Origin of the sequence: Limosilactobacillus agrestimuris, assembly GCF_943193105.1 — a bacterium.
In the GTDB taxonomy this organism is placed as follows: Bacteria; Bacillota; Bacilli; order Lactobacillales; family Lactobacillaceae; genus Limosilactobacillus; species Limosilactobacillus agrestimuris.
On the sequence record NZ_CALPCW010000010.1, the window covers coordinates 1 to 57,671 of the forward strand.

General features: G+C 39.5%; 47 protein-coding genes, 1 other RNA gene, 2 pseudogenes and 2 other annotated features (1 of these 52 running past the window's edge). Of the genes and pseudogenes, 40 read left to right on the plus strand and 10 right to left on the minus strand.

Annotation, left to right across the window (positions count from 1 at the left end; all coding sequences use genetic code 11):
* Window positions 1–193 precede the first annotated feature (193 nt).
* The 8 genes and pseudogenes from NFR46_RS06800 to NFR46_RS06835 form a co-directional block, all read right to left on the minus strand.
* Window positions 194–1,036 (minus strand): annotated as a pseudogene (locus tag NFR46_RS06800) (aldo/keto reductase).
* Window positions 1,037–1,045: 9 nt separating this feature from the next.
* A pseudogene (locus NFR46_RS06805) lies at window positions 1,046–2,139 on the minus strand (substrate-binding domain-containing protein).
* An 89-nt stretch (window positions 2,140–2,228) separates the two neighbouring features.
* Window positions 2,229–2,714, minus strand: a complete 486-nt coding sequence (locus NFR46_RS06810; protein WP_251575869.1) for a universal stress protein — start codon at window positions 2,712–2,714, stop codon at window positions 2,229–2,231.
* 71 nt (window positions 2,715–2,785) lie between these two features.
* Window positions 2,786–3,085 (minus strand): hypothetical protein, encoded by a 300-nt coding sequence (locus tag NFR46_RS06815; protein WP_251575871.1) that lies wholly within the window; start codon window positions 3,083–3,085, stop codon window positions 2,786–2,788.
* A gap of 86 nt (window positions 3,086–3,171) precedes the next feature.
* Window positions 3,172–3,359: non-coding RNA, 6S RNA (gene ssrS, locus NFR46_RS06820), on the minus strand.
* Window positions 3,360–3,400: 41 nt separating this feature from the next.
* Window positions 3,401–4,678: a replication-associated recombination protein A gene (locus NFR46_RS06825; protein ID WP_251576002.1), complete on the minus strand. Its 1,278-nt coding sequence runs from the start codon at window positions 4,676–4,678 to the stop codon at window positions 3,401–3,403.
* A gap of 23 nt (window positions 4,679–4,701) precedes the next feature.
* Complete coding sequence (locus NFR46_RS06830; RefSeq protein WP_251575873.1) at window positions 4,702–5,175, minus strand: YueI family protein; 474 nt, start codon at window positions 5,173–5,175, stop codon at window positions 4,702–4,704.
* 99 nt (window positions 5,176–5,274) lie between these two features.
* Window positions 5,275–6,015 (minus strand): DUF6198 family protein, encoded by a 741-nt coding sequence (locus NFR46_RS06835; protein WP_225209545.1) that lies wholly within the window; start codon window positions 6,013–6,015, stop codon window positions 5,275–5,277.
* Window positions 6,016–6,249: 234 nt separating this feature from the next.
* On the opposite strand from NFR46_RS06835, the gene yaaA reads away from it, so the two are divergent.
* Window positions 6,250–7,002: a peroxide stress protein YaaA gene (gene yaaA / locus NFR46_RS06840; RefSeq protein WP_251575874.1), complete on the plus strand. Its 753-nt coding sequence runs from the start codon at window positions 6,250–6,252 to the stop codon at window positions 7,000–7,002.
* A gap of 671 nt (window positions 7,003–7,673) precedes the next feature.
* Here the strand turns inward: yaaA and rpsD are convergent.
* Together rpsD and NFR46_RS06850 are read right to left on the minus strand one after the other, a co-directional pair.
* Window positions 7,674–8,279, minus strand: a complete 606-nt coding sequence (gene rpsD / locus NFR46_RS06845) for a 30S ribosomal protein S4 (protein WP_191684257.1) — start codon at window positions 8,277–8,279, stop codon at window positions 7,674–7,676.
* A 195-nt stretch (window positions 8,280–8,474) separates the two neighbouring features.
* On the minus strand, window positions 8,475–8,933 hold the full coding sequence (locus NFR46_RS06850) for a GAF domain-containing protein (protein WP_251575876.1): 459 nt from the start codon (window positions 8,931–8,933) through the stop codon (window positions 8,475–8,477).
* 136 nt (window positions 8,934–9,069) lie between these two features.
* On the opposite strand from NFR46_RS06850, the gene ezrA reads away from it, so the two are divergent.
* From ezrA to NFR46_RS07045, 39 genes are all read left to right on the plus strand, one after another.
* Window positions 9,070–10,767 (plus strand): septation ring formation regulator EzrA, encoded by a 1,698-nt coding sequence (gene ezrA / locus NFR46_RS06855; RefSeq protein WP_338146925.1) that lies wholly within the window; start codon window positions 9,070–9,072, stop codon window positions 10,765–10,767.
* 175 nt (window positions 10,768–10,942) lie between these two features.
* Entirely contained in the window at window positions 10,943–12,091 is a 1,149-nt protein-coding gene (locus NFR46_RS06860) for a cysteine desulfurase family protein (protein WP_251575881.1), read from the plus strand.
* Window positions 12,092–12,104: 13 nt separating this feature from the next.
* Window positions 12,105–13,325 carry a tRNA uracil 4-sulfurtransferase ThiI gene (gene thiI / locus NFR46_RS06865; RefSeq protein WP_251575883.1) on the plus strand — a complete coding sequence of 407 codons (1,221 nt, stop codon included), beginning with the start codon at window positions 12,105–12,107 and terminating at the stop codon, window positions 13,323–13,325.
* A gap of 49 nt (window positions 13,326–13,374) precedes the next feature.
* Window positions 13,375–13,598: a binding site (T-box leader), on the plus strand.
* Window positions 13,599–13,664: 66 nt separating this feature from the next.
* A complete protein-coding gene (locus NFR46_RS06870) occupies window positions 13,665–16,322 on the plus strand; it encodes a valine--tRNA ligase (protein ID WP_251575885.1) in 2,658 nt (885 codons plus the stop codon).
* A 268-nt stretch (window positions 16,323–16,590) separates the two neighbouring features.
* Complete coding sequence (locus NFR46_RS06875) at window positions 16,591–18,006, plus strand: cytochrome ubiquinol oxidase subunit I (protein WP_251575887.1); 1,416 nt, start codon at window positions 16,591–16,593, stop codon at window positions 18,004–18,006.
* Window positions 18,007–19,023: a cytochrome d ubiquinol oxidase subunit II gene (gene cydB / locus NFR46_RS06880; RefSeq protein WP_251575889.1), complete on the plus strand. Its 1,017-nt coding sequence runs from the start codon at window positions 18,007–18,009 to the stop codon at window positions 19,021–19,023. It abuts the gene before it with no gap.
* A gap of 5 nt (window positions 19,024–19,028) precedes the next feature.
* A complete protein-coding gene (gene cydD / locus NFR46_RS06885) occupies window positions 19,029–20,747 on the plus strand; it encodes a thiol reductant ABC exporter subunit CydD (RefSeq protein WP_251575891.1) in 1,719 nt (572 codons plus the stop codon).
* Window positions 20,747–22,486, plus strand: a complete 1,740-nt coding sequence (cydC, locus tag NFR46_RS06890) for a thiol reductant ABC exporter subunit CydC (RefSeq protein WP_251576004.1) — start codon at window positions 20,747–20,749, stop codon at window positions 22,484–22,486. The genes cydD and cydC overlap by 1 nt, the downstream gene beginning before the upstream one ends.
* A 59-nt stretch (window positions 22,487–22,545) precedes the next feature.
* Window positions 22,546–23,763, plus strand: coding sequence for an NAD(P)/FAD-dependent oxidoreductase (locus NFR46_RS06895; RefSeq protein ID WP_251575893.1), 1,218 nt, complete (start codon window positions 22,546–22,548; stop codon window positions 23,761–23,763).
* Between the two features lie 147 nt (window positions 23,764–23,910).
* Complete coding sequence (locus NFR46_RS06900) at window positions 23,911–25,221, plus strand: bifunctional folylpolyglutamate synthase/dihydrofolate synthase (protein WP_251575895.1); 1,311 nt, start codon at window positions 23,911–23,913, stop codon at window positions 25,219–25,221.
* A gap of 64 nt (window positions 25,222–25,285) precedes the next feature.
* Window positions 25,286–25,924 (plus strand): JAB domain-containing protein, encoded by a 639-nt coding sequence (locus NFR46_RS06905; RefSeq protein WP_251575897.1) that lies wholly within the window; start codon window positions 25,286–25,288, stop codon window positions 25,922–25,924.
* Window positions 25,925–26,064: 140 nt separating this feature from the next.
* The gene (locus NFR46_RS06910) at window positions 26,065–27,069 is read left to right on the plus strand and encodes a rod shape-determining protein (RefSeq protein WP_277612860.1); all 1,005 of its coding nucleotides are present in this window, start codon (window positions 26,065–26,067) and stop codon (window positions 27,067–27,069) included.
* A gap of 81 nt (window positions 27,070–27,150) precedes the next feature.
* The gene (mreC, locus tag NFR46_RS06915; RefSeq protein ID WP_251575901.1) at window positions 27,151–27,999 is read left to right on the plus strand and encodes a rod shape-determining protein MreC; all 849 of its coding nucleotides are present in this window, start codon (window positions 27,151–27,153) and stop codon (window positions 27,997–27,999) included.
* Between the two features lie 13 nt (window positions 28,000–28,012).
* Window positions 28,013–28,549, plus strand: a complete 537-nt coding sequence (gene mreD, locus NFR46_RS06920) for a rod shape-determining protein MreD (protein ID WP_251575903.1) — start codon at window positions 28,013–28,015, stop codon at window positions 28,547–28,549.
* 47 nt (window positions 28,550–28,596) lie between these two features.
* Window positions 28,597–28,828: a binding site (T-box leader), on the plus strand.
* 179 nt (window positions 28,829–29,007) lie between these two features.
* Window positions 29,008–29,655 carry an amino acid ABC transporter permease gene (locus tag NFR46_RS06925; RefSeq protein ID WP_251575905.1) on the plus strand — a complete coding sequence of 216 codons (648 nt, stop codon included), beginning with the start codon at window positions 29,008–29,010 and terminating at the stop codon, window positions 29,653–29,655.
* Window positions 29,656–29,668: 13 nt separating this feature from the next.
* Complete coding sequence (locus NFR46_RS06930) at window positions 29,669–30,316, plus strand: amino acid ABC transporter ATP-binding protein (RefSeq protein WP_251575907.1); 648 nt, start codon at window positions 29,669–29,671, stop codon at window positions 30,314–30,316.
* Between the two features lie 19 nt (window positions 30,317–30,335).
* Window positions 30,336–31,178 (plus strand): amino acid ABC transporter substrate-binding protein, encoded by an 843-nt coding sequence (locus NFR46_RS06935; RefSeq protein WP_251575909.1) that lies wholly within the window; start codon window positions 30,336–30,338, stop codon window positions 31,176–31,178.
* A gap of 179 nt (window positions 31,179–31,357) precedes the next feature.
* Window positions 31,358–32,611, plus strand: a complete 1,254-nt coding sequence (gene yfmF / locus NFR46_RS06940; protein WP_251575911.1) for an EF-P 5-aminopentanol modification-associated protein YfmF — start codon at window positions 31,358–31,360, stop codon at window positions 32,609–32,611.
* A 6-nt stretch (window positions 32,612–32,617) separates the two neighbouring features.
* The gene (gene yfmH, locus NFR46_RS06945) at window positions 32,618–33,916 is read left to right on the plus strand and encodes an EF-P 5-aminopentanol modification-associated protein YfmH (RefSeq protein WP_251575913.1); all 1,299 of its coding nucleotides are present in this window, start codon (window positions 32,618–32,620) and stop codon (window positions 33,914–33,916) included.
* Window positions 33,917–34,000: 84 nt separating this feature from the next.
* Entirely contained in the window at window positions 34,001–35,095 is a 1,095-nt protein-coding gene (locus NFR46_RS06950; protein WP_251575915.1) for a helix-turn-helix domain-containing protein, read from the plus strand.
* Between the two features lie 21 nt (window positions 35,096–35,116).
* A complete protein-coding gene (gene pgsA / locus NFR46_RS06955; RefSeq protein WP_251575917.1) occupies window positions 35,117–35,704 on the plus strand; it encodes a CDP-diacylglycerol--glycerol-3-phosphate 3-phosphatidyltransferase in 588 nt (195 codons plus the stop codon).
* A gap of 185 nt (window positions 35,705–35,889) precedes the next feature.
* Entirely contained in the window at window positions 35,890–37,248 is a 1,359-nt protein-coding gene (locus tag NFR46_RS06960; RefSeq protein WP_251575919.1) for an MFS transporter, read from the plus strand.
* Between the two features lie 181 nt (window positions 37,249–37,429).
* Window positions 37,430–38,671 (plus strand): competence/damage-inducible protein A, encoded by a 1,242-nt coding sequence (locus NFR46_RS06965; RefSeq protein ID WP_251575921.1) that lies wholly within the window; start codon window positions 37,430–37,432, stop codon window positions 38,669–38,671.
* An 88-nt stretch (window positions 38,672–38,759) separates the two neighbouring features.
* Window positions 38,760–39,845, plus strand: a complete 1,086-nt coding sequence (gene recA, locus NFR46_RS06970) for a recombinase RecA (RefSeq protein ID WP_251575925.1) — start codon at window positions 38,760–38,762, stop codon at window positions 39,843–39,845.
* A gap of 190 nt (window positions 39,846–40,035) precedes the next feature.
* Window positions 40,036–41,595: a ribonuclease Y gene (gene rny, locus NFR46_RS06975; RefSeq protein WP_251576006.1), complete on the plus strand. Its 1,560-nt coding sequence runs from the start codon at window positions 40,036–40,038 to the stop codon at window positions 41,593–41,595.
* A 213-nt stretch (window positions 41,596–41,808) separates the two neighbouring features.
* The gene (gene mutS, locus NFR46_RS06980; RefSeq protein ID WP_251575926.1) at window positions 41,809–44,454 is read left to right on the plus strand and encodes a DNA mismatch repair protein MutS; all 2,646 of its coding nucleotides are present in this window, start codon (window positions 41,809–41,811) and stop codon (window positions 44,452–44,454) included.
* 10 nt (window positions 44,455–44,464) lie between these two features.
* Complete coding sequence (mutL, locus tag NFR46_RS06985) at window positions 44,465–46,456, plus strand: DNA mismatch repair endonuclease MutL (RefSeq protein ID WP_251575932.1); 1,992 nt, start codon at window positions 44,465–44,467, stop codon at window positions 46,454–46,456.
* Window positions 46,457–46,473: 17 nt separating this feature from the next.
* A complete protein-coding gene (gene ruvA, locus NFR46_RS06990) occupies window positions 46,474–47,076 on the plus strand; it encodes a Holliday junction branch migration protein RuvA (protein ID WP_251575933.1) in 603 nt (200 codons plus the stop codon).
* Window positions 47,077–47,093: 17 nt separating this feature from the next.
* Window positions 47,094–48,110 (plus strand): Holliday junction branch migration DNA helicase RuvB, encoded by a 1,017-nt coding sequence (gene ruvB, locus NFR46_RS06995; protein ID WP_251575934.1) that lies wholly within the window; start codon window positions 47,094–47,096, stop codon window positions 48,108–48,110.
* Between the two features lie 8 nt (window positions 48,111–48,118).
* The gene (locus tag NFR46_RS07000; RefSeq protein ID WP_251575936.1) at window positions 48,119–49,141 is read left to right on the plus strand and encodes a tRNA-guanine transglycosylase; all 1,023 of its coding nucleotides are present in this window, start codon (window positions 48,119–48,121) and stop codon (window positions 49,139–49,141) included.
* 90 nt (window positions 49,142–49,231) lie between these two features.
* Window positions 49,232–49,690 carry a preprotein translocase subunit YajC gene (yajC, locus tag NFR46_RS07005; protein ID WP_251575938.1) on the plus strand — a complete coding sequence of 153 codons (459 nt, stop codon included), beginning with the start codon at window positions 49,232–49,234 and terminating at the stop codon, window positions 49,688–49,690.
* A gap of 154 nt (window positions 49,691–49,844) precedes the next feature.
* On the plus strand, window positions 49,845–50,753 hold the full coding sequence (gene gnd, locus NFR46_RS07010; RefSeq protein ID WP_191684287.1) for a phosphogluconate dehydrogenase (NAD(+)-dependent, decarboxylating): 909 nt from the start codon (window positions 49,845–49,847) through the stop codon (window positions 50,751–50,753).
* Window positions 50,754–50,988: 235 nt separating this feature from the next.
* A complete protein-coding gene (locus NFR46_RS07015) occupies window positions 50,989–51,942 on the plus strand; it encodes a DHH family phosphoesterase (protein WP_251575943.1) in 954 nt (317 codons plus the stop codon).
* Window positions 51,943–51,958: 16 nt separating this feature from the next.
* Complete coding sequence (locus NFR46_RS07020) at window positions 51,959–53,335, plus strand: DEAD/DEAH box helicase (RefSeq protein WP_251575946.1); 1,377 nt, start codon at window positions 51,959–51,961, stop codon at window positions 53,333–53,335.
* 258 nt (window positions 53,336–53,593) lie between these two features.
* Window positions 53,594–56,248, plus strand: a complete 2,655-nt coding sequence (gene alaS / locus NFR46_RS07025; protein WP_251575948.1) for an alanine--tRNA ligase — start codon at window positions 53,594–53,596, stop codon at window positions 56,246–56,248.
* Window positions 56,249–56,545: 297 nt separating this feature from the next.
* Window positions 56,546–56,791, plus strand: coding sequence for an IreB family regulatory phosphoprotein (locus NFR46_RS07030; protein ID WP_191684323.1), 246 nt, complete (start codon window positions 56,546–56,548; stop codon window positions 56,789–56,791).
* Window positions 56,788–57,231, plus strand: coding sequence for a Holliday junction resolvase RuvX (gene ruvX, locus NFR46_RS07035; RefSeq protein ID WP_191684291.1), 444 nt, complete (start codon window positions 56,788–56,790; stop codon window positions 57,229–57,231). The genes NFR46_RS07030 and ruvX overlap by 4 nt, the downstream gene beginning before the upstream one ends.
* Window positions 57,232–57,242: 11 nt before the next feature.
* Entirely contained in the window at window positions 57,243–57,542 is a 300-nt protein-coding gene (locus NFR46_RS07040) for a DUF1292 domain-containing protein (protein WP_191684292.1), read from the plus strand.
* Window positions 57,543–57,633: 91 nt separating this feature from the next.
* Window positions 57,634–57,671: the 5' end (the start) of a CvpA family protein gene (locus NFR46_RS07045; RefSeq protein WP_251575952.1), read on the plus strand. 490 nt of this gene lie beyond the right edge of the window; 38 of the gene's 528 nt are visible here — the first part of the coding sequence; the start codon lies at window positions 57,634–57,636; its stop codon lies beyond the right edge, outside the window.

Sequence of the window (57,671 nt, forward strand, 5' to 3'; positions counted from 1 at the left end):
GACTAATAAATATGTCCAAGACGCTCCAGTCAATTCAAAAGTGATTAAATTGTCGAACCGCCGTATACGGAACCGTACGTACGGTGGTGTGAGAGGTCGGTAATTGAACTAATCAATTATCTCCTACTCGATTACTGCACTATTTCATCTAAGTAATAATAGTTACGTTACAAACTTTTTATTGGATGGCATCCTAATATTTTAAATTATATTCGTAAACTAAGGCAGGTTCTTTACCAACCCGGGTGAAATCATGTAAGTCATTAATTGCATTCATTTCTTGCTCGCTAAGTTGGAAGTCATAGATGTCGATATTTTGTTTAATCCGTGCTTCGTGAGTCGACTTTGGAATGAAAGCAACCCCACTTTGCAGTTGCCAACGTAAAACGATTTGGGCTGGTGACTTTTGGTGCTTTTTAGCAAGCTTTTCTAAAAGGGGGGTATTAAGGATTGTTCCTCTTCCAAGGGGACTCCAGGCTTGGGTGACAATTTGGTGCTCACGATCGTATTTAATTAATGGAAGTTGGTTTAAACGGGGATGCCGTTCAATTTGGTTAACTACTGGCATTTCGTGAGCCTAAGTTGCTAAGTATTGAAGGTGGATCATCTGGTAATTACTGACACCGATTGAACGGGTAAGTCCTTCCTTCTTTAGTTCTTCTAGTGCAGCCCATGTGTCAAAGAAAGCTCGTTCAATTGGCCAGTGGATTAATAGCAGGTTAACATAGTCAAGTTGGAGTTTTTTAAGTGAATCCTTAACGGAAGCAATGGTTTGTTTATAGCCTTGGTTCGGCTCAGAAACCTTTGTAGTGATGAATAGTTCTTCACGGGGGAGGGCTAATTCTGTTAAGGCATTACCAATTTCTGCTTCATTTTTGTATAGTTATGCAGTATCGAAGAGGCGATATCCAGCATCATAGGCATACTTAATTGAAGAAGTGATGGTGCTTTGATCGGTAATTTTATACATTCCAAAACCCTCTTGAGGCATCGTTTGACCATCAGCGAGCGTTAAAAGATTAACTGGTTGTTTCATTATTAGTTATTACTCCTTTGATTGCAGTGGTGCAGTAGTAGTCGATTGACGTTTAATAATTTCAGGTGAATAATACTTAACTTTTTCGACTGTTTGACCATCAATCATCTTCAGGATCATCTTATCGGTATCTTCTCCTAACTTTCTTTTGGGGTGGACGGCGGTTGTTAAGCTTGGTGAGATGATTGCAGCCATACCATAGTTATCAAAGCCGACAACTGAAATATCTTCGGGAACACGAATACCATTTTTTTGTAAATGGCTAATTAACAGTGTGGCAAGTTGATCATTATAGCAGGCAATTGCGGTAATATTTGGATTTCCCTTAAGCATGAGATCTACCTTATCGACGATCCCTTCGATTGGATCACTGGATTGATACATAATTGTATTAGCTTTAGTGGTAGGAATTTCCTCATCCTGATAAGCCTTGATCATTCCAGACATCCGGTCAACTCCCTGCTGATCATTAATTTGAAAAACACCGAGGATGTTGGTATGCCCCAATTCGAAAAGGCAGCGAATTAAATCCTCTTCTGCTTCTTTATCACGAGTAAGAAGTGCAGGGAAGTTAAATCCTGGGTAAGTAGAGTGGAATAAGATCGTTGGAATTCGGTAGTTTTCAACCTGTTGGTAAAGATCAAGGTTTGGGTTAGGCATGGCGCTTTCTGTCGGCTCAATGATTAATCCAGCAATTTTTAGATCTAACATGTTTAAAATCGTTTGTCGTTCCCGTTCGTAATTATTGAGGGTGTTTCCAACAATTAATGAATAGCCCTTATCCGCAACGACACTATCAATTCCGGAAATGATTGAAGGGAAGATATAATCAGCCATGTGGGTACTGATTACACCGATAACTTTATTCTTTTCGATGTCAGTCCAGTCTTTTTTCCAATTTTGGACAAACATTCCGCCACCTTGAATCCGATAAATATAGTGTTCATTTTCAAGGTCACCAACGGCACGGCGAATCGTATAACGAGAAACATTGAAGCGTTTCATTAATTCGCTTTCGGTTGGTAGTTTAGCGTTAATTTGATATTTACCGTCAATAATTTGTTACGGAGAGTTTGTTTAACTGTTTCGTATTTCACTTCCAATGGCTGCTACTCCAATCTTTTCCTTATCTAAAATAAAAAGCCCTATAACTAATTTGATTATAGGACCAAAAACCGTTAAAGTGGTTAACTTATTTCTTCTTTTTGTCAATTTCAATTGGCTTGTTATCTAAGTTGGTCCGTACAACTAAAACATCACAGATAGCTGTTCGGGTAACAAATTCGGTAACAGAACCGATTAGGATTCGTTCAACGGCGTTTAAACCAGTGGCACCAATCATAATCAGATCAGCATTCATTTCCTTAGGTACATCACGGGCAATAATTGTCTTTGGTGCACCATATTCAATTGAGTAGTTGACATTCTTAACGCCCTTTTCCTTGGCGTAATCGATGTACTTATCAAGAGTCTTCTTTGCGGTTTCAGTAACTTGTTCAACCATTGAGCTATCAAAACTGGAAATGTTTTGGAATGCTCGAGTATCTACGACGTGTAGTAAGCGCAATTCTGTTTCTTCACCGTTCCGCTTAGCAACAGCAACAGCCTTCTTGAAAGCTAATTCAGCTTCTTCAGAACCATCTACTGGAACCAAAATATGTTTGTATTGTTGAGCCATATTGTGGTGCCTCCTTAATTATTTACTTCTATTATACACTGAAATAAAAATGACAGTAAAGCCTCAGGCGTCTAGTTTTTTCGTTGTCCAACTTGAAAATAACCCATTAGTGAGTAGGCCATTAACGTTTCACAGACACAACCAATTACCACCATGGTAACAATAAAGAGAATCGAATCTGTCCACGCCGCAATGATTGCGAGAATACCAATTATTAAAAGGATAATTCCCCATACTAGGAGTGCTTTTGAAAGTGCCGATTGCCGTTCGGGATGAAAAATCAGAAAGGGCTTGTGAAGATGGGTTAGGAAAAAGCAACCTTCATAAGCGGCAATTAAACCAAAAATGGTCATAAGGATAGCTAGTAACATGATTTAAACCTCATAATTTGTAATATTTAGAAAGAAAAAGGCCGGTAAAACATCAAAGTTTCCCGGCCCTTTAACTTATTATGTACGAAAACTCCGTTAGTGCCGTTAATTGTCATTCAGTGTTGACCTGTGTTTAAGACAGGTGGGACATGGTTGCTAGCTATTCAGTTACCAAGTGAAAAGGCATACTGGCCAACTAGCAAAACACTAGTCCCAATCTTATAAGACTGTAAGGCAAACCTGCGTTTAGACAACGCGTACACCACAGAATTTTCATTAATTATGTTAGCATGATCTGGTGTAATGATCAATCGATCAGTGATTTTGATGTTGTTGGTAGAGCCCCTTTTTCTGGGCATTTTTAAGTTGCCAGTATTGATTGCCAAGTGCTTGCTCAAAGCGACCATTTTTCTTTGGATGGAAGTAATGGGCATTTTTAATACGGTCTGGAAGGTATTGCTGGGCAACCCAGTCTTGCGGATAGTCGTGGGGAAAAAGATAATTATTTCCGTGCCCCAGTTTATGTGCACCCTTATAATGGGCATCTTTCAGGTGGTTAGGGACTTCGCCAACCCCACCTGCCTTTACTTGCTCAAGCGCACTGTCGATTGCACTGATCCCGGAATTTGATTTTGGTGAGAGGCATAACTCAATCACAACATCAGCTAAAGGAATTCGTGCCTCAGGGAGACCGATTTGTTGGGCTGCCTGGACAGCTGTCACAGCGCGTTGAACAGCGGGCATATTTGCCAAGCCAATATCCTCATAAGCAATCACGATTAGGCGTCGGCAAATACTAATTAAGTCACCTGCTTCAATTAATCGCGCAAGGTAATGTAAGGCTGCGTCGGTATCTGATCCTCGAATTGACTTTTGAAAAGCAGAGATAACGTCGTAGTGAGCATCACCATCCCGATCACTGTTAATTATTTTCTTCTGGACACTTTCTTCAATTACAGAAAGGGTAAGGTGAATGATTCCGTCTTCATTTGGGTCAGTTGATTTTGCCGCTAGTTCTAGACCGTTTAAGGCACTTCGGAGATCACCATTTGTTGCAGTTAAGAGGTGCTCTTCAGCATCTGAATCTAATTTAATGGGCATTTTACCCAAGCCACGTTCTGAATCAGTGAGGGCTCGTTTAACGGCGATTTTCATCTCATCAATACTTAAAGGATGAACCGGAAAAATTTGGGTACGACTCCGGATGGCAGGATTAATACTAATATAGGGATTTTCGGTCGTTGCGCCGATTAAAATAATTCGGCCACTTTCTAAGTGAGGAAGTAAGAAATCCTGTTTGCTTTTATCCAAACGATGGATTTCATCAAGCAAAAGGATTACGGTACCACTCATTTTTGCTTCTTCGGCAACAATCTGCAGATCCTTTTTGGTATCTGTGGCTGCGTTAAGTTTACGAAAAGCATACTTAGTTGAACCAGCAATTGCACTCGCAATACTAGTTTTTCCGGTCCCTGGCGGCCCATAAAGGATAAGAGAAGAGAGCATCTTGGCCTTTACCATCCGGGAAATGATTTTACCAGGGCCCACAAGGTGTTGTTGGCCGACAACTTCATTAAGGTTTCGTGGCCGCATTCGATATGCTAGAGGCTGCAAAGTTATTCTTCCTTCCTATCAAATAATTTTTCCCAAAAATGCTTTTTCTTCGGTGTGTGAATTTGGGGAGACTGCTTGGTAATATCAGGGTACCGTTTTTGAACATCAACTGGTGACTGGTAAACAGCAGTTTTGGCTGCTACGACAACTGCTAATGAATCATGAGTAGTTCGAAATTCTGGTTCAGTTTTTAAGGTAAAGTTAGCATTGGCCTCAGTAGCAACCTTAATGTAATTTCGGAGTTCTGAATGGGGAAGGTTACCGTTTAAAAAAACTTGATTGCCGATTCCGCGTTCTAGTTCCTTAGCAACCGCAAAGGACCAATCACGTTCTTCAAGTTCAGTAATACTGATTGTTAAACAGACTCGTTCGCGAAAGGTACCGAGGTATTTTCGTTGCTCATCTGGTTTGATTTTCGGGGTTCCATAGATTGCGTTATCGATTCGTTGTTCCATTGCGGATTTATCTTCTGCCATAGCACTAACCTCCCATTAATGTTTTTACTATTATACCAATAATAATTAATTGGAGATATATAAAGCCCCTTAGCAGTGAACCTGCTAGGGAGCGAAATATTAATTACCAATATCCAATGCTTGGTGCTTTAACTTAGGGAAGATCTTCTTGTCAGCCCAACCAGTAATTGCTCCTTGAAAAGCAAGGGCAAATAAGGTACCAAGACCAAAGTTATAGATTCCGCCTTGCATGAAGGCTGCAATGATTGCCATGATTGTAGGTGGAATGTATGATAACCACATTGCTATTGTTGCATTCCCCTTGCAGTAACGGAAACGAATAATTTGGAAAAGATCGTCTGCTGGATGAAGAACAAGGTTAGCCCGTTGGTAAATAGAAATAGCTGTTCCAATGAAGGCAACCCCTAAGAAGTTAATAAATACGTAGAGGATAATCATTGGAAGAGTAGTGGCATCGGGCATAATCCGGTTGAAAATATTTGAGAACCATTGGATAAATAGTGAAAATGGCAGCATAAAAATAAAGTTACCACCAATTCGCCGCCAATCCCACTTGTGCATCAAAATAGCATTTAAAACGGATGTAAGCATCCCGAGAACCATAAATGCCCAGAAAAGGGTTGTTGGTTTATTACCTAAAACAGCAATCCCTAAGTTGTTTTCAGCAGCGGTCCAGTATGCTGAACCTAGAAACTGAGGGTGAATATGGGAACTGGTTACTAGAGTTAAAACATTTCCCATTGAATTAATTACAATTGAAAAAGCAAAGAAAGCCCAACTTGCAGCCAAAGAAATTGTTCGTTCTTGGACTTTTCCTTGTGTTGGAACATCGTCGTTCATTATTATCCTCCCTTAATGAGTTAACTTACAGTCGTGAAGCTGTTCACGATCTTTACGAAAAGTAAATTTACAACCGTCTGTAAGGGTTGTCAATAGCGTAATAGCGATATATTAAAACTATATAAATATTTTTATGATATTATATATTAACCGGTTGACATATAAGTGATTTTAAACACAAAAATTGCAAATTAAAAAAATTTCAGTTATTTTGATTAGGAGGAGGGAAAGACAATGAAAATTATTATTTCACCAGCAAGAATAATGAAAAGCGATCTAGATTCTTTGCCATATTCTGGCCTTCCCAAGTACTTGGAGCAAAGTAAAGAAATATTAAGTTGGTTAAGAACACGTAATTATGATCAATTGCACCAATTATGGTGGAATTGTAGTGAACGTTTAGCGCAAGTAAATTACCAACGAATTAAAGGGATGAATCTTACCACAAATTTAACTCCAGCAATTCTAGCTTTTCAGGGGCTGCAGTACCAATATATTGGTGCAGGAGTGATGACTGAGCAGCAGTTAAAATACCTTCAAGAACATTTGCGGATTTTATCAGGATTTTATGGAATTTTAAGACCGTTTGATGGGATTACTTTATATCGTCTTGGGATGGGGGATAAGGCAACCGTTAACCATACTAAAAGCCTATATGAATTTTGGGGTGACCGATTATACCAAGCTCTTTTTAAAGATAATCATTTAGTGGTTAATTTGGCTTCAAATGAATATAGCAAAGCAATTCGTCCTTTTTTAAAGAGTAACGATAAGATGATTACCTGTGTTTTTGGTGAAATGGTTGATGGCAAGATCAAGCAAAAAGCGACTTTAGCAAAGATGGCTCGTGGAAATATGGTCCGGTTTTTAACGGAGATTGGTGCTGAAAAAGTAACTGATCTGAAGAAATTTTCTACTGGTGGATATAGGTTCAGGACTGATCTTTCTACAGAAGATACATTTTATTTTGAATTAGTTAAGGCGTAAATAAAAAGGCTCTAGAAACTTCTTAGTGGTTTCTAGAGCCTAAGCTTTTAATTAATTAAAAGTGTTTGCGTAATACAATATTCTGTGGGAAGGAAAGTGGTTGGGTAAAATATTAAGCTTAAAATTTTCACTAGTGACAAAACTTAACTTTTAAATTTTATTAGCCTTATGATCGACTAAGTTTACATTAATCAATTCCTGAACATCATATTTTATAAGTTAAACCAACAAATGATTTATTGAATTTTTAGAAGTGAGAAAGTAGGAGAGTAGCACTTCTAAGTGACTAGTATTCAATTATTCATCTGGCGAAAATGGTCTTAAACATTTAGTATCTTGTTACAACATAGTTTAGTAAAAGATACACATATCTGAAGCTTTAACCTAAGGAGTCCCTTCTGTTATCACTATTGTCATTAGCAAATAGGGTAGGTATATTTAAAGGTGGATATAAGGGACTCATAGATAAATGAGTTAGACTAATAGCCTATTAATTGGTTAAACATAAATAATAATTATCATTTACTGTTATTAATGTATAATATTTTTAATCATTTAGCAAATAAAACGACACAAAATATTACTTTTCTACTATCAATTGATAATTGGTTTAAACAAAAAAAGGAACCGGAAATTCCGGTTCCTTTTTTGTAACAAGTAATAGTTAAATATTACTTGTTGTAGAATTCAACGATAAGTGATTCGTCGATATCAGCATCCATGTCTTCACGAGCAGGGATACGGTTTAACTTACCTTCAAGCTTATCAGCGTCGAAATCAACGTATGATGGACGAGAAACAACTGCTTCAACAGCGTTCTTAATAACATCAAGGTTCTTTGACTTATCACGAACAGCGATAACTTGATCAACGTCAACTTCGTATGAAGGAATGTCAACGCGCTTACCATCAACTGTGATGTGACCGTGGTTAACCAATTGACGAGCTTGACGACGAGTAGTAGCCAAACCAAGACGGTAAACCATGTTGTCAAGACGACGTTCAAGTAAGGCCATGAAGTTAGCACCGTGAGTACCTTCCTTGATCTTACCGGCACGTACGAAAAGATTTGAGAATTGACGTTCAGTCATTCCGTACATGAAACGAAGCTTTTGCTTTTCACGAAGTTGAGTACCGTATTCGGAAAGCTTACCATGACGGTCACGACCGTGATCACCAGGAGCGTAAGCCCGACGAGCTAATTCCTTACCAGTACCTGAAAGTGAAACACCTAAACGGCGTGAAAGACGCCAACTAGGACCTGTATAACGTGACATAAATAAAATCCTCCAATATTTTTGTTGGAGTAAAATAATCCGATGTGAGATTGGCATTCGTGCAGGCTGATTTGAATCTTTCACCCTTGCAGCTGGGTTACTAAAAACACCTTTTGGGCACCAGTCTGTTGACGAGCTTGCCCCTCACTGCTGCATTATTTTACACAAAAACTAATATACAACAGCTTACCCTACTTAGTCAATAGTGGACATAAGACGCTTAGCAAATTCGTTCATTTGATCAGCAAATGATTGATTAAAACGACTAAGAATTGGTGCATCAAGGTCAAGAACACCGTAAAGTGAACCATCTTCTTTTAGCATCGGGACGACAAGTTCTGATTTAGCTGCGCTATCACAAGCAATGTATGAAGCAAATTTAGAGACGTCATCGACAATTTGCGTTTTCTTAGTTGATGCTGCAACTCCACAAACTCCCTTACCAAGTTCAATGTGCATGCATGCAACTTTTCCTTGAAATGGTCCAAGATCAAGTTGGTTACTTTGGGAATTGTAAAGATAAAAGCCTGTCCAGTTTAAGTCAGGTACACTTTCGTTAATTAGTGCACTGGCGTTTGCTAGGTTTGCAATCGCTGAGTGTTCATCAGTTAAAAGTGCTGAAATTTGTTCGTTCAATAGTGAAAGCTCTGTCATGTTCAATCCTTCTTTCTTCTAAATAAGTATTAAATTGATCCCAGTAATGGTGACTCATTATGGTATAATTTTCATAGAATTTTAGAGCCTTTATGGAAACTTTGTCAATGATGGCTTAAAGATGTAGGTGGATAAATTGGTTTTTCAAATAATAATTGGGATTTTAATTGTTCTTGCAATTATCCTAGCTGGCTTATATTACTACCAAAAGCGGGTTATTCGGCAATATGAGCAAGTGAACATACAGCTTAAAAAAATAAGTGATATGAAGATTGATCAACAGTTCGAAAAGGTTGATCAACTTAGTGTTACTGGTGATTCACAGGAACAATTGAAGAAACTAAAAAAAGAGTTTAAAGAGAAAATTGTTCCACAAGAAAAGAAACTTGCGGATCAGTTGAAGGCGGCTAAGTCATTGATTCATACAAGCAAGTTCTTTACTCTTTCTGGTAAATTGAATGATTTAAGTACGGCAATTCAGAATTTAAGTGACCAGTGCTTGCATGTTAAATCGGCACTTCACCATCTAGAAGAACTTCATCGGGCACATAAGCAAGCAATTGATCAGATTAAACAACGTTATCGTCATTTTCACCATTTCCTTGATGAAAAGAGTTTTGAGTATGGCGACAGCATTAAGGTATTGAATAATCAGCTTGATGATCTCGAACAACGGTATGATCAGTTCACTAAGCTTAGCCGATCTGGTGACTATGATGCCGCTCAACAGGTTTTAACTGATTTAAAGAAAGAAAACCAACATTTAGCTGAACTGATTGACCAAGTTCCAAAACTTTATAAGCCACTAATCGCTGAATTCCCGACTCAGTTGGATGAGTTAGCAAGTGGTTATAAACAATTGGCAAGCCAAAATTACCGTTTTACTACTGATAATATTCCGGGAAAGATTAATCAGCTTCGTCAATTATGTCAGGAAAATCTGGAACAAATCAATCGACTTGAGCTGGATGGAGTTGAAAACTCAAATAAGGATATTGCTGATCGAATTGATGATTTATATGCGACGATGCAAAGTGAAATTGATGCACAACCACAAGTTAAACATTTGATGGGTGTTTTAGGTGAATTCATCACGCACGCGGCAAGACAAAATAATGAATTAACCGCTGAATTGGATCGTCTTAGTATTAACTACACATTAAATAATCATGAAATTGAAACGGCCCGATCATTGAATGAACAAATTATTAATATTAAGAAAGAATATGAAGATGATCGAGAAGCTATCGAGAACCATACTGCAATTTATAGTCAGGTACTTGCTCGGCAAAGTAAGAATGATCAGTCATTAACTGAAATTGAAAAGCAGCAGGCAAAAATTAATGATGAAGTTGCTAAGTTGCAGGGAGATCAACAACAGGCCGAGCAAATGTTGCAAAAATATTCAACCAGATTAAGAACCACCAGGCGACAAGTTGAACGACTAAACTTACCTGGCTTGCCAAAAGATTACCTGAACTACTTCTTTGGTGTAAGTGATGAAATCAAACGCTTAGCTGATGAGTTACAAAAATACAAGGTTAATATGGATGAAGTAACTAAGCAATTAATTATCGTTGAATCTGATCTGGAAACCCTTGGTGAAAAGACCAGTGATATTCATGATAGTGTTGAATTAACTGAGCGGCTTCAACAATATGCAAACCGCTTTAGTGATAACCAAAAGATTGTCACTGCGGCGGCAAAGTCACAAGAAGAATTTAATAAATTTAATTACACCGCTAGTTTAGAGACAATTGCTACGGCATTAGAAGAAGCCGAACCAGGTAGCTATAAGCGAATTGAGGATAGCTACTATCACGAAAAACAATAATTAGTAGCATGAAACGCAGATCTTTTGTCCCCCAATAGACAAAAGATCTGCGTTTTTAATTATTATCTGTTATAATTAAAAATCGGTTTAATGGCGTCGCAACCAAATATCTATCCAATTTTAGCGCATTGATAAAATTTATAATCAAGCTTTGTTTGATGAAAGGAAAATAAGCATGATCTATTTTGATAATAGTGCGACAACTCAGGTAGCAACTGAAGTTCTCCAAACCTATAACACGGTTAGCCAAAAAATTTGGGGTAATCCAAGCAGTCTTCATAATTTTGGAGAAGAAGCTTGGAATTTATTGGAACAAGCACGGCAACAAATTGCTGACTTATTCCACGTTAAACCTGGTGAAATTATTTTTACCAGTGGTGGCTCTGAAGGAGACAATTGGGTAGTCAAGGGAACTGCGATGGCTAAACAACGATTCGGTAAGCATATCATTACTACTTCCGTTGAGCATGCAGCCGTGCGGAACCCGGCTGAACAGTTAAAAGAGCTTGGCTTTGATGTGACCTATCTTCCGGTTGATAAGGAAGGACGGATTAATCCGGCTGACTTAAAGGCGGCAATTCGTCCTGACACAATTTTGGTTTCAATTATGGCAGTTAATAATGAAATTGGGACAATTCAACCAATTAAAGAAGTTGGTGAAATCTTGAAGGATTATCCTAATATTCACTTCCATGTTGATGCAGTTCAAGCAATTGGTAAGGGACTCGATGATATTGTTTTCAGTGATCGTGTTGACTTTGCAACCTTTTCTGGACATAAATTCCATGCACCACGGGGAACTGGATTTGTCTATGTTAAGGCTGGCCGGAAAATTGCACCATTAGTTGCTGGTGGGGGACAAGAACGTAGCCTTAGAAGTGGAACGGAAAATACTCCTGGTGATGTCGCAATGGCACGGGCAATTCGTTTGGTCAAAGAAGGCGAAGATGCTGCTGTTAAGCGGGAACAAGCGATTAAGGAACGAATTTATGATCACATTAAGCAATTCGATCACGTGAAGATCTTTTCCGGACGCGATCAAGGCTTTGCTTCCCATGTACTTTGCTTTGCAATTGTAGGTGTTCGTGGTGAGACAATTGTTCATGCATTTGAGGATCAGGGAATTTATATTTCTACTACTAGTGCTTGCTCATCAAAGAAGCATGCTGAAGCAGGAACTCTTGCTGCAATGAAAGTTCCTGAAAAGGAAGCAACTAGTGCAGTTCGGATCAGCTTAGGTGATCAAAATACGCTTGAAGAAGCAGATAAGTTTAACGAAACCTTTGATAAACTTTATGCAGGCTTTAAGAAAATTATTGAATAAGGAGGGAAAATTAGTGGATTACACTGAAATTATGGTTCGTTATGGTGAGTTATCGACCAAGGGCCATAACAAGAAAAACTTTATTGACCGTCTTGGTGCGAATGTGCGAAAAGCCCTTCACCACTTTGATCAAGTTAAAGTGCATGCTCAACGTGACCGGCTTCACGTTGAATTAAATGGGGCTGACTACAACCAAGTGATGGACCGGTTACAAGACGTTTTTGGAATTCAAAACTTTTCACCATCCATTAGGGTCGAAAAGACGTTTGAGGCGACCGCTAAGGCTGCTGAACAAATGATTCGTGAACAAGTTAAGAAGCCGATCACGTTTAAGATTAATACCCGACGTTCAGACCATAAGTTTCCAATTGATACGTTTGAAATGAATGATCAGCTTGGTGGTTACCTCTTAAAAAAGTTCCCGGACTTGTTGAAGGTGGATGTCCATAATCCTGATTTAACTCTTCGGGTAGAAATTCGTTTAAACGGGATTTTCCTTTCAAGCGAAACGATTGATGGTGCTGGTGGCCTCCCAGTTGGAACTGCTGGTAAGGGAATGATGATGCTCTCTGGTGGAATTGATTCACCAGTCGCAGCATACTTAGGAATGAAGCGTGGCGTTTCCATGGAAATGGTCCACTTCTTTAGTCCTCCATACACTAGTCCTCAGGCCCTAGCTAAGGCAAAGCAACTAACGAGTAAACTCGCTCGTTATAGTGGTAGTATCCGTTTTATCCAAGTTCCGTTTGCTGAAATTCAAGAAATCGTTAAGGAAAAGATTCCTGAAGGTTACTTGATGACAGTCCAACGACGGATGATGTTACGGTTAGCGGCAGCAATTACAATGAAGCGTCATGGCCTTGCGATCTTTAACGGTGAATCTTTAGGGCAGGTAGCCTCTCAAACAATGGAAAGTATGTTAGTAATTAATGATGTTACTAATCTTCCGGTATTACGACCGGTTCTTTCCTACGATAAGACAGAGATTATTGATGTGGCAAAAAAGATTGATACGTATGATCTTTCGATTTTACCGTATGAAGATTGCTGTACTGTCTTTACACCACCTTCGCCAAAGACTAAACCAAATCTTGAAAAGGCGCGGAAATATGAAGAACGGTTGGACATTGATGGTCTCCTCAAACGGGCCCTTGATGGAATTGAAATTACGGAAATTCATTCTGGTGAAGACTTCTTAAACCAAAATGAGGATGTTTTTGCAGAACTTCTTTAAACTTCTGCTTGACGATGGTTTTTAAATTGGCTATCATTACAAATAAATAGTAAATGCGTTGATCAAAAGAGTAGCTAGTTGTTTTCTTAACAGAGAGGGAATAATTGATGGGATATTCCTAGAAGACAGTTAGCAAAAGTAGTTTGGTAGCACTCTAGCTGAACTAGTAGTAAGCTAGAACGGTTCATTTTACCGTTATAAAATGAATGAGTGAGGTTATACTCGATGGTAGTGTAACCTAAAATAGGTGGTACCGCGGAACTCGTCCTATCTTTTAGGACGGGTTCTTTTTTTCAGCGTAAAATACTTGATAATTAATTACTTAGAGGAGGACTCTCAATGAGTACTGATAAGGAAATGTCCACTAAGTATGACCCAACAGCTGTTGAAGCTGGTCGTTATCAATGGTGGATTGATCAAGGCTTGTTTAAGCCTAGCGGAGATAAAAAGACACACCCATATTCAATTGTTATTCCACCGCCGAATGTTACAGGGAAGCTTCACCTCGGACATGCTTGGGATACGACATTACAAGATATGATTATCCGGCAAAAGCGGATGCAGGGTTATGATGTACTCTGGCTTCCGGGAATGGATCATGCCGGCATTGCTACCCAAGCAAAGGTTGAAGCTCGGTTGCGGAAACAAGGAATTTCTCGTTACGACTTAGGTCGGGAAAAGTTTGTCCAACAAGTTTGGGACTGGAAAGATGAATATGCTGATATCATTCATAAGCAATGGGCCAAAATGGGGATTTCTGTTGATTATGATCGCGAACGATTTACCCTTGACAAGGGGTTAAACGAAGCAGTTCGGAAAGTCTTTGTTGATCTTTACAATAAGGGCTTAATTTACCGGGGAACTTACATTATTAACTGGGATCCACAAGCACGGACAGCATTATCAGATATCGAAGTTATCCATAAGGACGACAAAGGTGCCTTTTACCATGTTAAGTATCCATTTACTGATGGGACAAAGTTTAATGGGAAAGACTACATTGAGATTGCAACAACCCGTCCAGAAACCATGTTTGGGGATGAAGCAGTTGCTGTTAACCCACATGATGAACGTTACAAGGATCTAGTTGGTAAGCATGTTCGAGTACCGTTAGTCGATCGGGAAATCGAAATCATTGCGGATGATTACGTTACTCCTGACTTTGGTACTGGGATGGTAAAGATTACACCAGCCCATGATCCAAACGACTTTAAGGTTGGTAAGCGTCATAATCTTCCTGAATTAAATACAATGAACGAAGACGCCTCGATGAATGAAAATGCCGGGAAGTACGAAGGAATGGACCGGTTTGAAGCACGAAAGGCAATGGTAAAGGACCTCGAAGATCAGGGTTACATGCTTAAAGTTGCCCCAATTATTCACTCAGTTGGTCACTCTGAACGGACTGGTGTTCAAGTTGAAGCACGGCTTTCAACTCAATGGTTTGTCAAGATGAAGCCATTAGCAGAAGCTGCATTGAAGAATCAGGAAACTGATGATCGGGTTAACTTTATTCCTGGCCGGTTTGAACATACCTTTACTCAATGGATGGAAAATATTCATGATTGGGTTATTTCCCGTCAATTATGGTGGGGACACCGGATTCCAGCCTGGTATAACAAGAAGACTGGTGAAGTTTATGTTGGCATGGAAGCACCTAAGGATGCAGAAAATTGGGAACAAGACAAGGATGTCCTTGATACTTGGTTCTCTAGTGCTCTTTGGCCATTTTCAACAATGGGCTGGCCAGATACAGACTCTGCCGACTTTAAGCGTTACTTCCCAACTAATACTTTAGTAACTGGTTATGACATTATCTTCTTCTGGGTTTCCCGGATGATCTTCCAGTCACTTGAATTTACTGGGAAAGCACCATTTAAGAATGTCCTCCTTCACGGGTTGATTCGTGACGAACAAGGACGGAAGATGAGTAAGTCTCTTGGTAACGGGATTGATCCAATGGACGTAATCAAGAAGTACGGTGTTGACGCATTGCGGTGGTTCTTGATTACCGGTTCTACTCCAGGACAAGATATTCGCTTCAGTTACACGAAGATGGATGCTGCCTGGAACTTCATCAACAAGATCTGGAATGCCAGTCGTTACGTTATTATGAACCTTGGTGATATGCCGGCACCAGTTCTTCCTGATAAGAGCAAGTGGGACCTTGCTGATCGGTGGATCCTAAGTCGCTTAAACGCTACTGTTAAACAAGTTAACGCCCAATTTGAAAAGTTTGAATTTGGTGAAGCTGGTCGTGCTTTGTACAACTTCATTTGGAATGATTTCTGTGACTGGTACATTGAAATGACCAAGGAAAAGCTAAACAATGGTTCTGAAGAGGAAAAAGCTAACACTAAGAATATCTTGGGTTATGTTCTTGACCAGATCTTGAAGTTAATGCACCCAATTATGCCATTTGTTACCGAAAAGCTTTGGCAATCAATGCCTCATGATGGGAAGTCAATTATGGTTGCCAAATACCCAGTTGCCCATGATGAATTTGATGACAATGCTGCCACTGAACAGATGAACCACTTGATCGAATTAATTACTGCTGTTCGGAATATTCGGAACCAAGCAAATGCACCAATGTCAAAACCAGTGGATTTGATTATCAAGGTCGAAAACGAACACTTGGCAGAAATCTTCAAGGAAAACAAGGATTACATTGATCGCTTCTGTCATCCAGAAAAGCTGATTATTGGTACTGATGTTGAAACACCTAAGCTTGCCTTGTCTGGAATTTTAACTGGGGCTGAAGTTGATATTCCAATGGCAGAATTAGTTGATTTAGATGAAGAACGAGCACGGATGAAGAAAGAAATTGCCAACCTTGAAAAGGAAGTTCAACGTTCTACAAAGAAGTTAGGAAACGAAAACTTTGTTAAGAATGCTCCAGAAAAGGTTGTTGAAGAGGAACGGACTAAGGCTAAGGATTGGCAACAAAAGCTTGATGCTGCTAAGGATCGCTTGGCTTCGCTTCAGGATGCTTAATATTTAGATCTTCTTTAATAAACGAAAAAGAAAAACGTGTATGATGAGAAATTCATTTATACACGTTTTTTATTTATGCTTTTTATGAATTATATATCATTTGATAAGACGGAAAATTCAAATATAACAAGCATTTAGATTCGAAAAAAGATTGAAATAATTATTAATAAAAATTGTAATTGTTTATCAACAGTATTATTATTAAAGATGAATGAAACGCGGTAACGGTTTCACGTATACTACTTTTTTTCGGAGGGAGGCCTTTATTATGAGTATTCTTAGTCTTGCTCGATTTCAATTCGCAATGACAACGGTATACCACTTTTTCTTTGTTCCTTTCACTATTGGGACAGCGTTTATCGTTGCAATTATGGAATCAATGTATGTTCATACTAAGAATGAGTCATATAAAAAGATGACGAAATTTTGGGGAAATATTTTTCTCTTGAGTTTTGCCGTCGGTGTTGTTACAGGTATTATTCAAGAATTCCAATTTGGGATGAACTGGTCTGATTATTCACGGTTTATGGGAGACATTTTTGGTGCCCCATTAGCTTTGGAAGCTTTGCTATCATTCTTTATTGAATCTACTTTCATTGGTCTCTGGGTATTTACCTGGGATAAGGTAAAACCGGGACTTCATGCTTTCTTTATTTGGATGACTAGTTTTGGTTCACTTACTTCTGCCCTATGGATTTTAACCGCGAACTCATTTATGCAACACCCGGTTGGTTATGCAATCCGTGGTGGCCGTGCAGTGATGGTTAATTTTGGTGCATTGTTAAAGAACCCCCAGTTATGGTTTGAATATGGTCACGTTATTTTGAACGCGATCATGATGGGTGGCGTTATCTTTGCCGGATTGACTGCTTTCCAATTATTAAAGAAACGGTCAATTTCAAATGAAGCACAGACAATTTACAAGAAAACAATGCGTCTAAGCTTATGGATGTCATTGATTTTTGCTATCTTTGGTCTTGTCCTTGGTGATATGCAAATGCAATACCTTGTTAAGGAACAGCCAATGAAGTTTGCTGCAACTGAAGATGTTTACACAACTACTGGTAATCATGCCCCATGGACGATTGTGGGAATAGCGAATACGAAGGAACATAAAGTTCAGGACAATATCGATATTCCAGATATGTTAAGTATTTTGTCTTATCACAAGACTACCGGAGCCGTTACCGGGATGAATGAACTAAATGCACAGTACAAGAAGAAATACGGTAAGGATATCGATTATTATCCACCGGTAAATACGCTGTTCTATAGTTTCCGGATCATGTGTGCAATTTCTGCCTGGATTATTTTGGTTTCATTCGTTGGCTTAATTATGAGTCGCAAGAAGTCCGGTTACCTTTACAAGCATAAGTGGACACTATGGGTACTAGCACTGACAACCTTCTTACCATTCATTGGGAACACCGCTGGTTGGTTTGTTACAGAATTCGGTCGTGTTCCGTGGACCGTTTACGGACTCTTCACTATCCAGCAAAGTGTTTCGCCAAATGTTTCGGTAGCTTCGTTGTTAACCTCTAACATCGTCTACTTTGTACTGTTTACAGCATTAGCGATCACCTTAATTGGTTTAATCGTTCGTGAATTAAAGAAGGATCCAACTCAAGTAATTGAACCGAAATTCAAGAAGGTTCTCGATCCATTTGATAAGGAGGCGTTCTAAATGAGTTTTCTCCAATTATTATGGTTTGTTTTGATTGGTGTTCTCTTTGCCGGCTTCTTCTTCCTTGATGGATTTGATTACGGTGTTGGTATGGCAACTGTTACATTAACCAGTGACGAAGCAGAACGTGACCAAATGGTTCGGACAATTGGCCCGGTTTGGGATGGTAATGAAGTTTGGTTAATCACTGCTGGTGGGGCAATGTTTGCCTCATTCCCATTCTGGTATGCCAGCCTGTTTAGTGGTTACTACATTATCCTGATGTTAGTTTTAGTTGGCTTAATTATTCGTGGAGTTTCCTTCGAATTTCGGAAGAGATCCCCAATGCCCCAGAAACGAATTTGGGACTGGGCACTGGGAATTGGAAGCTTCATGGCACCGTTCTTCCTTGGAATCATGTTTATTAGTATGATTCAGGGGATGCCAATTGATGCTAACGGTAATTTCCATGCCACTTTCTTTGACTACATTAACTGGTTCTCAGTTGTTGGTGGGGTTGCTCTTACTCTCCTAACGTACCTTCATGGCCTTAATTATATTGCTTTGAAGACGGCTGGGGATATTCGGCAACGAGCAAATAATGTTGCTCAATTCCTCTACTGGGTACTCTATGTTGGCTTGGTTGTCTTTGCATTAATGCTGATCTTTATGACAGACTTTATGAAAGTTCATCCAGTTGCCACAATTGTAATGTTAGTTGTAATGGTTGTTTTGACAATTATTGCTCAAGTAGCTGCAATTAAGGGTAAAGAATTAACGGCCTTTATAGCTAGTGGATTAACATTAGTTGCCCTAGTAGTTCTTCTATTTATTGGGTTATTTCCACGGGTACTGATTAGTTCAATTAGTCCACGTTATGACTTGTTGATTCAAAACGCATCATCCACCCAGTACACATTGACAGTAATGACAATTGCTACATGCTGCTTATTGCCATTTGTCCTTGCTTACACAATTTGGGCATACTGGATTTTCCGGAAGCGGATTGCAATGCCAGTAATTACGGAGGCTAAGTAAGTATTATGATTGATCGACTACTCTTCACGCTGAAGGGGAGCAAGCAGATCATGGTAAAGCTTGTAGGGTTTTACGTCCTGCAAGCTTTTCTTATCATTGGTCAAGCAATTTCTTTAGCATCACTTTTAACAAACCTTTGGGCTGGTTACCCCTTAGTAAGTGAGTGGGGCTGGCTGCTAGGGTTTGTTGGTTGTTTTATTGGTCGACACGTTATTAATTGGCTTGATACGGTATTACTTGATAATTATGCCCGGAAAACCGCACAAGAACTACGACAACAGTTATTAGCCAAGTTATTTAAGCTTGGCCCTCGATTAGTTCAACAACAAGGAACCGGTAATATTGTCACTCTAACTTTAGATGGGATATCTGAAGTGGAAAATTATATTAATCTGCTTTTTAGTAAATTTGTCAGTATGATGATTATTCCGGTAATGCTCCTAGTGGTTTGCTTTTGGTTAGACTGGATATCGGGAGTTGTGATGATCCTTGTTTATCCGTTAATCATTCTATTTATGATTATTCTTGGTTATGCAGCCAAGGCGAAGGCAGATCGTCAATACGCAAGTTTTCAAGTCCTTTCAAACCATTTTATTGATTCATTGCGGGGAATTGATACTTTGAAATATTTTGGTTTGAGTAAACGCTATTCTAAGAGCATTTTTCGCTCAAGTGAACGTTTTCGGAAGTCAACGATGAGCGTTATCCGTGTAGCAATGTTATCTACCTTTGCACTTGACTTTTTCACGACCTTATCGATTGCGGTTCTTGCTGTTTTCCTTGGCTTAAGGTTGATTGATGGTCGGCTATTATTATTTCCAGCTCTTGGAATCTTGATCTTAGCTCCAGAATATTTTATGCCAATTCGTAATTTTGCTAATGATTACCATGCTACCTTGAATGGTAAAAATTCTTTTCATGCGGTTGAAAAGATTTTACATGAAGAAGTGCCTCCTGAACCCCACGTTGATATCAAACAGTGGCAGGACAGTAGTCAATTGGAACTTGATAAAGTTGAATTTCAATATCAACATGGTAGTCGTTTGGCGCCAGTAAACTTAAGACTTCATGGCTTTCAAAAAGTCGGGATTGTTGGAATGAGTGGTGCAGGGAAAACTACCTTGATTAACCTTCTTGGTGGCTTCCTTCAACCAACGGCCGGAACGATCAAGATTCAAGGGCAAACTGTAAAAACACTAAATATTGAGGACTGGCAAAAACAGATTATCTATATTCCGCAGGATCCATATATCTTTGATGATACGTTGAGAAATAATATCAGTTTCTATACGCCGGACGTTAGCCAAGCACAAATTGAAAAAGCGGTTGAAATGATGGGGCTTGGTTTATTAGTTGCTGAATTACCTAATGGGTTGGATACAATGATCGGTAAGGGACATCGCCAATTAAGTGGTGGTCAGGCTCAACGAATTGCTCTTGCGCGAGCCTTCTTGGACCAATCTCGGCGAGTCCTAATTTTAGATGAGCCAACCGCCCATTTGGATATTGAAACCGAGTTGGAACTAAAAGAACGAATGATTCCGATTATGAAAAATCACTTAGTCTTATTTGCCACTCACCGTCTTCATTGGATGAAGCAAATGGATTATATTGTAGTGATGAAACATGGCCAGGTTATTGAACAAGGAACATACGATCAATTAATGGCCAAGCCAGGCTACTTTACAGATCTCGTTTTTGATCGTTCAAAGGAGGGAGAATGATGAATAGGATTCCATTACTAAAAGCCCTCCGTAACGATCGCTGGGTTCGCCCCTTTTTACGAAAGTATCGCTGGACACTAGCATTAGCAATTTCGTTAGGGATTTTAACATTTGTCTGTGCCGGAGGGCTAATGTTTACAGCTGGATACCTAATTAGTAGGTGTGCGACGATGCCGTTTAACATTTTGCTGGTTTACGTTCCAATTGTTTTAACGCGGGCATTTGGGATCTTCCGTCCTGTATTTCACTATGCTGAACGTCTTACTAGTCATAACTGGGTTTTTAAGATGACGTCAATGTTTCGGAAAAAGCTCTATGACTCACTTGAAAAGGACGCGGTATTTTTTAATAGTAAGTATCGGATTGGTGATATTCTAGGTCTCCTTTCTGAAGATGTTGCCCATATTCAAAATTTATATTTACGAACAATTTTTCCAATGCTGGTCGCATGTGGACTGTACCTGATTATTGTAATTGGTCTTGGTGTTCTAACGCCGTGGATGGGATTATTAATGTTAGTCTTGTTTGGCTTAATTATTTTTGGAATTCCAGTATGGTCGATCTTGGTTAATGGTGCTCGTCAAGAGCAGGAAAAACAGGCAACTAACCGACTATATTCTGATCTGACTGATAATGTAATGGGAATTACCGACTGGGTACTTTCCGGAAATTCTAGTAAGTATATCAGGCGTCATGATAGCGATGAGAAGAAGCTCCTTAGTTCCCAAAAGTCAATGCACCGTTTTAATAATTTCCGTGACTTTGTTCTTCAAATGATGATCCTTTTGGTTATTATCTCTTTGATCGCTTGGGCGTCATATCGATTTGGTGGTCATTGGGGTGCTAATTGGATTGCTGCCTTTGTCCTGTGTGTATTTCCACTTGATGAGGCACTCGTTGGCCTTCCGGCAGCTGCCCAACAAACGAATGTTTATACCGATTCACTAGTGCGCCTTAATAAACTTCCAGAACCAGTTAAGGCAAATAAGCAAGTTCCGCAAATTGAAGCACCATATCAAATTAAAGTAGACGATGTTAGCTTTAGGTATTCATCATCTACAAAGTTAATTTTGGATCACCTAAACTTAACCATTAAGCCGGGAGAAAAATTAGCTATTCTTGGTCGAAGTGGAGCCGGAAAAAGCACCCTGGCAAGTTTGATTCGTGGTGATCTCCACCCAACAAAGGGACAAATAACAATTAATGGTGTACCTACGGATAAGCTTGGTGATCACATTGCTGACTATATTGGTGTTGTTCACCAGTCACCTTACTTATTCAATACCACTGTTTTGAACAATATTCGTTTAGGAAATGAAGATGCTACGGAGGAAGATGTCTGGGATGTCTTAAAACGGGTTGGCCTTGAAGAAAAAATTCGTCAGTTACCAGATAGGTTAAACACAAAGATTGGTGAAGCAGGATTAATCTTTTCTGGTGGTGAACGTCACCGATTATCGTTAGCCCGAATTCTACTGAAGGATGTTCCAATTGTGATTCTGGATGAACCGACGGTTGGGCTTGATCCATTAACTGAGCAACAGGTGATTGATACTTTTATGAATGAATTAGCTGGGAAAACACTTATTTGGATTACACATCATTTGCAGGGAATTGATGCGATGGATCGTGTTATTTTCCTTGAAGATGGTAAAATAACAATGAGTGGGATACCACAGAAATTATGGGAAACAAACTCCCATTATCGAAAATTAAAAAAAGCGGATCAAGGGTTGTAAAAATAGAGCAATTTATAAAAGATGTTCTATACTAATAGTTAATAGGGGATGAATTATTTATGAAGAAGATTGTTGTACTGGGTGCCGGATATGCGGGCCTAAAAACGGTTGTTCTCCTTCAAAAGAAATTGAAGGGTGAAGGACGGATTGTTTTAGTTGACCGGAATACTTATCACTATGAAGCTACTGATCTTCATGAAGTTGCCGCTGGGAATGTTCCACCTGCAAAGATTTCATACCAAGTTAGTGATTTGGTTAATTCTAAGGTAACTACTTTTATTCATGATGAGGTTGTTAAGATTAATCCTGACGACAAGACTGTTGAGTTAGCTCATCGTGAACAACCATTAGACTATGACTACTGTGTTGTTGGTCTTGGCTTTACTTCTGAAACATTCGGCATTGAAGGAGCAAAAGAAAATGCTCTTCAGATGACTAATGTTAAAGAGGCTTTAGAGATTCATAGCCATATTATTGATAAAATGAAGGATTATAAGATTACCAAGAATCCTGATGATTTGAAGATCATTGTCTGTGGTGCTGGTTTTACTGGAATTGAATTAGCTGGTGCATTAGTTGATGCACGACCACGGTACGCACAAATTGCGGGTGTCAAGCCTGAGGATATTCAAATTTCTCTTATTGAAGCTTCAGAACGACTTTTGCCAATGTTTAATCAGGATCTGGCTGATTACGGAGTTAACCTTGTTAAGAAGCTTGGGGTTCATCTTTACACAAGTTGCTTAATTTCACGGATTAAGCCAAGTACAGTTATTTATCAACATGGTCGTGGTAATGGCGATGAATCAATGACTGCGGGAACTATCATTTGGACAACTGGTGTTAGTGGTAGTCCTGTAATGGCAGAATCTGGTTTTAATGAACGTCGGGGTCGGGTTGTTGTTACCGATCACTTGAATGATCCAGATCATGATGATCTTTACATTATCGGAGATGTGGCTGCAGTAATGGCACCTGGTTCTCCTCGTCCATACCCAACTACAGCACAACTGGCTCTTTCGATGGCTGATTATGTTGCTGATGACATTGCTGACCGGATTAAGAAGGGTCAGCGGTTAAGTGAACCATATTCATACAAGTCACTTGGAACCGTGGCTTCAGTTGGTAATACGCGTGGCTTTGGGGTAGCTATGGGACACGAAGTAAAGGGTTACCCTGGTTCATTTATGAAGAAGATGATTGCCAACCGGTCGCTTTTAGAAGTAGGTGGGCTTAAAGAACTATTTGCCAAGGGACGTTTTGATTTATACCACTAGAATCTTTTAAATTATCAATAGAACTATAAATGGATCGCTAAAGGGAGAAATCCCTAAGGTTAGCGATCCATTTGTGGTTTAAATTATGGTAAGATGTTGTATTAATAATCTGTATTAATTTCTAAATTGATGATGGGGGAAAACAGGATGATTGAATCTTATACCGATGCGTTGAATTTTATTCATGGCCGGACAAAGTTTAAAAAGATTCCAACATTAGACCGGATGCGACTTTTTTTAGACCGCTTGGGAAATCCGCAAAGGGGATTGCAATACATTCATGTTACTGGAACTAATGGTAAGGGTTCAACAGTAGCGATGATGAGATCAATGTTGATGGCGACCGGATTAAATGTGGGGAGTTTTACGTCACCTTTCATAACTCGTTTTAACGAACGGATTGCTCTTAACGCAGAGCCAATAAGCGATACTGATTTAACGAGGTTGGCAAAAAAGGTTGAGCCAGTTGTTCATCAATTAGACCAAGAGCTACCCACGGGAGGCCCCACTGAATTTGAGATTGATACAGCCATTATGTTTTGTTACTTTGCTGAAAAGAAACCGGACTTAGTATTGCTTGAAGTAGGAATTGGCGGTTTATATGATTCAACGAATGTGATTACACCATTGGTAAGCGTAATCACAACGGTCGGCTGGGATCACATGAAGTACCTCGGTAATACGTTAGCAAAGATCGCCCACCAAAAGGCTGGAATTATTAAAGAAAGTGTTCCTGTAGTTATTGGTCATCTTCCCTTATCAGCACATGAAGTTATTGTTAAAGAGTCGGCGGAAAAGAAAGCCCAGATTTATGAACTGGGAAAGGAGTTTTCGACAAGAAAGCTTAATCGGCATGCAATGAATGCAGAGATTGAATATGATGGTGGAGAATTACACCATTTTCGGGGGAAGCTTAAGTTAGCCGGAGATTACCAGGTAGAAAATGCTGCAATTGCAATAACGACAGTTCAAGTAGTACTGAATAAACTAGGAATTCCGGTGAATGTAGTAGACTTAAAAAAGGGATTAGCAACAACATGGTGGCCGGGACGGATGGAAACTGTAATTGATGAGCCACTAGTGATGCTTGATGGCGCACATAACCTTCCCGGAATTCAGGCATTAGTAAAATCGATTCGGGATGATTTTAGTGATCGTAATGTTTACATTCTTGTTGCAATATTGGCTGATAAGCAGTATGAGCTGATGATTGGGGAATTAGCCAGTCTAGCAAATGTTCATTTAATGGTGACTAACTTTGCAGGTCCAGGTCCCAAGCGACCAAGTGCTGACCTGACCAGTGTTATTGGTGAGTTTAAGACAAAATACCCAATTCAAATTGCCGAAAATTGGCAAAGTGGTTTTGTTGAATTATCTCAAGAATTAGGAGCTGATGATGTGATGATTATCACGGGATCACTCTACTTTATTTCGGAAGTCAGAAAAATTTTAAAATAAAATAATGCAAATCTTCTTTTTTTCGTTTTATATATATAGAACGGAAAAAGGAGATTTTTTATTTATGTTTTCAGCAGAATCAACTCAATATCTTGAACTTGTCGCTAGAATTTTAATCGATGGTAGTGAGGAGGGAAATGCCCTTTTTCACCAATTTATTAAAAGCTTTCCCACACCCCTTGCCGTGAAAAATATAACAATTGACGAAAAGAAAGAACTTCTTGAAGAGGGAGAACAAATGGAAATTCTTTTAGCAGCGTTAGAATTAGGAGAATTAGTTGTTCGAAGTAAGGCTTGTTTGTTTGGTCATGCTTACTCTAGTCAATTATTGAGTACTGAAATGATGGATCGATTAAGCGGTGAAAGTCAGGAAAGTTTATATTTAGTTGGAACTGACATTCATAATGATATTATCGACATCAAGCAAATGTTTATCGGTGGTCTTAGCGAATGCAATGTTTATCCTGATCGGATTTTTCGACGGGCATTAATTCAGTCTGCTAGTGGGATTGCAGTTGTTCATAATCACCCTTCTGGAAGCGTTGAACCCTCATCGGCTGATCGGGCAATGATTAAACGGCTAGAAAAGGGGTGTCGAATGTTAGGATTGACCTTCCTTGATTTCTTAATTGTTGCTCAGGATAATTACTACAGCTGGCGTGAAAATCAAGCATTTCAAAGAAGAGATGGGACGAAAAATTAAAGAAATCGTTAATTTATCAAAGATTTAGCCTTCTCTAGTGATTTATTGTGTATATTAAAGTTCGTATATGGCGTTTGCTATGGTATAATATGCTCGATATTAGATAAAAAATAATTTACTAGATGAAGGGAAGAAGCAGATTGCTAGGAATCGGAACCAAAAATATTGGCATCGACCTCGGAACAGCAAACACGATTGTGTATGTTGAAGGCAAGGGAATTGTATTGCGTGAACCATCAGTTGTTGCTCGGAATACTAAAACCAATGAAGTCATTTCTGTAGGTAAGGATGCTCGTGACATGATCGGCCGGACTCCGGGTAGCATTACAGCTATTCGACCAATGAAGGACGGGGTAATTGCTGACTACGACACCACTGTTGCAATGATGAAGTACTATATCGAAAAGGCTTTGGGGAATTCTAACGGAAAGCCTTACGTAATGGTATGTGTCCCAAGTGGAATTACTGAAGTTGAGAAGCGGGCCGTAATTGATGCTACTCGTGTTGCGGGTGCCCGTGACGCTTACGTTATTGAAGAACCATTTGCTGCTGCGATCGGTGCTGGCCTTCCAGTAATGGATCCGACCGGTAGTATGGTTGTTGATATTGGTGGTGGAACTACTGATGTGGCAACCATTTCCTTAGGTGGGATTGTTTCTAGTCGTTCAATTCGAATGGCTGGGGATGAAATGAATGATGCAATTGCACAATATGTTCGCCAAAACATGAACTTGTTAATCGGTGAGAGAACAGCTGAAAAGATTAAGTGGGATATTGGTTCTGCTTCGGTCGATGCAGCCGCTGAAATGGGTTCAACCGAGGTTCGTGGTCGTGACCTTGTTACGGGACTACCAAAGACAATGGAGGTTTCTGCAAAGGATGTTTCCATTGCTCTACAAGATGTTGTTAATTCAATTATCGATGCAATTAAGGGAACATTGGAAGAAACTTCTCCAGAAATTGCAGCCGATGTTATTGATCACGGAATTGTCCTTACAGGTGGTGGTGCACTATTGAAGCACCTTCCTGACGTGATTGCTGATGCTACTAAGGTTCCAGTATTCATTGCAAACGATCCACTTGACTGTGTTGCAACTGGTACTGGTGAATCATTAAAGAGTATCGACGTAATGAAAAAGAAGTAATAAGTAACGGGATGGGGCTGGTCGCAAAACGATTTGTTTTGTCCAGTCCTTTCTTTTTAGTAAAAATGCTGGAGGAATAAAATGCGCAAGTTTTTTTCCAATCGACGGCTTGTTATCCTTGTGCTAATTCTAATTGTTTGTTTTGGTTTGATGGCTGGGTCAGTTTCGATGCGTAATCGTCGGAATACACCACCGCTAATTCAGCAATTTGGTAATGACATTGTTGGTTTTGTAGATAGTGTAGTTGCTATCCCAGTAAATGCAGTTCAGGGTGGCTTTAGTTCTGTTGGTCAACTAATGGATACGTATTCTGAAAACCGGGAACTAAAGCAACAGGTAACTGAATTAGCTCAAACCAAGGTCCGCGATCAGACTTTAGCAAAGGAAAATAAAGAGCTTAAGCAAGAATTAAAGCTTAATAAGTCATTAACTGATTACAACACGATTACTGCTTCAGTAATGATGAGAACACCATCTTCATGGCAAAAGCAACTGGTAATTAATAAGGGTCAATCTAATGGAATCAAGAAAAACATGCCCGTAATGAGTGGTAGTGGCTTGATTGGGCGAATTAGTGAAGTAAATAAGACTAATAGTAAGGTTGAACTATTAAGTAATACTAGTGAATCGGCAAATCGTTTTGCTATCACCATTGATGGATCAAATAATCAAACCGTTAATGGACTCATTACCGACTATAACGATTCAACAGGTGAATTAATTATGGGACAAGTTAGTTCCAAAGCTAAGTTGAAGAAGGGCGCAAAGGTAATGACAAGTGGTATGGGAGGCGTAATACCAAGGGGCCTCTATGTTGGTCGTGTAACTCGGATTGGGAAAGACGACTATGGATTAGCCCAAAAGGTATACATTAAGCCCGCTGCTAATATGAATGACGTTAATATTGTGACCGTTGCGGAACCTGCTTGATCGAGGTGATTGGATGTATAGATTATCGCGATTAAAGTATATATTTCCGCTGGGGTTATTTATCTCATTATTTTTAGATGGCTCTTTAAGTAGTGTTTGGGCAAAGTTTTTCTTTAGCTATCCTTATTCAATGATGAGTGAGTTAGTTTTACTTTGGCTAGTACTTTCGTATTACTTTGAAGAAGATATTGAAATTCCATTAATTCCCTTTGCAGTACTTGCGGGAATTGTATTTGATGTTTACTTTACCGGTATTTTAGGGTTAGATATCTTTCTTTTTCCGCTAATTGTTGAGCTTACGAAGATTCTATCAAGGTATTTTGATCAATCGTTTTTGACGGTTATTATGATTTTTTTTATTGATATTGTAGTTTTTGTAACGTTAACGTACTGGGCATACTCACTAGTAGGAATTACCCATATGAATGTTGGGGACTATCTTGTGTATACTTTAGCGCCAACACTTGCTCTTAATTTGGTTTACTTTGTAATTCTTTATTGGCCAATTCAATCAATTTATACATGGGCTTTGAAGCAAAAAAAATCCTAAAAGGGATTGACAAAGTTGGTTATCGAGTGTAGGATACATGACAATATCAAAAAGCGAAGAACAGACTAGTAAAGAATTAGCTAGCTCTTCAGAGAGTTCGTGATGATGGGAAACGAACGGGTTAGTGTTCTTGAATCACATCTGCAAGTTGATCTGTTGAATTAAGTAGGCAGTTCCGGGGTAGCCCGTTACAGCGCGGAGTTTAATTAATGAACTTACTGAGGTTGCTTTTGTGAGAAAGTAACAACATGAGGTGGAACCGCGTAAAACGCCCTCATAGTCGAAAGACTGTGAGGGCGTTTTCTTTTTCCTACAGTAAATTAGTTAAACTCATGAGGTAATTACTGTGAGGTAATTATAAAATGAGGTGGAACCACGACTTGCTCGTCCTCTTAGGCTAATTAATTAGTTTAAGAGGATTTTTTGTTTAACGTTTTTTAATTCAAGGAGGTTTTAAAATGTCGCTTAATTACGTATCACAAATCTTGCCTTCACTTATCCAGGGGGCTGGATTAACATTACAGATCTTTTTTTGGACACTGATTATTTCAATCCCCTTAGGAATTATTGTAAGTCTAGGACTGACTTCAAAAATAAAACCCCTTAAGTGGATCCTTGAAATTTATGTTTGGTTAATGCGGGGAACACCGTTACTTTTACAATTGATTTTTGTCTTCTATGGACTACCAATTGTTGGAATTGTATTTGAGCGGTATGATGCAGCACTTGTTGCGTTTATTCTTAACTATGCGGCCTACTTCGCTGAAATTTTCCGTGGTGGTTTTCAATCCGTCAGTGTTGGTCAATACGAAGCTGCTAAGGTATTGCGATTGAATTATTGGCAAACGGTTCGAAAAATTATTATCCCTCAAGTTGTTAAAATCGTTATTCCTTCGATTGGAAATGAAGTTATTAACTTGGTAAAGGATTCTTCACTTGTTTACGTAATTGGACTTGGTGACCTTCTTCGGGCAGGAAACATTGCTACCTCTCGAGACGTAACTCTTGTTCCCCTTCTCCTTGTTGGGTTAATTTACCTGATTCTTGTTGGTATTTGTACGTTAATCTTACGTCAAGTTGAAAAACGTTATTCATATTTTAAGTAAGGAGGAATAGCCGATGTTAGAAGTTAAGAATCTAAAGAAAAGTTTTGGCGATCGGGTAATTCTCGATGATGTTAACTTGACCGTTAAAGATGATGAGATCCTTTGCATTGTTGGTCCTTCAGGGGCAGGAAAAACAACTTTGCTCCGTTGTATTACTGGATTAGATACTCCTGATAGTGGTGAATTCCTAATGGACGGCAAACCGTTTGATCCTTCAGGAACTGGCGCATCTGATCAAGTAATTGGGGTTGTTTTCCAAGACTTTAACCTTTTTCCTAATCTATCAGTAATGGAAAATATAACCTTAGCGCCAACGATGGTTCTTAAGCAGTCAAAAGATGAAGCCACGAAGAATGCTCAAGAGTTATTGGCGAAATTAGGGCTATCAGCGAAAGGAAATCTTTATCCTTGGCAATTGTCTGGAGGACAAAAACAGCGGGTTGCAATTGCACGTGCTTTAGCAATGAAGCCGAAAATCCTTTGCTATGATGAACCAACATCAGCGCTTGATCCAAATCTCCGTCAAGACGTTGCAAACATCATTCTTTCACTAAAGAAGAGTGGTGTAACCCAATTAGTAGTTACTCACGATTTTGATTTTGCTGAAGAAATTGCTGACGAATTGTTAAAGGTTAACCCGATCGATCAGAGTCAAGATTAAAGAATGGGAGGTGCTTGCTATGCGAAAAATTAAATATTGGCTGGTGCTCCTGATTTTAGTCACTCCTGCTCTTGTTCTTAGTGGCTGTCAAAGCGTTACTCAACGGGCAAATACTCAGGATACTTGGAACCGGATTGAAAAACGAAAGCGCGTTGTAATTGGGTTAGATGATAGTTTTGTTCCAATGGGCTTTCGACAAAAAAACGGTAAACTTGTTGGGTATGATGTTGATTTAGCACGAGCTGTTTTTAAGCAATACGGAATAAAGGCTGACTTTCAACCTATTGATTGGTCAATGAAGGAAACAGAGTTGAAGAACGGGACAATCGACTTATTGTGGAATGGTTACTCAATTAACGCTAGTCGACGAAAAAAAGTTGCGTTTAGTCGGCCGTACTTAAAGAATGAGCAAGTTTTGGTCACAAAAAAAGCTTCTAATATTCTGGATTTTGCTGATATGAAAGGAAAATCTTTAGGGGTGCAAAATGGTTCAACGGGATTAACAGCATTGGATGAACGTCCCAAAGTTCTGAAGGATTTAATTAAGAATAAGAAGCCAATTCTTTATGATACTTTTCCGGATGCCTTCATCGATTTAAATGCTAACCGAATTCAAGGAATCTTGATGGATCAAGTTTATGCTGATTACTATATTAAGCACCAAAAGGATAGTTCTTCATATCGAACCTATACAAGTAAGGCCCTTCCAGTTGAATACTATGCTGTCGGAATGAGGAAAGGCGATAAGACCTTGCGACAAAAGATTAACGCTGGTTTAGGACAACTACAGAAAAACGGTGAGTTAAGAAAAATTAATCAGAAGTGGTTTGGTACTAATAGTAATTACCTAGGCGCGGATTAAAAAATGTTTAATTATAAAAATGACTCCTGGCATTTTTAAGGGTGCCAAGAGTCATTTCTTTGTATATAAGAATTTAATTTTCACCAGAGTTTGTAATTTAGCACGGGATAAAGTATCATTAATCAGTATGATTTAATTTCGAGATATAGTTAATTACATTGGGGAAGGGAGATATATCAGTGGATTATCGTCTTGCTAAAGGTGTCGATCTTCATGTTATTCCGACAGAGCAATTTAAGATGACCCATATCTTAATTGACTTTGCGACACCACAGACAACTACGAATGCCACAGCAAGGAACCTCCTTGCTAACCTATTAGAAACAAGCACCCATCTTTACCCGACGCAAACTGCCCTTGCTCGGCAAATGGCTAAGCTGTATGGTGCATTTGCTTCGCTTGGGGTTGGTCGAGTTGGACGGTTGCATACCGTTCGCTTACGGTCAAGTTTTATCAATAATCACTTGGCGCAAAAAGACCTATTTACACAGGTAACTGAATTAATTAATCAAATACTATTTTATCCGTTAATCGATGATGGAGAATTTGATAGTCCAACGTTCCGTCTTCAGGTAAATAACCTTACTAGTTCAATCAAGGCGTTGTACGATGATAAGCAATTTTATGCTAACCAGCAGTTATTAAAGTTGTATTATAATTCTGATTCAGTTATGCAGGTACCGAGCTTTGGAAGAATTTCTGATCTTGATTACTGTACTCCATCAAGTTTGGTACAGACATATGAAAAGATGATTAATCAAGATAAAGTGGATATATTCGTTCTGGGAAATGTTGAGCCAGAAAGGGTATATTCAGCAATTCGTCAATTACCATTTGTGGATCGAGATCCATTGCTTCCGGAAACAACCTTTTATTTTCAAGAGCCTCATGAAGATGTGTTTAATAAAAGAGAGCAGCAACGGGTTAGTCAGGCTAAGCTAGATTTAGGGTACAATCTACCGATTTATTATCGTGATCCGCTATACCCGGTTGCCTTAGTTTTTAATGGCCTTTTTGGGGGAACTCCATATTCAAAGCTCTTTACTAATGTTCGGGAAAAAGCTGGTCTAGCTTACTATGCTTCTAGTCGCCTAGCTCCTTTTTCTGGATTAATTAATGTGCAAACTGGCATTCAACCAGCCGATTATCAAACTACTCTAGAAATGATTCAGGAGCAAGTAGCCGAACTGCAAGCAGGGAATTTTACTGCAGAGGTAATGCGTGAGGTTCAAGATGCATTGATTAATCAGCATTATGCCGGCTTTGATTTAGCAAATAACATATTAGAGCATCACTTGGTTAACCAATTACTTTCGTTACCAGAACAAACTGATTTTGCACAGCAAGTTAACCGGGTGACTAAAGATGATGTGACAAAGGTTGCATCAATGATTAAACTACAAGCAAGCTATTTATTGAGTGGTGAAAAATAAAACTATATGAATAAAGAAATTTATGAAGAATTTAACCAGCCAATTTACCGACAACAATTAGCGAATGGCTTGACATTACAGATGATGCCTATGGCTGGGTACCATAAGACATATGCAAGTTATACTACCGATTTTGGCTCAATTGATAATTGTTTTGTTCCATATGATAAACAGGATGCTATTAAAGTGCCAGATGGAATTGCTCACTTTTTGGAACATAAGATGTTTGAGAAGGCTGACCATGATGCATTTGACTTATTTGGAAAGCTTGGTGCTGATTCTAATGCTTTTACTAGTTTTACCCAAACGAGTTATCTATTTTCAACTACGAGTCATGTTCATGAAAGCTTGGATGTTCTCTTAGATTTTGTTCAGGAACCGTATTTTACCGAGCAGACGGTAAATAAGGAACAGGGAATTATTGGTCAGGAAATTAAGATGTATGAAGATGATGCATCTTGGCGACTATACCTTGGTATCCTGGGGAACCTTTATCCACATGATCCAATGCATATCGATATAGCGGGAACAGTGGAAAGTATCAGTAAGATTACCCCTGAATACTTGATGGAGACATATAAGACATTTTATCAACCAAGTAACATGAACTTAGTTCTAGCTGGTAACTTGAATCCTGACGAAATCGTTGATTGGGTAATCCAAAACCAAAGCCAGCGGCAATTTTTACCTGTAATCAAGCCCAACCGGATTTTTAACCTTAATGATCCATCGGCTCACGATGTAATTCCATTTAGATCCTTAACCATGGACGTTGCTCGGCCAAAAGTAATTGTTGGTTTACGGGGAATTGAGATGCCTGAGGATGGTCAGGAACGGTTGCGTTATAAGTTAGCAATTGATTTATTACTGGACGTTCTTTTTGATGATACTTCGGATAATTACCTCCGCTTGTACAACAATGAAGTTCTTGATGATTCATTTGCTTATAATCTAGAAATGCAACGTGATTTTTACTTTGCATATTTCAGTTCGGATACCGATCAGATGGAACGATTTGCGGATGAAGTAATTGCTATTTTAGAAAGTGCTGATCAACAAATCGATGCTGCAAGAACACGTTTTAATGAGATTAAAAATGCAGAAATTGGTCGTTTAACGGGCTTGCTGGATTCACCAGAAGCGGTTGCTAATCATTATGGAGGAAAGTTCTTTGACGGGGCCAATCTGATGGATGAAATTAGGGTGCTACGGTCAATTAACCTAGATGATCTCTATGATGTTGCTAAGCGGTTCATCGTTTCTCAAGGAATTTCTGTATTCCAAATTATCCCGCAACACCGTTAATTCAAGATTTTCTTAATAATTAATAACGGAATGCCATGCTATAATTAGCAGGTAGGATTAAAATTCAGAGATGGAGATATCACAATGAGTGAAAACGATAATGAACAACGGATCGAAATTGGTAAGAAACTTCGTGATGCTCGACAGGCAAAGGGCTACACGTTAGATGACTTACAACAATTAACTAAAATTCAAAAGCGGTACTTAATTGCGATCGAAGATGAAAAATTTGATGAGTTACCGGGCGACTTTTATGTTCGGGCTTTTATTAAACAATACGCAGATACTGTTGGCCTTGATGGTAATGAGTTGCTAAAAGAATTTAATGAACAACTGCCACAAACTAAGACAGAAGAATATTCTGAGCATATTAGTCAAGCAGTAGAAACACGGGCTAACCGACGGAAAACAGTTAGTCAGGGTGTCAGCAAAGTTCGCCAGTACCTGCCAACAATTATTATTGCCTGTGTAATCGTGATTGTTTTGGCAGCAATTTGGGTGACCGCAATTGTGCGTGGCCATCAAGATGCTTCCACGAAGATTGACAATAGCTCTGTTTCAGTTTCTGGTGAAAGCCGGAAAAAGAGTAGTAGCTCTGTAAAGAAACATTCAACTAAGTTGCCGAAGAAGAGCACTGCAATCAAACTAACGGAAGCTAGTCGAAATAACAATAGTGTTACCTATAACGCTGCTTCACTGAAGAAGGATACAAAATTACAAATTAAGACAAGCGGTCGGGCATGGAACAGTGTAACCACTGATGGAACCAGTGCCTTAAGTCGGACAATGGATGCTAATTCAACGGCTGACGTAACCATTAAGCGGACTGCTAATACCGTTGTGATTACGGTTGGAAATGCTTCAGCAACGAGTTTGAAGCTTGGTAATAAGAAGATTAACTTTACTGATAACGGTCGTTACAATAATACTCGAACAGTTACGATTCACTTTGGTAATTCTTCTAGTTCGTCAGCTTCTAGCAGTGTATCCTCTACTCGGACAACAACTACTAATAATAACCAACGGACTACGACTCAGACAACAAGGACAAACGAAACAAATCGGAATACAACCACAACTCCGGTTCGTTTAACCAACGCTCCTACAACAAACCAGGGGCAAAATCAAAGTCGGTCACAGAACCAACAACCACAGACTAACCAAACGCAATCACGCTAATGGTTATGAGGAGGAAGTAATTTGAATTTACCTAATAAATTAACAGTTGTGCGTTTAATCATTATTCCCTTTTTCTTGTTGTTAATGGTTTTGCCATTACAATCATGGGGTGCTATTAGTTTCTGGGGAACAACAATTCCGGTTTCCCAATTTATTGCTGCAATCTTGTTTATCGCAGCAACATTGACCGATAATTTAGATGGTCGAATTGCACGAAAGCATCATTTAGTAACTAATTTTGGTAAGTTTACTGATCCGTTAGCAGATAAGTTACTAGTAATGACAGCATTTATTGTCTTGACCGGAAATCAAGTAGTTCCTGCATGGGTAACCTCAATCATTATCTGGCGAGAACTATCTGTTACTGGATTGCGTCTCTTGTTGGTAGAACAAGATGGAGTTGTCTTGGCTGCCAAAATGCCAGGAAAGATCAAGACGACTACCCAGTTTATTGCGATTATTTTCTTATTGCTTAATAACGTAATTTTTGCAATCTGGGGGATACCATTTGGACAAATCATGCTATATATTTGCCTATTCTTCACTATTTACTCTGGTGTTGATTACTTTGTTCAGGGTAGAGATGTCTTTTCAGATGGGTTTAAATAATAAATAAAACGAAGAGAGGATGCTGGGAGTCATGAATGGCCCCTAGCGCCTTCTCTTCGTTTTTATTTTTCTGAAAAAATTATAAATATTTTAGCAGGAAATATTCATTTTAGATTTTGAATATGATAATATTGGTCTGTACCTTTTGGAAAAAGGTTCAAACTTTATTGTAAGGAGATGAAACTATGCTTTCATTCTTAAAGCCGGCTCCTGATGCTAAGGTTAAGGTCTCAAAGGATAAGATTGCGACCGTTTATAAGTGGCGTCAGGTTGGTGTGTTATTGTCAATTTGTATCGGTTACATTGGCTATTATGTTATTCGTCTTATTTTTACAACCGAGCAGAATGATATTATGAAGCAGTATGGCTTTACCACTGCTGATATTGGAATGGTTCTTTCGTGTTTTGGTATCGGTTATGGTATTTCCAAGCTATTCATGGGAGCACTTAGTGATAAGAGTAACCCCAACCACTACCTAGCAACCGGTTTGATTATTTCAGCAATTTTGAACTTTGGCTTAGGTGCCACGAGAAACCTTTACGTAATGATGTTCCTGATGTTGGTAATGTCAATTGCGCAAGGGATGGGGGCTGCTGCTTGTCAACGGATTGTTCAACTATGGTGGGGAAAGAAACACCGTGGGGCAATCTACTCTATTTGGTCATCCGCTCATAATGCTGGTGCATTTGTCTGTGTTGCCGTTGTTCAATTAGCAACTTTCATGTTCTCCAGCTCAATTCCTGCAGTATTCTACACTGCATCAGTTGTGTCACTAATCATTGCTGCCTTTGTATTAATTTGTGGAGCTGATCGTCCTACTACTGTTGGTCTCCCAAGTATTTCTCAATATACTGGTGATGAAGTTGTGCTTGAAAATGGGAAGGCTTCTTCTTCAGAATTAACAAGCTTAACTTTGCCACAAATCTTTGTAAAGTATATTTTAACTAATAAGGTTGTTTGGGCAATTACGTTGACTTCAATGTCCCTCTACCTAGTTCGTTATGGGGTGATGAGTTGGATTCCTAGTTTCTTGGTTCAATCCAAGGGTTTTAGTCCGTCGTTTGCTAAATGGCTGGTCGGAATTTTTGAATTAGCGGCTGTCCCTGGTGTAATTATCATGGGAGCAATTTCTGATTTCCTGAAAGATCGCCGGGCAATTGTCTGCATCGCTTGTGTCATCTTACTATTTATTTGTCTAACAACCTATTTCTTTAGCACTAGTCATGTTTTGATTGTTACCGTCCTTTTTATTATGGGAACGTTAATTTACGCACCGTTAACTTTGGTTGGTTTAATGGTAAACGAAGCCGTTCCAAAGTTTGCTGTTGGTTCATCAACAGGATTTATGGGCTTTTTCCAGTATATCTTTGGTGAAACCCTAGCAACGGCCTTAATTGGTGTTTTGGTCTCCAAGTATGGATGGTTGGCAAGTAATATTGTTCTTTATTCAGCAGCAGCTCTTGCGTTATTGTTATTAATCTACATTATGTTTAATGAGAATCGAGTTGCTAAGCTTGCTAAAGAAGAAGGTATAAAAGAATAAAGGCTTGTTAATATTATTTGTTTTGGGCACTAGTTTCAATTTTTATTGGATACTAGGCCCTTTTTAGATCAACGCTTATATTAATAGGGGATTAGTTATATGATTGATCTAGAATTTAGAATAGAAATTAAAAAGTAGGATTAGACAATTTTTACGTTATTAATACTTGGAGGCAAAAAACATGAATGCAGAAATTATTTCGGTTGGTGATGAGCTCCAACGTGGTGAAATCACTAATACTAATTCAGCGTTCCTAGCAAAAAAATTGAATTCTTTAGGGATTATTATAACGTCACAAGTAACTATTGGTGATGATCCAGACGCTATTATTAGCAGTGTTCATGAAAGAAAAAGGCAAGCTGATTTAATCTTTGTTTGTGGTGGCTTAGGGCCTACTGTAGACGACGTTACCTTATCAGCAGTTGCCAAGGCTGTTGATATGCCAGTAAAGACTGATATCCCAACATGGCAACATCTTTTAAGCATTTTTGCTCAACGTCAAATTGACATTCAACCAGAAAATAAGCGTCAGGCACAATACGTTGGTAAATTGATTCCTAATTTGCGGGGGCTAGCTTTAGGAAGTTGGGTTAAGCTGGGTAAGCAACGCGTCGTTGTCCTTCCAGGGCCACCTTCTGAATTTCAAGCAATGGTGGAACAAGAAGTGATTCCCATGATTATTAAAGAACTTAATATTCAAAAGACAATTAAAACCCGGGCACTCCATTTTCTCGGAAGACCTGAGTCGATTTTGATGAATGATTTGAAACCGGTGATGGAAACTTACCCAGACATCACGATTACTTCGTATGTTAAGCCTACTAATATTGAGCTCCGGTTAACTGGCTTTATGAATAAGCAAATAGATATTGAGGCCCGGTTTGATCGGGTAACAAAAATGATTCTTGAAAAAGAGGGTGAATATTACCTGGGAATGGGAAATAATTTCAGCTTGGTAAATAAGGTAGTTAACTTACTTAAACAACAAAAATTAAAAATTACTGGAGCTGAAAGTTTAACTGGCGGTCTCTTTCAGAGTACGATTTGTTCAGTTCCTGGTGCTTCAGAAATTTTTGATGGGGGATTTGTCACTTATGCTGCATCAGCAAAGGTTAAATTGTTAGAAATCCCTTCTACATTGATTGAACATAATGGGGTAGTAAGTAGTGCCACTGCTGAAGCAATGGCTGAATATTCTCGTAAAAAACTTGGTGCTGACTTTGGGCTTGGCTTTACCGGGGTTGCAGGTCCGGATAGCCTAGAAGGTAATCCGGCAGGGACTGTTTGGATTGGATTAGCGCGTAAGGGGGAAAAACCAATTTCAAAACAATTACACCTAGCGAGTTACTTAGGCCGACAAGAGATTCGCTTGTTAAGTGTCCAGTATGGTTTACAAATGGTTTTACGAGAAATTAAAAAATAATCGAACCATTGTTCGCTAAAATTCTTGTTTTTTTGTCCAAAACTGTTATGATTATTAACGGATATTCCGTTTCAAAGGAGGAATTATTTTGGCTGATCAACGAAAAGCAGCACTTGATGTCGCAATTCGTAAGATTGAAAAGAATTTCGGTAAGGGTTCCATCATGCGGATGGGTGACGCAGCCGATATGAAGATTGCGACGGTATCAAGTGGCTCATTAGCAATTGACAAGGCCCTTGGGGTAGGTGGTTATCCCCGTGGTCGAATTGTTGAAATTTATGGTCCTGAAAGTTCAGGAAAGACAACTGTTGCATTGCAAGCAGTTGCTGAAGTTCAACGTCAAGGTGGTACGGCAGCTTATATTGATGCTGAAAATGCCCTTGATCCTCAATATGCAGAGGCATTAGGGGTAAATGTTGATGATCTACTCCTTTCCCAGCCTGATACTGGTGAAGAAGGGTTGGAAATTGCTGACGCATTGATTTCAAGTGGAGCAGTGGACTTGGTTGTTGTTGATTCAGTTGCTGCCCTTGTACCACGTGCTGAAATTGAAGGTGAGATGGGAGATGCTCACGTCGGTCTCCAAGCACGGTTAATGTCACAAGCATTGCGGAAGCTTTCTGGAGAAATTAATAAGACAAAGACGATTGCAATCTTTATTAACCAAATTCGTGAAAAAGTTGGTGTAATGTTCGGTAATCCTGAGACGACTACTGGTGGTCGGGCATTAAAGTTCTATTCGACCATTCGGATGGAAATCCGTCGTTCTGAACAAATTAAGAACGGGACGAATGTTATCGGTAACCGAACTAAGATTAAGATTGTTAAAAATAAGGTTGCTCCACCGTTCAAGCGTGCCGAAGTTGATATCATGTATGGTGAAGGAATTTCTAAGACCGGTGAACTTCTTGATATGGCCGTTGATAAGGACCTTGTTAATAAGTCCGGTGCATGGTACTCATATGGAGACGAACGAATTGGCCAAGGTCGTGAAAATGCAAAGAAATGGTTAGCAGAACATCCTGATAGTATGGCAGAACTAATGAACAAGGTTCGTGAAGCTTATGGGATGGAGCCATTGAAGGGTACTACTAACGAGAAAGATAAAAGCGAAAAGCAAGATTCTAAAACTGGTTCCAAGCAGGAAACTATCGAAGAAGCAAGTAAAAAGTAAAGATTTTTAATTTTAGGTGGAGAATTACTAAATTAGTAGTTCTCCTTCTTTTAATTATTAAAAGAGTGGTTGACACTAATTAACCGCAAGCTTAAAATTTAACTTGTGTGATATTTAATTTATCATACGGTTAAATTAAACTAATTAATTGAACCAATAATAAAAATATAGTGAAAGCGGAGGTGAAATGATGGAAGCTTTCGGCTTAGTTTTCGCCGCGCTTGCTATGGTTGTCGGTATTATTATTGGATATGCAATTCATAAGGTTTCTGTTGAGAAGCAACTTAAAGCTGCAAACCAAAGTGCAGACCAAATTCTTTCCACTGCAAAGCAGGATGCAGCGACGGCAAAAAAAGAGGCAATTTTAGAAGCCAAGGAAGAAAGCCATCGTTACCGGGAAAGTGTTGAACAAGAATTAAAGCAACGGCGAAGCGAAGTTCAAAAGCAAGAGGATCGGCTCTTGCAACGGGAAACATCATTGGATCGTAAGGATGATGCTTTAGAAAAACGTGAAGATGCCGTTGGTAAGCGAGAACACCAACTTGAACAACAAACAAATCAGTTAAAGTTATCCCAAGAAAAGGCTGATTCATTAATTGAAGAACGGCAACAAGAATTAGAAAAGGTTGCCCAATTATCCCATGATGAAGCTAAAAAGCAGGTCTTAGATCAAGTTAAGGAAGAGTTGAAGACTGAGCGTGCAATCATGATTCGTGATAGTGAACAGAATGCGGAATTAACTGCTGATAAGACAGCAAAGAAGTTAATTGTCGAAGCAATTCAACGGAGTGCAGCCGATGTTGTCTCCGAAGCTACCGTTTCCGTTGTTAATTTACCAAATGACGACATGAAGGGGAGAATTATTGGTCGCGAAGGTCGTAATATTCGGACCCTTGAAACATTGACCGGGATTGATTTAATTATTGATGATACTCCTGAAGCTGTTGTGTTAAGTGGGTTTGACCCGGTTCGACGTGAAATCGCTAAGATCGCGTTGGAGAAACTGATTCAGGATGGTCGGATCCATCCAGCAAGAATTGAAGAGGCTGTCGATAAGGCTCGCCAAGAAATGGACGCTAACCTCCGGGAAACCGGGGAACAAGCACTCTTTGATCTTGGAATTCACTCGATGCATCCTGATTTGATTAAGACGGTTGGTCGAATGAAGTACCGGACAAGTTATGGTCAAAATGTTCTAGATCACTCTATTGAGGTTGCTAAGCTTGCTGGAATAATGGCTGCTGAACTAGGTGAAGATGTAACCCTCGCTAAGCGTGCTGGCTTATTGCACGATATTGGAAAAGCAATTGATCATGAAGTTGATGGTTCACACGTTGAACTAGGTGTTGAATTAACTACGAAGTATAAGGAAAATAAGGTAGTTATTAATACGATTGCCTCACACCATGGTGACGTACCAGCTAAATCAGTAATTGCAGCTCTTGTTCAGGCTGCTGATGCTATTTCTGGTGCTCGTCCTGGTGCGCGGAGTGAATCACTTGAACAATATATTCAACGATTAAAGAAACTAGAAAGTATTGCAAATGACCATGATGGTGTCGATCATAGTTACGCAATTCAGGCAGGTCGTGAATTACGGGTAATTGTAAAGCCAAAGAAGATTTCTGATCTTCAAGCGACTGTTTTATCTCATGACATTAAGCATGAGATTGAACAAGAACTTGAATATCCAGGGCACATTAAGGTAACGGTTATCCGTGAAGTTCGTGCGATCGACTATGCAAAATAAATGTTAACTGAGGCATTTTAATATAGGAAAGAGACCGGGGATGCTCCTGGCCTCTTTCTTTATTTAAAAAAATAGCTAATACTGGAGTAATAGCTTTATTTTGTTTTTCACTTTCTTGCACTTGAATTATGCAAAAAATATAATAAGTAAAGTATAGTTGCGCGGAAAAAACGTTCTATTTATGTAGAGAGAAAATTTGTGGGGTGAAATTAGGTGGCAAAGAAAATGACGCCAATGATGGAACAGTACCAAAAGGTTAAGGATCAGTATCCGGATGCATTTTTATTTTATCGTTTAGGAGACTTTTATGAACTCTTTAACGATGATGCTGTTAAAGGTGCACAATTACTTGAATTAACTCTGACAACAAGAAATCATAGCGCAAAGAACCCGATCCCAATGTGTGGGGTTCCACATCGAGCAGTTAATAGCTATGTGGATGTCTTGATTGACAAGGGATATAAGGTTGCAATTTGTGAACAAATGGAGGATCCCAAGAAGGCCAAGGGGATGGTTAAGCGGGCAGTTACCCGGTTAATTACACCAGGGACCCAGATGGATTTAAATGGTGATCAAGCAAAGAACAATAATTACTTAGCTGGGATTATTCGTCAAGATGATCACTACTATTTAGCATATACTGACTTATCAACCGGTGAATTAAAGACCACTGATTTTTCAAGTGAAGATGAGACAATTAATGAGTTAATCAACTTGCAAAGTCGTGAAGTCGTCATTGATGATTCGGTTGAAGCTGATTTTAAACAACAATTAACTAAGCGTAATATTCTTCAATCGCACCAACCAGAAATTGTTAAGGGCGCTGAAGTAAGTTATTTAACCCAGGATTTAACTGATAGGGGGCAGCAAGCAGTTGTCTCACTTTTGGTTTCTTACCTGTTAACAACCCAAAAACGGTCACTTGCCCACTTACAAAAAGCAATTTCTTACCGGCCAAGTTCCTTTATGAAGATCGATCATTATTCTAAAACAAACCTTGAATTGATGACTAATATGAGAAGTGGTAAGCGTCAAGGAACGTTAGCTTGGTTGCTTGATGAAACTAAAACGGCAATGGGGAGTCGACTCTTAAAGCGGTGGCTCGATCGGCCGCTCATTGATCCTAAGCAGATTAGTGCCCGTCAGGATAAGGTTCAGGAACTTCTTGAACACTATTTTGAGCGCAATAATATCCAGCAAGAATTAATTAAGGTATATGATCTAGAGCGGCTTGCTGGACGTGTAGCATACGGAAGCGTTAATGGACGTGATCTGATCCAGCTTAAGACGTCGCTGCTCCAGGTCCCGAAGATTAAGTATACTTTGGAGACGCTTGATGCGCCTGCATTTGCTGACTTGGAAAAACAACTGGATCCACTAACTGATATTGCATCACTGATTGATAATTCGATTGTGGATGATCCACCAATTAGTGTAACTGAGGGTGGAGTAATCAAGGATGGTTACGATAAACAACTTGACGAATATCGGGATGCAATGAATAACGGTAAACAATGGATTGCTGACTTACAGGAGCAAGAGCGTAAGGTGACTGGGATTAATAACCTTAAGATTGGATATAACCATGTCTTTGGTTATTACATTGAAGTAACCAAGGTTAACCTCAGTAAAATTCCTCGTGATCGTTATGAACGAAAGCAAACATTAGTAAATGCGGAACGGTTCTCAACCCCTGAATTAAAAGAAAAGGAGGCATTGATTTTAGGTGCTCAGGAGAAGTCAACTGCGCTTGAATATGATGTTTTTGTTAAAATTCGGGAGAAAGTTAAAAAGCAAATTAAACGTTTACAAAGCCTAGCCAAAGCATTATCTGAATTAGATGTTTTACAAAGTTTTGCGGTAGTTAGTGAGGATTACCATTTTGTTCGTCCAGCAATGAATACGGGTCATGTGTTAAAGATCAAGGATGGTCGCCATCCCGTTGTTGAAAAGTTTATGGGACATCAGGAATATGTACCTAATGATGTTTTAATGGATGATTCTACTGATATTCTCTTAATTACTGGTCCTAACATGTCTGGTAAGAGTACTTATATGCGTCAATTGGCATTGACTGCGGTAATGGCACAGATGGGGTGTTTTGTTCCTGCTGAGCGGGCTGAATTACCGATTTTTGATCAGATCTTTACTCGAATTGGGGCAGCTGATGACTTAATTTCTGGTGAAAGTACCTTTATGGTTGAAATGATGGAAGCAAATAATGCTTTAGTCCACGCGACGGATCGAAGTTTAATCTTATTCGATGAAATTGGTCGGGGAACTGCTACTTATGACGGGATGGCACTTGCTCAAGCGATTATTGAATATATTCACGAGCATTTACGGGCGAAGACGCTTTTCTCAACTCACTACCATGAATTAACTGCGCTTGAAACACCCCTACCACGGTTAAAGAATGTCCACGTTGGAGCAACTGAAAAGAATGGGGAACTGGTCTTCCTTCATAAGGTTAGTACTGGTCCTGCTGATAAGTCATACGGGATTCACGTGGCTAAATTAGCAGGGATGCCAGATAAGTTGCTCAAACGTGCTGACCAAATCCTCAGTTCGTTAGAGAAGAAGGATGTAAAATTACCAACGATTTCTTCAACGGCTAATCAGGAAACGGAACCAAATAAGGTTAAAGAAAAGGCAGCTCAGCCACTGAAGCCGACAGTCACCGAACAGCCATTAGTCGATCCCAATGGTCAAATGGAACTATTTGGTACTCCTAAACCAAAGCCAAAGGATCCGGCTGCAACGAAGATTATTAAACAGTTAAAGAACCTCAACCTAATGGGGATGACTCCAATGGATGTGATGAACCAGATCTATCAATGGCAGCAAAAGTTAAAGTAAGGTGACGTAGATGGGAAAGATCCATGAATTAACAAATGTTTTAGCAGATCAGATTGCCGCCGGTGAAGTGATTGAACGCCCTGCATCGATTGTTAAGGAATTGGTAGAAAATTCTTTGGATGCTGATAGCAAGAGAATCGATATTATTGTTGAGAATTCTGGATTAGATAGCATTAGGGTAATTGATGATGGCTCGGGAATCGCTTCTGATGACGTAAAAATTGCGTTTAAGCGTCATGCTACCAGTAAAATTGCAACGCGACGGGATCTTTTTAAGGTAAAAACAATGGGCTTTCGGGGTGAAGCTTTACCAAGTATTGCTTCTGTTGCTGATGTTACTTTAACGACAGCAACTCCAGAAAGTACCAGTGGTTCTTTAATCCATATTCATGGTGGTGAATTGGTTGATTTAAAACCAGGGCCAGCACGTCAGGGAACTGATGTAGTCGTTCGTGAATTATTTTTTAATACCCCAGCCCGGTTAAAGTACCTCAAATCACCACAGACAGAATTAGCCCGAATTACTGATATCGTAAACCGATTGGCATTAGCTAACCCCCAAGTAGCGTTTAGCCTTACCCATAACAATAAGGAATTATTTCGAACCGCCGGAAATGATAATCTCCAACAGGTTGTGGCAGCTATTTATGGAATCCAAGTCGGCAAAAAGATGTTACCGTTTACGGGTGAAGATAATGATTTTCAGATTGATGGTTTAGTATCGTTACCTGAACTTACGCGAGCATCACGGCAATACATTACAATTACTATTAATCACCGTTATATTCGTAATTTTGAATTGACTAAGGCAATTATCAATGGTTATGAATCAAAGTTAATGGTTGGCCGCTACCCAATTGCTGTTCTTAATATTCAACTTGATCCGGTGTTGGTTGACGTCAATGTTCACCCAGCAAAACGGGAAGTACGGTTAAGCAAAGAATCAGAACTATCAGCATTAATCTCTAAAGTGGTTCGTCAGCGGATATCAATAGAAAATCTTATTCCTGATGTTGATGCTAACCAATTTATCCCGGATGAACCAGATGTGGATAATTTGGAGCACCAATTAAGTGAAGCCGCTAAGCAATACACAACTCCAAGTACTGCTTTTCATCCCCAGTCTTCAGCTACCGTAGTTAAAAATGGGGGACCAGCAGATACTGATGCTAGTGATAGTGTCGTTCGGGAACCCATTGTAATTCACAAAAAAGATGAATTAGCGAGTTCGCAAATGCAGGCATTCGACCAGCGGTATCAGGCTGAGGGGATTGCATACCCATTTGGAAGTCCAGATGAACAGGCACCGCAAAAACCTGTAAAAGCAGAAAATGTTGAGCTAGATGTTCAAGATAAGAGTGATCAAGCTAAGAAACGTTTTCCAAACTTACAGTATATCGGTCAGTTACAGGGAACCTTCCTATTAGCTCAGGCAAGTGATGGACTGTATATTGTTGATCAACATGCGGCACAGGAGCGGATTAATTATGAACGGTTCCGGAAAAAGATTGGTCAGGTAAGTGATGATCAACAAGCCTTTTTAGTACCGTTAGTTCTAAATTATTCAACGGTTGATACAATGACAATCACTCAGCATTTAGATGTGCTTGAAGCTGTTGGTCTCCATCTCGAATCGTTTGGTCCAAATAGCTTTATCCTGCGTTCCCATCCAATCTGGTTTGCGGAGGGGCAAGAAGAAGCAACCGCTAAGGAAATGATTGAGTGGTTAATTAATGATGGTAAAATCTCAGTCCATGATTTTCGTCAACGAACCGCAATCATGATGAGTTGTAAACGGGCGATTAAAGCCAATCACCACCTTGATGATCGTGAAGCAAAAGCACTTTTACAACGGCTGCCAAAATGTGAGAATCCCTTTAATTGTCCTCACGGGCGGCCTGTGACCGTGCACTTTAATGATCGAGATCTGGAAAAAATGTTTAAACGGATTCAAGATTCACATGTTCCGTTTGCTCAAGATTTTGATGAACACGAATTTTAAAAGAGGAGTACAAGAGAATGTATGAATACCTAACAGGATTGGTTACAATCATTAAGCCACGTTACATTGTAGTAGAGGTAAATGGAATTGGTTACCAGTTGCTAGTTGCTAATCCCTATCGTTACCATGTCGATAAGCAGGAGAAAGTGACAGTATATGTTTACCAGGCAGTTCGTGATGATGATATTTCACTTTTTGGCTTTAATGATGAGGATGAAAAACAACTTTTCTTGCAATTAATTAATGTTTCGGGAATTGGTCCCAAGAGCGCTTTAGCGATTTTGGCTAACCCGGATCATGATGGGTTGATTAATGCAATTGCAAATGATGATGTTAAGTATTTGACTAAGTTCCCAGGAATTGGTAAAAAGACCGCTTCGCAAATCTGCTTGGATCTTAAGGATAAGATTGAACGATTAACCACAACCGAAACGGATCTCTTCAAACCATTATCAACAGCCGAGTCAGCTGCTAATGATGCCTTGCAAGATGCACTAGAAGCATTAACTGCCTTAGGTTATAAGGAACGAGATGTTAAACGAATCAAGAAAGAATTAGAGAAAGAACCAGTAACTTCTACAGAAGAATACCTTCGCCATGCGTTAAGACTATTAAATTAAAGGAGGGTGGTTAAAGGATGGCAAACCAGGATGAACATGAAATTGTTTCTGGTGAGACAACAGGAAAGGAAGAGGCAGCAATTGAACTAACCCTTCGTCCACAAACACTAGTTGACTATATTGGCCAAGCAAAAATCAAGCACGAATTAAGTGTTTATATTAAGGCCGCTAAAGAACGTGAAGAAGCTTTGGATCATGTCCTTTTATATGGTCCACCAGGTCTAGGGAAAACTACCCTGGCGATGGTAATTGCAAATGAATTAGGAGTAAACATTAAAACCACCAGTGGTCCGGCGATTGAGAAGCCAGGTGATTTGGTTGCTCTGTTAAATGAACTAAAACCAGGTGATGTTTTGTTTATTGATGAAATTCACCGGTTACCAAAAGTGGTTGAAGAAATGCTATATTCTGCCATGGAGGATTACTATATTGATATTGTGATTGGTGAAGGACCAACAGCCCATCCTGTTCATTTTCCTTTACCGCCATTCACCTTAATTGGGGCTACTACGCGTGCCGGGATGTTGTCTGCACCATTGCGGGATCGTTTTGGAATTGTGGAGCACATGAACTACTATAACCAGGATGAATTAACTAAGATTATTTTTCGTTCTGCTAAAATTTTCCAAACCAAAATTGAGGATGAAGGTGCTCACGAATTAGCCCTTCGCTCTCGGGGAACGCCACGGATTGCTAACCGACTATTAAAACGGGTGCGTGACTTTGCCCAGGTTGCGGGAAAAGGTTCAATTGATTCGGTTAGTGTTCAACGGGCACTTAAATTGCTTCAGGTTGATGATCAGGGACTTGATGAGATTGACCGGAAACTTCTGCTAACAATGATCAACTACTATAATGGCGGACCAGTTGGCCTAAAAACGATTGCTGCTAATATTGGTGAAGAAAAATCAACCATTGAAGAAATGTATGAGCCATACCTTCTCCAGATTGGTTATTTAACAAGAACGGCACGGGGACGAATGGTGACTGCAGCAGCCTATAAGCATTTAGGCTTAGAGTACCCAACAAAGTGAGGCAGGCAATGAGTAAATATTTTGAAATTGAGCGTTCTAAGAATGGTTTGCGGGCCGGAAAGTTGGTCCTCGATGATTTCCAGTTAGCAACGCCATTACTTGTTCATTCAGGAAGGGTAAACCATTACTTGCTTCCCAAACAAGTCTGGGAAACAAACACGCGGGCCCTGTATTATGATCCAATTATTTTTGCAGAGGAATTGGGTAAAAAGCAGTTAAGTGACTTACCTAATTTACGTCAATTGTTCGCCTGGAAAGGGGCATTGTTTACCACTTCTGGAGCAGACGAAATAGCAAAATTAGCTAAACCACGAGGGTATAAAGCTAATGGGGTTAATTTTCGTTTACCAAATGAAGGACAGTTAATAAGCCTATCCCCTAAAGAAGCGCTTCAGCTACAAGAACATTTAGGAACCGATATAAGTGAACAACTTTATCGGGCGGTTGATTATTATGCGCCAGTTGATGACTTAACTGCCGGAGTAGGATTGACTAATCGGTGGGCTATTAACGCTGATAATTCACTCTTCCCGGTCACGGGCGGTGGATTAAAGGAGCTTCATCGCAAGAGCCTTGTTTCATTAGAGGGACAGTTTGGCTACCGAATTACCCAGACAGAACAGATTGACACGATTACGGAAGCAAAACGCAATCTTTCAACTATTATAAAAATGCTACCATCTGAAAGCCTTCGGGTAACTAAGGTCAAGGCTAATCTTGAGCAAGTAGTAGCTGCATTGTCTGCAGGAATTGATGTTATTTATTCTGACGTTGCTGTTCATGAGGCAGTAATGGGGAATGTATTGGTAGCTGATGGAAAACGGCTTAACTTTGATCATGCCCACTTTGCTAATGACTGGGGACCAGTTGATCAAAATTGTGGTTGTCCCGTATGTACTAGTCATTATTCACGGGCATTCCTTCATTACCTTGCAAAAACTGATTCGCCACAATATTTGAATTTGATTTTGGAACATAATTTATTTTGGCTTAATCAATTTATTATTAAGTTTCGTTCCCAGATTAATTGATTTAGGCCACTATTCTCTCTAGGTATGTAGCTTTTTACCGTGTTTTTTGTTACAGTTAAACTTGAAGAATTTTGAAGGGATGGATATTCAGTGAACGGGTTAAACTTTTTAAACCTCGGTGCTGCATCAAACAGTGCCAGCAGTTATTCTGGAATGATTTTGATCATTCTGATGATTGCTTTAATGTATTTCTTTATGATTCGCCCACAACAAAAGCAACGGAAGCAACATCAAGATATGATGAGTCAGTTGCACAAGGGTGATGAAGTTGTCACTATTGGTCGGATGCACGGGAAGATTGATTCAATTAACCGTGAAGACCGGACAGTTACTTTAGACTGTGAAGGAATTTACTTAACCTTTGATATGGTTGCAATTGCGCGGGTTGTTAAGCCTGCTGCTGATGCAGAAGATAAGGCTGAAAGTAAGGAAACCAAGGAATCATCTGAAAAGGCTGAAGCTAGCTCAGATGCAAAAGAAGAGCTAGCTGCATCTGATTCTGCCAAGAGTGAAGCACCAGCATCAGATGCTGATAATGACGAAAAGTAATTGACACGTTTGGCAAAACGTGGGACACTTTTAAAGAATGTTATTGCAAGCCTTTTAGTTTGCAATTTCATAATGGTAATAATTGATTACCATTATTACTATTGAGTGTTGCATTTTCGCTCATCACGACTGTAAAACAGGAGGGAATTTTAGAATGCAAATTGGATTGATTGGTTTAGGTAAGATGGGGATTCACCTTGCCCAAAACATGATGAACAATGGTAACGATGTTGTTGCCTTTGATTTAAGCAAGGACCTTGTTGACGAAGCAGGTTCTTACGGTGCTACTAAGGCTTACAGCTTGGAAGAAATGGTTTCTAAGCTTGACAAGCCTCGTACAGTTTGGGTAATGGTTCCTGCTGGTAAGCCAACTGACGAAACCATGGACAAGTTAGCTGAATTACTTGATGCCGATGACGTTGTTATTGACGGTGGTAATACTTTCTGGAAGGATTCTATGCGTCACAACCGCATGTTTACTGAAAAGGGTATTCACTACTTCGACTGCGGTTCCTCCGGTGGTTGGAAGGGTGCCCTTAAAGACGGTAACTTCATGATCGGTGGGGATGACAAGGAAGTCTTTGACGAACGTCTTGCCCCACTTTACGATGGTATCGCTGAAAAGGACGGTTACCTTTACACTGGTAAGGCTGGTTCAGGTCACTACCTTAAGATGGTTCACAACGCTATCGAATACGGTATGATGGAAGCAATTGGTGAAGGTTTCGAAATCCTTGAAGCTTCTGACTTTGATTACGATAACGCTGCTGTTTCTAAGATGTGGAACCATGGTTCAGTTATCCGTTCATGGCTGATGGAATTGGCTCAAGAAGCCTTTGAAAAGGATCCACACCTTGATAAGATTGCTGGTCGGATGCACAGTTCTGGTGAAGCTCACTGGACTTTGATGGATGCAATGGACAAGCATGTTCCAGCTCCAGTTATTTACGAAGCATTGAGTGCTCGTTTCCGTTCAATGCAAGATGACAGCTTCGATGGTAAGGTTGTTTCTGCATTGCGGAATGGTTTCGGTGGCCACGCAATGGACAAGGCTAAGAAGTAAACCATTTAAATACTAATAATAAAACGGAAAGGATGATATGGAGTTGTCCACGATTTTATATTAGGCCTTTCCTCTTTTATAAATGGGTCTAGGTATTCATAAGTGAGTGCCTAGACTCATTTTTATATAGTAAACCTAGACTTTTAATTGCTTTGTCGATAGAATTAATGTTTTAATCGAACTAGTTAGCAGTGATATAATTTAAAAAGCATTAATTTAGAAACGGAGATACAACATGGCTGATCAATTAGAAGCAATTCTTGAACAAATAAAAAAATATAATAAGATCATTATCCACCGTCACCAACGTCCCGATCCGGATGCAATTGGCTCACAGACTGGTTTAGCTGAGATTATCAAAGCTTCTTTCCCGTATAAGCAAGTTTACATTGTCGGAAAAGATATTCCTGGTCTAGATTGGATTGGACAAATGGATGATATTGAAGGGCAAGTGTTTGACGATGCATTAGTAATTGTTACTGATACGGCAAATGCTCCGCGGATTGATGATCGTCGGTTTGATAATGGTGATGAGTTAATTAAGATTGATCACCACCCTAATGATGAACCATATGGTGATCTAATGTGGGTTGAACCTGAAGCATCAAGTTGTTCGGAAATGATCTACTCCTTTTATCAACACTTTGCAAAGGAATTAAAGTTACCGAAGAAGGCTGCTTCAGCACTTTATGCGGGTATCATTGGGGATACTGGACGGTTCTTGTATCCTGCTACTACTCCACGAACAATGTTGGTTGCAGGCGCACTAATGGCAGCTGGTGCCGATGCTGCGGCAATTAGCCAGCGGGAAAATGAAATTTCAGAACCGGTTGCTCGTTTATCCGCCTATGTTTATGAGAACCTAACGATTAATAATAGTGGTGCTGCTTATATTATTTTAGATAATGATACCTTAGCTAAATTTGGGATTGCTGAATCTGGTACATCTGCTGTTGTTTCACTTCCAGGAAGGATTCAAGATGTCCTTGCCTGGGCAATCTTTGTAGAGCAGGAAGATGGTCACTTTAGAATTCGGTTACGCTCAAAAGGACCAGTTATTAATGAACTCGCCAAGCAGCATGATGGTGGTGGTCACCCCTTAGCAAGTGGTGCAAAGGCAGCTAATCGTGATGAAATTGAACAAGTTGTTAAAGAATTAGATACGTTAGTAAGTAAATACCAAAAATAAGGAAGGGAGGCCAATAATGAGCCAACAAAAAACATTTGCAGATTTTAAATTACAACCGTATTTATTAGATGCTATTAAGGAGATTAATTTTCATCAGCCAACTCCAGTTCAGGAGAAGGTAATTCCGTTAATCTTAAAGGGGGAAAGTGTTGTTGGGCAATCAGCAACTGGTAGTGGGAAAACGCATGCTTTCCTCTTGCCAATTTTTTCTCAATTGGATCCAAATCAGCATGAAGTTCAAGCTGTGATTACTACTCCAAGTCGGGAGCTAGCCTACCAAATTTATGCTGCCGCTAAACAATTAAATAAGCATTTACCAACGCCAGTAACAATTCATAATTATGTTGGTGGAACGGATAAGCAACACCAAATTGAACAATTAAAACGTCAGCAGCCACAACTAGTAATTGGGACACCAGGACGGGTACTAGACTTGGTCAAAAGTCAGGCTCTTGATATCCATACTGCTACTAAGTTTGTTGTTGATGAGGCTGATATGACCCTTGATATGGGATTCTTGGATCAGGTTGATCAAATTGCAAGTCGTTTCCCAGATGATTTACAAATGATGGTCTTTTCTGCAACAATTCCGCAAAAGCTCCGACCATTTTTAAAGAAATATATGGAGAATCCAGTAATGGAAGAAATTCCAACGGAAACGGTGATCAATCCTGATGTTAAGAACTGGTTAATGTCAACTAAGGGTCGCGATAAGAACCAGTTGATTTACCAGTTGCTCACGATGGGGGAACCCTACTTGGCTTTAGTCTTTGCTAATACTAAGGAACGTGCAATTGAGCTTGCCCGTTACTTAGGTGAACAGGGGTTAAAAGTTGCTTTGATTCATGGAGGTCTGGAGGCACGTCGCCGGAAACGAACGATGCGTCAGATTCGTGATCTCAATTTTCAATATGTAGTAGCGACAGATTTAGCCGCGCGGGGAATTGATATTGATGGGGTTTCTTTAGTAATCAATGATGATATCCCGAGTGATCTCGAATACTTTATCCACCGTGTTGGGCGGACTGGTCGAAATGGAATGACCGGGACTGCAATTACTCTTTATGCACCTTCTGAAGATGACTTAATTGCTAAGTTAGAAGAGCGGGGAATTAAGTTTGTACCAAAAGAAATTCGTCATGGCCGAATCGTAACCACCCACGACCGTAACCGGCGACAAAACTATAGTCGGCGGCAAGCTAAACTTGATCCAACGATGAAGGGCTTTGTAAAGAAAACGAAGAAGAAGGTTAAACCTGGTTACAAGAAACGGATTAAGCGAGCAATCCGTGAAGATGAACAACAGAAACGGAAGCTTGAATTACGGCATAAAATTCGTAAGGCTAAGCGGGCTCGTCAACGGCAACACCGACGGGAACGAAATAGCCGTTGATCTTGAAACCATAATTAGTTATAATATGACTCGTTTGGGACATACCATTTAAATCTTAGATTGCAGAGACAACTGGGTTGGTGTGACAGTTGAAAGAGGTTTAAGTGGGGCTACCCATACGAAAAATTTGATATTGAACTTGCCTTAGGGTAAGAAATAAGAGGTTAACGAAATCCATCGTTGCAATCAGAGTGGTACCGCGTCAGTTCGGCGTCTCTGAAAGCAGGGATGGATTTTGTTTTTTGAAAGGGAGATATTATGAAGCAGTTAAAGAAGCTGAATAGTGCTCAAGTACGACGGATGTACTTGAAGTTCTTTGAAAAACACGGCCACAAGATTATGCCAAGCGCTTCCCTTGTCCCGGTTAATGATCCAACATTATTGTGGATTAATTCCGGTGTTGCAACAATGAAGAAGTACTTTGACGGAAAAGTTGTTCCTGAAAATCCACGGATGACTAGTTCACAAAAGAGTATCCGGACCAACGATATTGAAAATGTTGGTAAGACCGCTCGTCACCATACTATGTTTGAAATGCTTGGTAACTTCTCAGTTGGTGATTACTTTAAGAATGAAGTTATTCCATGGGCATGGGAATTATTAACCAGTGATGATTGGTTTGGCTTTGATCCAGAACGACTTTACATTACCTACTATCCAAAGGATCACGATGCTTATAATAAGTGGCGTGAAGTTGGTGTCGCTAAGGATCACTTGATTCCTGATGAAGATAACTTCTGGGATATTGGTCAGGGTCCTTCTGGTCCAGATACTGAAATTTTCTATGATCGGGGTCAAGAATTTAATAATTTGGCTGACGATGATCCAGAAAATTACCCGGGTGGCGAAAATGAACGTTACCTTGAAATTTGGAACATTGTGTTCAGTCAATTTAACCACACTCCTGAAGATACTTATGAACCACTCCCTCATAAGAACATTGATACGGGGATGGGCCTTGAACGGGTAGTTTCGATCTTTGAAAATGCACCAACTAACTTTGAAACTGACCTCTTTATGCCATTGATTAAGCAAACTGAAGAATTTAGTGGTAGTAAGAAGTACGCTGAGAATAAGGAAGACGACATCCAATTCAAGATCATCGCTGATCACATTCGGACGATTACCTTTGCAATTGGTGATGGTGCACTTCCTTCAAACATTGGTCGAGGATACGTTATTCGGCGGTTACTTCGGCGTGCCGTTGTTGCCGGAAAGAAACTGGGAATCGATGAACCATTTCTTGCTAAGATGGTCCCAACCGTTGGTAAGATCATGGAAGATTACTACCCAGATGTCCTTGAAAATGCTGACTACATTGCATCAGTTATTAAGTCTGAAGAAGACCGCTTTAGCGCAACCTTAAATGGTGGCCTTAACCTCTTAAACAATGTGATTGCTAATGCTAAGCAAGATGGTACTAATGAAATTGATGGACGGACTGCTTTCAAACTTTACGATACTTACGGCTTCCCGATTGAACTAACTAAGGAATATGCTAGTGATGAAGGCTTAAGTGTTGATGAAAAAGGCTTCCAAGCTGCAATGACTGAGCAACAAAACCGGGCCCGGAATGCTCGTGACATGGATAACGGGATGGGGGTTCAAACCGATCTATGGACTGACTTCAAGGAAGACAGTAAGTATGTTGGTTATACCGACTTAACCGTTGATAATGCTAAGGTAATTGGCTTGGCTCATGATGGTAAGCAAGCTGATGAAGCCCAACCAGGTGATAAGAACATTGAAGTGATCTTTGATACAACACCATTCTATGCGGAAATGGGTGGCCAAGTTGCTGATACTGGTGACATTATTGATAATTACGGGAAGAAAGTTGGTCGGGTTGTTGATGTTCAATATGCTCCTAACCAGCAGAACCTTCACCGGGTTGAATTGAATGAGCCATTGAAGAAGGGTGCTCGTTATAAACTCGTTGTTGATCGGATCCGTCACTTAAAGATTGAAAAGAACCACACTGCAACTCACTTGCTCGATCAAGCACTTCGGAACGTTCTTGGTGGTCATACTCAACAAGCTGGTTCACTAGTTGAAGAACATTACTTACGGTTTGATTTTAACCACTTTGGTCAAGTTACTGCTAAGGATCTCAAGGCAGTTGAACAAATGGTTAACGAACAAATCTGGAAGGAAATTCCGGTTAAGACCGTTGAAACTGATATTGATTCTGCTAAGGAAATGGGAGCAATTGCCCTCTTCTCCGATAAGTACGGTGATAAGGTTCGGGTTGTAAAGATCGGTGATTATAACACCGAGTTCTGTGGTGGAGACCATGTCAAGAATACAAACGAACTTGGCCTTTTCAAGATTATTTCTGAAGGAGGAGTAGGTGCTGGTGTTCGGCGGATTGAAGCTGTAACCTCAAGCGATGCCTTTAAGTTCCTTCAAGATCGTGATGACCTTCTTAATGAAGTTGCTACTGACTTGAAGGTTGCCCAAATTAAGGAAGTTCCTCACCAAGTAGAAGCATTACAAAGTGACCTTAAAGAAGCACAAAAGCAAAGTGAAACTCTCCAAGCAAAGATTGCTGCCCAACAAGCTAATAGTGTCTTTGAAAATGTTCAAAAGACTCAAGGTGGAAGTTTGATTGCTGCTGAGGTTCAGGTTGCTGGAATGGGTCAATTACGTCAATTGGCTGATAGCTGGCGTGCTAAGAATCTTTCAGATGTCCTTGTTCTCGGAACTGCTAATGATGGCAAGGCCAACTTATTGGTTGCTGTTAGTGATGATAAGGTTAAGGATGGCCTCAAAGCTGGTGACCTTATTAAGGCGATTGCTCCTGCTATTAATGGTGGCGGTGGTGGTCGGCCAAACCTTGCTCAAGCTGGTGGAAAGAAGCCTGAAGGAATCAAGGATGCATTGAAGCAAGCAGCCGATTACTTAAATAAATAATAAAAATATTTTGTCTTTACTTTAATTGAATTATTATGGTGAAGTCTTAGATTAGAATATGGGAGAAGTTATTTACGGCTTCATTTTCATATTCCGCATAAATAATTGGGCTCCGGAGTTTGGATTTTCCGTACTTTGGAGCCCAATTTGTATAATTGTCTCTGGACTAGGGAAATAAGTTTGGATCATGATCTATTTTTCATGCTAGTGAATTGTGATTTATCGGTGATTATAGTAAAATTAGACTATGAATAGTCACTGGAGGTGACAAGTGTGTCAGGGAATAATGATAAGACAATGTTTTTTGATTTTGGCCAAAACAGCCAAGAGGATATTAAACAAACATTAAAGACCGTTTATGAAGCACTAGAAGAAAAGGGATATAACCCAATTAACCAAATTGTTGGCTACCTTCTTTCAGGAGATCCAGCATATATCCCACGTTTAAATGATGCCCGGAACTTAATCCGTCAGCATGAACGTGATGAAATTATTGAAGAGTTAGTTCGGTCATACCTTAAGAATAATGGGGAAACCAAATGAGATTATTAGGGTTAGATGTCGGTTCTAAAACCGTAGGAATTGCAGTTAGTGATCCACTGGGATGGACCGCTCAGGCAGTTGAGATTATCCCTATTAATGAAGACGAGGAAGTCTTTGGAATTGACCGGGTTGCCGAAATCGTCAAGCAAAAACAAGTTGCGGGATTTGTGATCGGTTTACCCAAGAACATGAATAATACTGAGGGCCCACGTGTTGAGGCTTCTCATCATTATGGTGAGTTGCTTAAGAAGCGTTTCCCATCGATTCCCATTGATTTTCAAGATGAACGGTTAACAACTGTAGAAGCTCACCGGATGTTAGTTGAGGAAGCTGATATCTCTCGGGCTAAGCAGAAAAAAGTTATTGATGAAGTGGCGGCTACTTTTATTTTGCAAAGTTATTTAGATCGACACGGAAAACTTGTCCAAAAATTGAAATGAGGTAAAAATTAATGAGTAAGCAACAAAATACGGATGATCAAATGATTACTCTGATTGATGAAAATGGTAATGAACAGCTCTTTAAGGAGCTTTTTACCTTTGATTCAGATGATTGGGGTAAATCGTACATCTTCATTTATCCAGCTGAACAAGAAAATGATGACTCAGTAGATATTCAAGCTTACGCTATTGCCGATAATCAAGATGGTGATGGTGAAGATTTGGTACCAATTGAAGATGATAAAGAATGGGATATGGTTGAAGAAGTTTTAAATACTTTCTTGGATAATGATGGTAACTTTAAAGCTTAATTTAACTTTATTCTAAAAAGGCTGGGATGTGACTAGTTCACGATCCCAGTCTTTTGATTTGGTTTACCTATTTTAAATAGGGGATAGGCAATTGATTCTTTCAACTATTATTTTATTATTACTACTAAT

What these genes read in the sequence shown, in the direction of transcription:
- NFR46_RS06810 (WP_251575869.1), bottom strand. Translation starts at nt 2,714, where the DNA reads ATGGCTCAACAATACAAACATATTTTGGTTCCAGTAGATGGTTCTGAA.
- NFR46_RS06815 (WP_251575871.1), bottom strand. Translation starts at nt 3,085, where the DNA reads ATGTTACTAGCTATCCTTATGACCATTTTTGGTTTAATTGCCGCTTAT.
- NFR46_RS06825 (WP_251576002.1), bottom strand. Translation starts at nt 4,678, where the DNA reads ATGCGGCCACGAAACCTTAATGAAGTTGTCGGCCAACAACACCTTGTG.
- NFR46_RS06830 (WP_251575873.1), bottom strand. Translation starts at nt 5,175, where the DNA reads ATGGCAGAAGATAAATCCGCAATGGAACAACGAATCGATAACGCAATC.
- NFR46_RS06835 (WP_225209545.1), bottom strand. Translation starts at nt 6,015, where the DNA reads ATGAACGACGATGTTCCAACACAAGGAAAAGTCCAAGAACGAACAATT.
- yaaA (WP_251575874.1), top strand. Translation starts at nt 6,250, where the DNA reads ATGAAAATTATTATTTCACCAGCAAGAATAATGAAAAGCGATCTAGAT.
- rpsD (WP_191684257.1), bottom strand. Translation starts at nt 8,279, where the DNA reads ATGTCACGTTATACAGGTCCTAGTTGGCGTCTTTCACGCCGTTTAGGT.
- NFR46_RS06850 (WP_251575876.1), bottom strand. Translation starts at nt 8,933, where the DNA reads ATGACAGAGCTTTCACTATTGAACGAACAAATTTCAGCACTTTTAACT.
- NFR46_RS06860 (WP_251575881.1), top strand. Translation starts at nt 10,943, where the DNA reads ATGATCTATTTTGATAATAGTGCGACAACTCAGGTAGCAACTGAAGTT.
- NFR46_RS06870 (WP_251575885.1), top strand. Translation starts at nt 13,665, where the DNA reads ATGAGTACTGATAAGGAAATGTCCACTAAGTATGACCCAACAGCTGTT.
- NFR46_RS06875 (WP_251575887.1), top strand. Translation starts at nt 16,591, where the DNA reads ATGAGTATTCTTAGTCTTGCTCGATTTCAATTCGCAATGACAACGGTA.
- cydB (WP_251575889.1), top strand. Translation starts at nt 18,007, where the DNA reads ATGAGTTTTCTCCAATTATTATGGTTTGTTTTGATTGGTGTTCTCTTT.
- cydD (WP_251575891.1), top strand. Translation starts at nt 19,029, where the DNA reads ATGATTGATCGACTACTCTTCACGCTGAAGGGGAGCAAGCAGATCATG.
- cydC (WP_251576004.1), top strand. Translation starts at nt 20,747, where the DNA reads ATGAATAGGATTCCATTACTAAAAGCCCTCCGTAACGATCGCTGGGTT.
- NFR46_RS06895 (WP_251575893.1), top strand. Translation starts at nt 22,546, where the DNA reads ATGAAGAAGATTGTTGTACTGGGTGCCGGATATGCGGGCCTAAAAACG.
- NFR46_RS06900 (WP_251575895.1), top strand. Translation starts at nt 23,911, where the DNA reads ATGATTGAATCTTATACCGATGCGTTGAATTTTATTCATGGCCGGACA.
- NFR46_RS06905 (WP_251575897.1), top strand. Translation starts at nt 25,286, where the DNA reads ATGTTTTCAGCAGAATCAACTCAATATCTTGAACTTGTCGCTAGAATT.
- mreC (WP_251575901.1), top strand. Translation starts at nt 27,151, where the DNA reads ATGCGCAAGTTTTTTTCCAATCGACGGCTTGTTATCCTTGTGCTAATT.
- mreD (WP_251575903.1), top strand. Translation starts at nt 28,013, where the DNA reads ATGTATAGATTATCGCGATTAAAGTATATATTTCCGCTGGGGTTATTT.
- NFR46_RS06925 (WP_251575905.1), top strand. Translation starts at nt 29,008, where the DNA reads ATGTCGCTTAATTACGTATCACAAATCTTGCCTTCACTTATCCAGGGG.
- NFR46_RS06930 (WP_251575907.1), top strand. Translation starts at nt 29,669, where the DNA reads ATGTTAGAAGTTAAGAATCTAAAGAAAAGTTTTGGCGATCGGGTAATT.
- NFR46_RS06935 (WP_251575909.1), top strand. Translation starts at nt 30,336, where the DNA reads ATGCGAAAAATTAAATATTGGCTGGTGCTCCTGATTTTAGTCACTCCT.
- yfmH (WP_251575913.1), top strand. Translation starts at nt 32,618, where the DNA reads ATGAATAAAGAAATTTATGAAGAATTTAACCAGCCAATTTACCGACAA.
- NFR46_RS06950 (WP_251575915.1), top strand. Translation starts at nt 34,001, where the DNA reads ATGAGTGAAAACGATAATGAACAACGGATCGAAATTGGTAAGAAACTT.
- NFR46_RS06960 (WP_251575919.1), top strand. Translation starts at nt 35,890, where the DNA reads ATGCTTTCATTCTTAAAGCCGGCTCCTGATGCTAAGGTTAAGGTCTCA.
- NFR46_RS06965 (WP_251575921.1), top strand. Translation starts at nt 37,430, where the DNA reads ATGAATGCAGAAATTATTTCGGTTGGTGATGAGCTCCAACGTGGTGAA.
- rny (WP_251576006.1), top strand. Translation starts at nt 40,036, where the DNA reads ATGGAAGCTTTCGGCTTAGTTTTCGCCGCGCTTGCTATGGTTGTCGGT.
- mutL (WP_251575932.1), top strand. Translation starts at nt 44,465, where the DNA reads ATGGGAAAGATCCATGAATTAACAAATGTTTTAGCAGATCAGATTGCC.
- ruvA (WP_251575933.1), top strand. Translation starts at nt 46,474, where the DNA reads ATGTATGAATACCTAACAGGATTGGTTACAATCATTAAGCCACGTTAC.
- ruvB (WP_251575934.1), top strand. Translation starts at nt 47,094, where the DNA reads ATGGCAAACCAGGATGAACATGAAATTGTTTCTGGTGAGACAACAGGA.
- NFR46_RS07000 (WP_251575936.1), top strand. Translation starts at nt 48,119, where the DNA reads ATGAGTAAATATTTTGAAATTGAGCGTTCTAAGAATGGTTTGCGGGCC.
- gnd (WP_191684287.1), top strand. Translation starts at nt 49,845, where the DNA reads ATGCAAATTGGATTGATTGGTTTAGGTAAGATGGGGATTCACCTTGCC.
- NFR46_RS07015 (WP_251575943.1), top strand. Translation starts at nt 50,989, where the DNA reads ATGGCTGATCAATTAGAAGCAATTCTTGAACAAATAAAAAAATATAAT.
- NFR46_RS07020 (WP_251575946.1), top strand. Translation starts at nt 51,959, where the DNA reads ATGAGCCAACAAAAAACATTTGCAGATTTTAAATTACAACCGTATTTA.
- alaS (WP_251575948.1), top strand. Translation starts at nt 53,594, where the DNA reads ATGAAGCAGTTAAAGAAGCTGAATAGTGCTCAAGTACGACGGATGTAC.
- NFR46_RS07030 (WP_191684323.1), top strand. Translation starts at nt 56,546, where the DNA reads ATGTTTTTTGATTTTGGCCAAAACAGCCAAGAGGATATTAAACAAACA.
- ruvX (WP_191684291.1), top strand. Translation starts at nt 56,788, where the DNA reads ATGAGATTATTAGGGTTAGATGTCGGTTCTAAAACCGTAGGAATTGCA.
- NFR46_RS07040 (WP_191684292.1), top strand. Translation starts at nt 57,243, where the DNA reads ATGAGTAAGCAACAAAATACGGATGATCAAATGATTACTCTGATTGAT.